Annotated in this window: 58 protein-coding genes, 2 tRNA genes and 1 pseudogene (1 of these 61 running past the window's edge); 54 read left to right on the top strand and 7 right to left on the bottom strand. The window is 46.4% G+C overall.

The window, feature by feature from the left end; all coding sequences use genetic code 11:
* Positions 1-47: 47 nt before the first annotated feature.
* Positions 48-899, bottom strand: a complete 852-nt coding sequence (locus BWI93_RS10030) for an SDR family oxidoreductase (RefSeq protein WP_094810774.1) — start codon at positions 897-899, stop codon at positions 48-50.
* Positions 900-1,167: 268 nt separating this feature from the next.
* On the opposite strand from BWI93_RS10030, the gene BWI93_RS10035 reads away from it, so the two are divergent.
* The 11 genes and pseudogenes from BWI93_RS10035 to BWI93_RS10075 all read left to right on the top strand — a co-directional run bounded on the left by BWI93_RS10035 (position 1,168) and on the right by BWI93_RS10075 (position 14,398).
* Positions 1,168-3,429 (top strand): glycosyltransferase family 4 protein, encoded by a 2,262-nt coding sequence (locus BWI93_RS10035; protein WP_094811018.1) that lies wholly within the window; start codon positions 1,168-1,170, stop codon positions 3,427-3,429.
* Positions 3,430-3,535: 106 nt separating this feature from the next.
* Positions 3,536-4,858 carry a glycoside hydrolase family 130 protein gene (locus tag BWI93_RS10040; RefSeq protein WP_255157793.1) on the top strand — a complete coding sequence of 441 codons (1,323 nt, stop codon included), beginning with the start codon at positions 3,536-3,538 and terminating at the stop codon, positions 4,856-4,858.
* A 41-nt stretch (positions 4,859-4,899) separates the two neighbouring features.
* The gene (locus BWI93_RS28690; protein WP_255157795.1) at positions 4,900-5,028 is read left to right on the top strand and encodes a hypothetical protein; all 129 of its coding nucleotides are present in this window, start codon (positions 4,900-4,902) and stop codon (positions 5,026-5,028) included.
* A gap of 143 nt (positions 5,029-5,171) precedes the next feature.
* Positions 5,172-5,576 carry a hypothetical protein gene (locus tag BWI93_RS10045; protein WP_102200563.1) on the top strand — a complete coding sequence of 135 codons (405 nt, stop codon included), beginning with the start codon at positions 5,172-5,174 and terminating at the stop codon, positions 5,574-5,576.
* 148 nt (positions 5,577-5,724) lie between these two features.
* Positions 5,725-6,204: a MarR family winged helix-turn-helix transcriptional regulator gene (locus tag BWI93_RS10050; RefSeq protein ID WP_158242709.1), complete on the top strand. Its 480-nt coding sequence runs from the start codon at positions 5,725-5,727 to the stop codon at positions 6,202-6,204.
* 65 nt (positions 6,205-6,269) lie between these two features.
* A complete protein-coding gene (locus BWI93_RS10055; RefSeq protein WP_369679134.1) occupies positions 6,270-7,190 on the top strand; it encodes a TolC family protein in 921 nt (306 codons plus the stop codon).
* A pseudogene (locus BWI93_RS29520) lies at positions 7,163-7,582 on the top strand (TolC family protein); the annotation flags it as partial. The gene BWI93_RS10055 and the pseudogene BWI93_RS29520, both read left to right, overlap by 28 nt.
* Before the next feature lie 18 nt (positions 7,583-7,600).
* Positions 7,601-8,656 carry an efflux RND transporter periplasmic adaptor subunit gene (locus tag BWI93_RS10060; RefSeq protein WP_094810781.1) on the top strand — a complete coding sequence of 352 codons (1,056 nt, stop codon included), beginning with the start codon at positions 7,601-7,603 and terminating at the stop codon, positions 8,654-8,656.
* A 92-nt stretch (positions 8,657-8,748) separates the two neighbouring features.
* Positions 8,749-11,901 carry an efflux RND transporter permease subunit gene (locus BWI93_RS10065; protein ID WP_094810783.1) on the top strand — a complete coding sequence of 1,051 codons (3,153 nt, stop codon included), beginning with the start codon at positions 8,749-8,751 and terminating at the stop codon, positions 11,899-11,901.
* A gap of 173 nt (positions 11,902-12,074) precedes the next feature.
* A complete protein-coding gene (locus tag BWI93_RS10070) occupies positions 12,075-12,602 on the top strand; it encodes a ferritin-like domain-containing protein (RefSeq protein ID WP_094810831.1) in 528 nt (175 codons plus the stop codon).
* Positions 12,603-13,039: 437 nt separating this feature from the next.
* Positions 13,040-14,398 carry a Gfo/Idh/MocA family protein gene (locus BWI93_RS10075; RefSeq protein WP_094810862.1) on the top strand — a complete coding sequence of 453 codons (1,359 nt, stop codon included), beginning with the start codon at positions 13,040-13,042 and terminating at the stop codon, positions 14,396-14,398.
* 272 nt (positions 14,399-14,670) lie between these two features.
* On the opposite strand, the gene BWI93_RS10080 is transcribed toward BWI93_RS10075, so the two are convergent.
* The gene (locus BWI93_RS10080) at positions 14,671-15,228 is read right to left on the bottom strand and encodes a hypothetical protein (RefSeq protein ID WP_255157794.1); all 558 of its coding nucleotides are present in this window, start codon (positions 15,226-15,228) and stop codon (positions 14,671-14,673) included.
* Positions 15,229-15,706: 478 nt separating this feature from the next.
* The gene (locus BWI93_RS10085; protein ID WP_094810864.1) at positions 15,707-16,198 is read right to left on the bottom strand and encodes a helix-turn-helix transcriptional regulator; all 492 of its coding nucleotides are present in this window, start codon (positions 16,196-16,198) and stop codon (positions 15,707-15,709) included.
* A gap of 113 nt (positions 16,199-16,311) precedes the next feature.
* Between BWI93_RS10085 and BWI93_RS10090 the strand changes: the two genes are divergently transcribed.
* Positions 16,312-16,677 (top strand): hypothetical protein, encoded by a 366-nt coding sequence (locus BWI93_RS10090; RefSeq protein ID WP_094810866.1) that lies wholly within the window; start codon positions 16,312-16,314, stop codon positions 16,675-16,677.
* Here BWI93_RS10090 and BWI93_RS27740 read toward each other — a convergent pair.
* Entirely contained in the window at positions 16,674-16,919 is a 246-nt protein-coding gene (locus BWI93_RS27740; protein WP_094810868.1) for a hypothetical protein, read from the bottom strand. The genes BWI93_RS10090 and BWI93_RS27740 overlap by 4 nt on opposite strands.
* Before the next feature lie 55 nt (positions 16,920-16,974).
* On the opposite strand from BWI93_RS27740, the gene BWI93_RS10100 reads away from it, so the two are divergent.
* From BWI93_RS10100 to BWI93_RS10310, 42 genes are all read left to right on the top strand, one after another.
* Positions 16,975-17,250, top strand: a complete 276-nt coding sequence (locus tag BWI93_RS10100) for a hypothetical protein (protein WP_094810870.1) — start codon at positions 16,975-16,977, stop codon at positions 17,248-17,250.
* A gap of 182 nt (positions 17,251-17,432) precedes the next feature.
* Positions 17,433-17,681, top strand: coding sequence for a hypothetical protein (locus BWI93_RS27745; protein WP_176454188.1), 249 nt, complete (start codon positions 17,433-17,435; stop codon positions 17,679-17,681).
* Between the two features lie 176 nt (positions 17,682-17,857).
* Positions 17,858-17,930 (top strand) — tRNA-Asn (locus BWI93_RS10110).
* Positions 17,931-18,055: 125 nt separating this feature from the next.
* Positions 18,056-18,135 (top strand) — tRNA-Gln (locus BWI93_RS10115).
* A gap of 133 nt (positions 18,136-18,268) precedes the next feature.
* Entirely contained in the window at positions 18,269-18,817 is a 549-nt protein-coding gene (locus BWI93_RS10120) for a hypothetical protein (RefSeq protein WP_094810874.1), read from the top strand.
* Between the two features lie 3 nt (positions 18,818-18,820).
* Positions 18,821-20,185 (top strand): helix-turn-helix domain-containing protein, encoded by a 1,365-nt coding sequence (locus tag BWI93_RS10125; RefSeq protein ID WP_094810876.1) that lies wholly within the window; start codon positions 18,821-18,823, stop codon positions 20,183-20,185.
* A 12-nt stretch (positions 20,186-20,197) separates the two neighbouring features.
* Positions 20,198-20,518: a hypothetical protein gene (locus tag BWI93_RS10130; protein WP_094810878.1), complete on the top strand. Its 321-nt coding sequence runs from the start codon at positions 20,198-20,200 to the stop codon at positions 20,516-20,518.
* A gap of 114 nt (positions 20,519-20,632) precedes the next feature.
* A complete protein-coding gene (locus tag BWI93_RS10135; protein ID WP_094810880.1) occupies positions 20,633-21,169 on the top strand; it encodes a hypothetical protein in 537 nt (178 codons plus the stop codon).
* 701 nt (positions 21,170-21,870) lie between these two features.
* On the top strand, positions 21,871-22,248 hold the full coding sequence (locus BWI93_RS10145) for a hypothetical protein (RefSeq protein ID WP_094810884.1): 378 nt from the start codon (positions 21,871-21,873) through the stop codon (positions 22,246-22,248).
* A gap of 184 nt (positions 22,249-22,432) precedes the next feature.
* Complete coding sequence (locus tag BWI93_RS10150; protein ID WP_094810886.1) at positions 22,433-23,401, top strand: hypothetical protein; 969 nt, start codon at positions 22,433-22,435, stop codon at positions 23,399-23,401.
* 149 nt (positions 23,402-23,550) lie between these two features.
* Complete coding sequence (locus tag BWI93_RS10155; protein WP_094810889.1) at positions 23,551-24,471, top strand: amidoligase family protein; 921 nt, start codon at positions 23,551-23,553, stop codon at positions 24,469-24,471.
* Positions 24,471-24,701: a hypothetical protein gene (locus BWI93_RS10160; protein ID WP_094810891.1), complete on the top strand. Its 231-nt coding sequence runs from the start codon at positions 24,471-24,473 to the stop codon at positions 24,699-24,701. Before BWI93_RS10155 ends, BWI93_RS10160 begins: the two co-directional genes overlap by 1 nt.
* Before the next feature lie 92 nt (positions 24,702-24,793).
* Positions 24,794-25,720 (top strand): hypothetical protein, encoded by a 927-nt coding sequence (locus BWI93_RS10165; RefSeq protein WP_094810893.1) that lies wholly within the window; start codon positions 24,794-24,796, stop codon positions 25,718-25,720.
* A gap of 97 nt (positions 25,721-25,817) precedes the next feature.
* Positions 25,818-26,279, top strand: a complete 462-nt coding sequence (locus BWI93_RS10170; protein ID WP_094810895.1) for a hypothetical protein — start codon at positions 25,818-25,820, stop codon at positions 26,277-26,279.
* Complete coding sequence (locus tag BWI93_RS10175; RefSeq protein ID WP_094810897.1) at positions 26,279-26,617, top strand: hypothetical protein; 339 nt, start codon at positions 26,279-26,281, stop codon at positions 26,615-26,617. The genes BWI93_RS10170 and BWI93_RS10175 overlap by 1 nt, the downstream gene beginning before the upstream one ends.
* Positions 26,583-26,939, top strand: a complete 357-nt coding sequence (locus BWI93_RS10180; RefSeq protein ID WP_141217422.1) for a hypothetical protein — start codon at positions 26,583-26,585, stop codon at positions 26,937-26,939. Before BWI93_RS10175 ends, BWI93_RS10180 begins: the two co-directional genes overlap by 35 nt.
* A gap of 6 nt (positions 26,940-26,945) precedes the next feature.
* Positions 26,946-27,524: a hypothetical protein gene (locus BWI93_RS10185; protein WP_094810901.1), complete on the top strand. Its 579-nt coding sequence runs from the start codon at positions 26,946-26,948 to the stop codon at positions 27,522-27,524.
* The gene (locus tag BWI93_RS10190) at positions 27,442-28,959 is read left to right on the top strand and encodes a terminase family protein (RefSeq protein ID WP_176454189.1); all 1,518 of its coding nucleotides are present in this window, start codon (positions 27,442-27,444) and stop codon (positions 28,957-28,959) included. The genes BWI93_RS10185 and BWI93_RS10190 overlap by 83 nt, the downstream gene beginning before the upstream one ends.
* A 110-nt stretch (positions 28,960-29,069) precedes the next feature.
* Complete coding sequence (locus BWI93_RS10195) at positions 29,070-29,276, top strand: hypothetical protein (protein WP_094810905.1); 207 nt, start codon at positions 29,070-29,072, stop codon at positions 29,274-29,276.
* 63 nt (positions 29,277-29,339) lie between these two features.
* Positions 29,340-31,886, top strand: a complete 2,547-nt coding sequence (locus BWI93_RS10200) for a hypothetical protein (RefSeq protein ID WP_094810907.1) — start codon at positions 29,340-29,342, stop codon at positions 31,884-31,886.
* Between the two features lie 52 nt (positions 31,887-31,938).
* Complete coding sequence (locus BWI93_RS10205) at positions 31,939-32,304, top strand: hypothetical protein (RefSeq protein ID WP_094810909.1); 366 nt, start codon at positions 31,939-31,941, stop codon at positions 32,302-32,304.
* A complete protein-coding gene (locus BWI93_RS10210) occupies positions 32,304-33,608 on the top strand; it encodes a hypothetical protein (protein ID WP_094810911.1) in 1,305 nt (434 codons plus the stop codon). Before BWI93_RS10205 ends, BWI93_RS10210 begins: the two co-directional genes overlap by 1 nt.
* Before the next feature lies 1 nt (position 33,609).
* Positions 33,610-34,584 (top strand): DUF6712 family protein, encoded by a 975-nt coding sequence (locus BWI93_RS10215; protein ID WP_094810913.1) that lies wholly within the window; start codon positions 33,610-33,612, stop codon positions 34,582-34,584.
* 5 nt (positions 34,585-34,589) lie between these two features.
* Positions 34,590-35,366, top strand: a complete 777-nt coding sequence (locus BWI93_RS10220; RefSeq protein WP_094810915.1) for a hypothetical protein — start codon at positions 34,590-34,592, stop codon at positions 35,364-35,366.
* Positions 35,291-35,944, top strand: coding sequence for a hypothetical protein (locus BWI93_RS10225; RefSeq protein WP_094810917.1), 654 nt, complete (start codon positions 35,291-35,293; stop codon positions 35,942-35,944). Before BWI93_RS10220 ends, BWI93_RS10225 begins: the two co-directional genes overlap by 76 nt.
* Positions 35,910-36,341, top strand: a complete 432-nt coding sequence (locus BWI93_RS10230; protein WP_094810919.1) for a hypothetical protein — start codon at positions 35,910-35,912, stop codon at positions 36,339-36,341. The genes BWI93_RS10225 and BWI93_RS10230 overlap by 35 nt, the downstream gene beginning before the upstream one ends.
* A 66-nt stretch (positions 36,342-36,407) precedes the next feature.
* Complete coding sequence (locus BWI93_RS10235; protein WP_094810921.1) at positions 36,408-37,259, top strand: hypothetical protein; 852 nt, start codon at positions 36,408-36,410, stop codon at positions 37,257-37,259.
* A 94-nt stretch (positions 37,260-37,353) separates the two neighbouring features.
* Positions 37,354-37,806 (top strand): hypothetical protein, encoded by a 453-nt coding sequence (locus BWI93_RS10240; RefSeq protein ID WP_094810923.1) that lies wholly within the window; start codon positions 37,354-37,356, stop codon positions 37,804-37,806.
* A gap of 1 nt (position 37,807) precedes the next feature.
* Positions 37,808-39,937, top strand: coding sequence for a hypothetical protein (locus tag BWI93_RS10245; protein WP_094810925.1), 2,130 nt, complete (start codon positions 37,808-37,810; stop codon positions 39,935-39,937).
* Positions 39,903-41,303, top strand: a complete 1,401-nt coding sequence (locus BWI93_RS10250) for a hypothetical protein (RefSeq protein WP_094810927.1) — start codon at positions 39,903-39,905, stop codon at positions 41,301-41,303. Before BWI93_RS10245 ends, BWI93_RS10250 begins: the two co-directional genes overlap by 35 nt.
* A 65-nt stretch (positions 41,304-41,368) precedes the next feature.
* A complete protein-coding gene (locus BWI93_RS10255) occupies positions 41,369-42,364 on the top strand; it encodes a hypothetical protein (protein ID WP_141217424.1) in 996 nt (331 codons plus the stop codon).
* A gap of 41 nt (positions 42,365-42,405) precedes the next feature.
* On the top strand, positions 42,406-43,161 hold the full coding sequence (locus tag BWI93_RS10260) for a TIR domain-containing protein (RefSeq protein WP_094810931.1): 756 nt from the start codon (positions 42,406-42,408) through the stop codon (positions 43,159-43,161).
* 56 nt (positions 43,162-43,217) lie between these two features.
* The gene (locus tag BWI93_RS10265; protein WP_094810933.1) at positions 43,218-43,742 is read left to right on the top strand and encodes a hypothetical protein; all 525 of its coding nucleotides are present in this window, start codon (positions 43,218-43,220) and stop codon (positions 43,740-43,742) included.
* Complete coding sequence (locus BWI93_RS10270) at positions 43,742-48,712, top strand: hypothetical protein (protein WP_094810935.1); 4,971 nt, start codon at positions 43,742-43,744, stop codon at positions 48,710-48,712. The genes BWI93_RS10265 and BWI93_RS10270 overlap by 1 nt, the downstream gene beginning before the upstream one ends.
* Before the next feature lie 23 nt (positions 48,713-48,735).
* Positions 48,736-48,936, top strand: coding sequence for a hypothetical protein (locus BWI93_RS10275; protein WP_094810937.1), 201 nt, complete (start codon positions 48,736-48,738; stop codon positions 48,934-48,936).
* A gap of 76 nt (positions 48,937-49,012) precedes the next feature.
* Positions 49,013-49,507 (top strand): hypothetical protein, encoded by a 495-nt coding sequence (locus BWI93_RS10280; RefSeq protein ID WP_094810939.1) that lies wholly within the window; start codon positions 49,013-49,015, stop codon positions 49,505-49,507.
* Between the two features lie 189 nt (positions 49,508-49,696).
* A complete protein-coding gene (locus BWI93_RS10285; RefSeq protein ID WP_094810941.1) occupies positions 49,697-50,248 on the top strand; it encodes a hypothetical protein in 552 nt (183 codons plus the stop codon).
* 74 nt (positions 50,249-50,322) lie between these two features.
* Complete coding sequence (locus BWI93_RS10290; protein ID WP_094810943.1) at positions 50,323-51,204, top strand: S49 family peptidase; 882 nt, start codon at positions 50,323-50,325, stop codon at positions 51,202-51,204.
* A 14-nt stretch (positions 51,205-51,218) separates the two neighbouring features.
* Complete coding sequence (locus BWI93_RS10295) at positions 51,219-51,677, top strand: hypothetical protein (protein WP_094810945.1); 459 nt, start codon at positions 51,219-51,221, stop codon at positions 51,675-51,677.
* A 107-nt stretch (positions 51,678-51,784) separates the two neighbouring features.
* The gene (locus tag BWI93_RS10300; protein WP_094810947.1) at positions 51,785-52,762 is read left to right on the top strand and encodes a hypothetical protein; all 978 of its coding nucleotides are present in this window, start codon (positions 51,785-51,787) and stop codon (positions 52,760-52,762) included.
* A 90-nt stretch (positions 52,763-52,852) separates the two neighbouring features.
* Complete coding sequence (locus BWI93_RS10305) at positions 52,853-53,533, top strand: hypothetical protein (protein ID WP_094810949.1); 681 nt, start codon at positions 52,853-52,855, stop codon at positions 53,531-53,533.
* Positions 53,534-53,607: 74 nt separating this feature from the next.
* A complete protein-coding gene (locus BWI93_RS10310) occupies positions 53,608-53,916 on the top strand; it encodes a hypothetical protein (protein ID WP_094810951.1) in 309 nt (102 codons plus the stop codon).
* 958 nt (positions 53,917-54,874) lie between these two features.
* Here the strand turns inward: BWI93_RS10310 and BWI93_RS10320 are convergent.
* The 3 genes in view from BWI93_RS10320 to BWI93_RS10330 are tightly spaced (at most 23 nt apart) and all read right to left on the bottom strand, a layout consistent with a single transcriptional unit that may run on beyond the window.
* The gene (locus tag BWI93_RS10320; RefSeq protein WP_094810955.1) at positions 54,875-56,404 is read right to left on the bottom strand and encodes an ATP-binding protein; all 1,530 of its coding nucleotides are present in this window, start codon (positions 56,402-56,404) and stop codon (positions 54,875-54,877) included.
* 2 nt (positions 56,405-56,406) lie between these two features.
* Positions 56,407-57,270: a hypothetical protein gene (locus tag BWI93_RS10325; protein ID WP_094810957.1), complete on the bottom strand. Its 864-nt coding sequence runs from the start codon at positions 57,268-57,270 to the stop codon at positions 56,407-56,409.
* 23 nt (positions 57,271-57,293) lie between these two features.
* Positions 57,294-57,671, bottom strand: partial view of a site-specific DNA-methyltransferase gene (locus tag BWI93_RS10330; RefSeq protein ID WP_094810959.1) — the end only. 507 nt of this gene lie beyond the right edge of the window; only the last 378 of its 885 coding nucleotides appear in the window; the start codon falls outside the window, past its right edge; its stop codon occupies positions 57,294-57,296.

Genomic DNA, 57,671 nt, shown 5'->3' on the forward strand with positions numbered 1-57,671 from the left:
GGGGAGTACGATTCGAATCGTACTCCCCGTTTTCATTAAGATGCTTCTTATGCGTTAATGACCGTACCGCCGTTCGGGTGCAGGGTTTGTCCTGTAATGTAGCTAGCGTCTTCTGATGCCAGAAATACGTAACAGGGGCCTACCTCACAGGGTTGACCGGCCCGCTTCAGGGGTACATCCTTGCCAAACGCTTCCACTTTTTCGGCTGGGAAGGTAGCGGGAATCAGTGGCGTCCAGATGGGACCGGGAGCCACCGCGTTTACCCGAATTCCTTTTTCAGCCAGTTGTTCGGACAGTGAACGCGTAAAAGCCGTAATGGCTCCTTTCGTTGAGGCATAGTCAACCAGGGAAGGGCTACCCCGGAACGCAGTTACAGAAGTCGTATTGACGATACTGTCTCCTTCTTTCAAATGGGGCAGAGCGGCCCAGGTAAAATGAAAAAAGGAAAAAATATTGGTACGGAACGTGTTTTCCAGTTCCGACTGCGTGAGGTCTTCGAAGGATTCGTGTGGGTGCTGTTCTGCCGCGTTATTGACCAGTATATTCAGTTGGCCCAGATGCTGAACCGTCTTCTCAACCGCCACTTTGCAGAACTCGGGATGCTGAATATTCCCCTGAATGAGTAGACACTGTACGCCCTCGGCTTCAACGAGTTTGCGGGTATCGTACGCATCTTCATTTTCTTCCAGATAAACGATGGCTACGTCGGCTCCCTCGCGGGCAAAGTGAACGGCTACCGACCGGCCAATCCCACTATCGCCACCCGTGATCAGGGCTACTTTGCCGCGTAACTTGTCAGCACCCTTGTAGGAGTCCCGAATGAAGATGGGTTGGGGGTGCATATCGGCTTCAATACCGGGCTGATGCGGCTGGGTTTGGGCTGGTGTTGGTGTTTGCATAGTTGGATTATCTTTTGGTTGGTCGCATGAATTGCAAAAAAATGATACCTCAGTTTGTACTTAACAAAGGTGAAGTGAGGATTGGTAATCGGGGAAAAATTGCCACAATTTCATAATGACCTTTCAGAAGTACCCGCAAATTGCCTGAAAAGTGTTTTGGTACTAGGTTTTTGTTAAAAGGGTAGGACTTTTGAGTCCTGTTGAACGAGACGAGGAAAAGATTCACTTGTATATAAAGACCAGTCGTATGAACACCAATGAGCTTTTTATGAAATTAATCGATACTCTACCTGTACGCCGTATTGCTTTCCTGGGTGATTATTTACCGCGTCAATGTGGTATTGCTACGTTTACGCACGATTTACGTACCCACTTTCAGGAACGATACGCGGATCTTGATACGTTCGTGGTAGCGGTTGAAGACCGTCCGGGAGAATACGATTACCCTTCAGAAGTTCGCTATACCTTTGATCAGAACAGTCGTTCAGCGTACGTACAAACGGCTCGTTACCTGAATGAGTCGGGAGTTGAGGTGGTGTGCATGCAACATGAGTATGGGATTTACGGTGGCAATTCGGGTGAGTATGTGATTGATCTGCTTGATCGACTGAAAATGCCCGTGATTACAACCTTCCATACCATTCTGGAAAAACCTTCACCCGATCAGGATCGGATTTTACGGGCGATCGCTGACCGTTCTGCCTTTGTAGTGGTGATGTCGGAGCGTGGACGCCAGTTCCTGGAAAATATCTATGAAATCGAGCCCGAAAAAATTGTAGTCATTCCGCACGGCATTCCAGATGTTGCCTTTACCAATCCGGATGAAGCCAAGGCAGGTTTTGGACTGGATGGCAAAAAAGTAGTACTCACCTTTGGATTGATCTCTCCCAACAAGGGTATCGAAACCGCTATTTCAGCATTGCCTGAGGTAGTGAAGAAACATCCGGATTTGCGATATGTTGTACTCGGAGCTACGCACCCTAACCTGATTCGTGAACACGGCGAAGCGTATCGGACTAGCCTGGTTCGTTTGGCTGAAGAATTAGGCGTAGCCGAACACGTACAATTCCATAATCGATTCGTCGAAAAAGAAGATTTGCTTCAGTACCTGCAAATGGCTGATGTCTATCTGACTCCGTATTTGAATGCGGCTCAGATCACTTCCGGTACGCTAGCTTATTCCGTAGGAAGTGGAAAAGCTGTAGTATCGACACCATACTGGCACGCGGAGGAATTACTAGCCGATGGACGGGGTGTACTGGTACCTTTTGGTTCCTCAGAGGCCATCGCAGAAGCGTTAATTCATTTGTTCGATGAGCCAGACTACCGGAATAAACTTCGCAATGAAGCCTATCAATACAGTCGGCAGATGGTATGGCATGAAACCGTTGGTTCGTACCACAGACTCTTCGGTTATAGCGTAACCAACCGACTCGATCTGAATGCTGATGCCTTACCAACGTTAAAGCTGGATCACTTATACCGACTGACTGATTCTACGGGAATCATTCAGCACGCCCGGTACACCTTACCGCACCGCGAAGAAGGCTATTGTACGGACGATAACGCCCGGGCTTTACTATTGGCTTCGTGGCTTGATACGGACGGTGAAATCGTAGATGCCCGTATTCCGTGGATGATTGACGTATTTGCATCATTCCTGAATCATGCCTTCGATCCGCAGGTAGGCCGCTTCCGCAACTTCATGTCTTATGGACGCGAGTGGCTGGAAAGCTTCGGTTCGGATGATAGTCACGGTCGGGCCATCTGGGCTTTGGGTGGATTAATCGCCCGGACCCGTCGTCCCGACCTGCGGGCCTGGGCTCAGGATTTATTCAACCGTTCAATTGATAAAGTACTCGAGATGACGTCGCCCCGGAGCTGGGCCTTCACCATGCTGGGTCTTTCGGAGTTTTTACACCGCTATCCGGGCGACCGTCATAAGCAGGAACTCCGTCGAGAATTGGGTGATCGGCTATGTGCCTTATTACGCCAAACGGCTCGTCCGTACTGGTACTGGTTCGAGCCTATTTTGACGTACGATAACGCCCGTTTATCCCAGGCTTTACTTTGCTCAGACGTACCCGAGCATCAACTGGTAGGTTTGCATACACTGGAATGGCTTCGGGATGTGCAGACAGCCCCCGAGGGACACTTCCGGGCGATTGGTTCTGAAGGATTTTATCCCATGGGTAGTGAGCCTGCCGTATATGATCAGCAACCCCTGGAGGCCGCCGCTTCCATTGGAGCTTATCTGGCAGCGTATGCCTACTCGGGTCTTGACATCTGGCGGGAGGCTGCCGATACCGCTTTTGCCTGGTATTTAGGCAAAAACGATACGGGACTTGCGTTGTATGACGAGTCTTCAGGAGGATGTTACGATGGCTTACAACCACATTCGGTGAACTATAATCAGGGAGCTGAATCCTGTCTGGCTTATCTGATGGCACGTGCCGAAATTCGTGCCGCTCAGGTTCAACAGCAGACAAGCCAAAAGAAAAGCGAAAAAAATTCAGTGAAAGCTAAATAGCGATCGTTACCCGACCGTTAGTTCTTGAACTTTTCTTGTTCTCAATTTTGGCTTTTCTCAGGAAAAGTTCAGAGTTGAGAACATTCACTTTAATTGTCTCCATGACATGAGCGAATCTTTGTTAAACGTAGAACGTTATCCCCTGATCATAAAACCGGATACGCACCGGGTACTATTCCGCCCTTTTCATTTAGGAAATGAACGCATGGTACTGATCGTCAATCGTTTACTAACGCTAACCGAAGAAGAAGTAGAACAGGAGCTGGCTCAGGTTTTTCAGGAATTCCGCCACCGGCACCAGGCAGTCGAAGCTTATCTGGACCGCCGGGCCAAAGAGATTCTTTCTTTTTTCAATTTGCCGAAGGAATTAAGCCCCTTACATCAATTACTGGTTGGAGCTTATTTCACGCACGAATACGCCCTGGAAGCCGCCGCTCTGTTTAATCCTTCAATCGTCTGGCACCCCGATCAGACCAATCTTCCCGAAGGTTGCCGCCGATTTATTATCAGTTTACGAGCTACGGGAGAGGGACATATCTCCTCCATCGTCTTTCGTTCCGGATTTGTCGATCAGAACTGCGGTATCTGGCTGGATGGCCACTCGCGGTACGTAACGCCGCCTAATTCCTACACGGAAGCCCATCTGACGCTGGATGTATTCAAAAAGAAAATTCATGAACTAGGGCTGGATGATGGCTTTGCCAGTAGCATTGCCAGTCGCCTGCCTGAAGAAGTCTCGTATTCAGATGTGTACCCGGTTGTAAAAGAAGACCCCAATTATCCTACTCACCGCGTAGCGGGGGATGGGATATTGGCGTTGATGAAAGCCAACTATGAAGTACATTACAGCGATGACCGGGCCCTCAGTGAGCGAATTCTGTTCCCTTATTCTCCGAATGAAATGAACGGGATGGAAGACGCCCGTTTCGTGGAGTTCACGGAAGATGATGGTAGCAAAGTCTATTACGCAACCTATACCGCCTACAATGGACGGGTCATTTTCCCGCAGTTACTCGAAACGCGGGATTTTATGGACTTTCGGGTGAAAACCATGGCTGGTGATGTAGTCAAGAATAAGGGAATGGCTCTGTTTCCCCGCAAAATCAACGGCAAGTACGTGATGCTGGGTCGTCAGGATGGGGAGAACATCTATCTGATGGAAACCGACAATCTGTACTTCTGGGAAACGAGTCAGTTGTTACTGGCTCCCAAGTATCCCTGGGAGTTTGTACAGTTGGGTAACTGCGGTTCACCCATCGAAACGCCTGAAGGCTGGCTGGTACTGAGTCACGGGGTAGGAGCCATGCGGAAATACTGTATCGGCGTCTTTTTGTTAGATCTGGATAATCCTCAGAAAGTGCTGGCCCGACTGCCGTATCCGATTCTTACGCCCGAAGGCGAAGAACGGGAAGGTACGTACCCAACGTAGTATACACCTGCGGAGCAGTCATTCACGCCGACCGTTTACTGATTCCCTACGCCATGTCGGACTATTCAACGGGCTTTGCCACCATTGCCATGGAAGACCTGATGGAAGCCTTGCGGAAAGAAATTGCATTGGGGAAAAATGCGGAAGTAGCTGAGTTTCAGGAAAAATAATTGGGGCATAGTTTCCCAATTTTTAGTGAAAATTTCCTGATCTCCCGAACGGCACACTTTTCCTATACTACTTGACTAGAAGAATCCGTCATTCCAAAATCTCGTATCCTATGGGTAGTGTTGCACCTAACGAACTTCAAGTAATGCTTCAGCAATTGGGACAACTGCTACGGGTCGCCCGCAGCTGTCAACCCAACTTTGCTCACCTGAGCCTGGGAGCCAAAATGCCACGTTTGCGTAATCGCCTGATGCGAATCAACCAGGAAAATGGTTCGCTGGCTGATGAATTGAATATGTATACACGGCAATATGGTCGTCGGGAGGAAGAGACAAATCAAGCAGAATTGTATCCAACCTCGAATCAGATGGACTGGAACGAAGAACTGGAAGTTTGTGAACGTGGTACCGTTTCCCTGATGGATGCGTTTGAATCCGTTATGCAACATCGCTGCCTGATGGCATTTCCTGAATTGTATAAGAATCTCCATCAGCACCGTGAACAAGCCTCCGATAATTTAAACTGGTTACGTACGATGCGTACGGCTTAGTCAGTCACTTCAATAGATCAGTACAAAACCTGCTCATGGCGTTCATGAGCAGGTTTTTTATGCCTAAAAAAGGGATGGCCGGTGGAAACATTTTATCAACGGTATTGGTTGATATGTAAACGAATATTAGTTTTGCAGCATGAATTCCATGAAAGACGAATATGAACTGACGGACAAGGCTCTACTGGAACGAATCAAAAAGCTTTTTGTCGTCAATATACTGGGCCTCTCTCATCTGATTGTCCGGGACACCAATCGAGGCTTACTCAAGTTAGGTTACGCTTTACAGATTGAACAGATTCGGATTTTGATTACGCTGTATGTATTGAAAAATCCTCCTTCGCAACAGGACATTGCGAATATGTTGCAGAAGAATAAGGCTGGTATTCAGCGTTCTATACAAACTTTGCAGCGAGACGGCTACCTCAGAAGTACAACTGATGATCAGGACAAGCGAAAAAATGTGGTGGTGCTGACGCCGGCTGGAAAGTTGGTAGCCGAAAAAGCAATCGAGTCGCTGGAGCAGATGAACACCCAGATTGAGAAACATTTCGACGAAGCCGAGATTGCCCTGCTCCTGAAGATCCGTAGTAAAATCGATGAGCTGGCTCAGCAGAATGAAAAGTAATCTTCCTATTTGAATTTATTGACATATCAACAGTATCCATGAAAACGAACTCTTTTTTGATTGCAATGCTGGTGGCGGTTCTGCCTTCACTCAGCAAAGCTCAAAATGCTCAGCCCGGATGGACCTTAAAACAATGTATTGAATACGGTCTCAAAAATTATGGTGGCATACGGCTGGCCCAGTATCAGGTTGAAACGGCCAATCAGCAGGCTCGCGAAGCCATCTCACAGTACCTGCCGCAGGTTACGGGCTCTGGTAACTTTACGGACAACATCAAGCTACAGCGAAGTGTAATTCCGGCCAATACCTTTGGTAACCCCGAACCCCTGACGATCGCTTTTGGGCAGAAGTACCAGACGAATGTGGCGGCTCAGGCAACGCAGACCATCTACGATAAGACGCTGTTGCTGGGTATTAAAGCGAACGAACCGAATAAGAAACTGGCTGAACTTAATACCCGTCAGACTCAGGAGGACATCGTATACAACGTGGCCAAGAATTATTACCAGGTATTCGTTTCGCAGCAGCAGATTGCTCTGCTGAAAGATAACATGGCCCGTACACAACAGGTGTTAGCGATTCTGAAACTGCAGCGGGACAACGGTGTTATTCAACCCGTGGATTATACGAATACGGAAGTAAGCTACAACAACGCCCGTTCGCAACTGGTACTGGCCGAAAACTCGCTGGAGCTGGCCTTGAATCAGCTGAAGTTTCAGATGGGCGTATCGCAGGATCAGCCGCTGACGCTGAGCGATTCGAACATTGTCAAGCAATTGCCGAAAGTACAGAAGCAGGATTTCGATTACCACAATCTGGTCAGTTTCCAGCAAGGTGAGCGGAATCTGGATTTGCAACGCATCAATATGGAACGGACGAAAGCGGGTTATCTGCCCACACTGTCGCTAACGCCAGTTACGGTACGCTTTCTTTCTCGAATCAATTCAGTGGGGCGTTTCAGAATTTCCTCGGTTTTGGTACGGTAGGCCTGCGATTGAATCTTCCCATTTTTGACGGTTTCCGTCGGGATGCCCAATATCAGCAAAATAAACTGACGGTACTCACGCAGGAAGAGCAGCAACGACTGAATACAGAGTCCTTCAAGTTGCAGTACAACAATGCGGAATCGCAACTGGTACGAGCCAAAACGAATACGGAAAACGATGATCGGACGGTGAAACTGGCCCAGGAAGTATACGACATTACGACCCTGCAATACAAACAGGGTACGAAAAGTCTGACGGACCTGCTGAACGCTGATAAGTCGTACCGCGAGGCTCAGTCTAACTACATCAATTCACTCATTAACTATTACCAGGCTCAGCTGGATCTGGAACAATCGCAGGGTACACTCCTGAATTTCTATAATCAACTTTAGACGTCTTTCCCTAGAACCATGAAACGTACTACAATAATTGTCATTCTAGCGTTGGTTGCCATTCTTGGTTTAATCGGCTTCCAGCTAGCGTCGAACAAGAAGAAGCTCGATGAAAAGAATCAAGTGCCCACCACGACCAATGTCCAGATTCCGGTAACGGTAGCGACGGTACAGGAGGGCGACGTATCGCAGCAACTCGTGAAAACGGGGAACCTGATTCCCTTCCGGGAGGCGGACATTATGGCCACTGCCGCGGGTAAAGTATTGAAAGTGAATTTTGAACTGGGTACAGCCGTCCGGCAGGGAGCGACGCTGGTACAGGTGGACAATGAGCTGAAAGCGTTATCGCTGGAAGCTACGCAACTGAACATCGATAAGTTGAAGAAAGACGTAAACCGCTATAACACCCTGTACGCCGGTAACGCTGCTACGGAATTGCAGGTAAACGACACGAAGTACAACTACGACAACGCCGTTAATCAGGCTCAACAGATTAAAAAACAGATTTCGGATGCCACCGTTAAAGCTCCCATCAGCGGTCGGATTGTGAAGAAAAATGTGGAAGCGGGCGAATACGTCAATGTAGGTACGGTACTCGGTACGGTGCTGGACATAAACCGCCTGAAAGTACAGGTGCTCGTGAACGAAAAAGACGTGTATACGCTGAAAGAAGGTCACGCCGTGAAAGTGAGCACGGATGTATTTCCTGACCGCGTATTTAACGGTACCATCTCGTATATCGCTCCGCAGGGGGATGAGCAGCACAACTATCCCGTAGAGATCACGATTCAGAATGGTAATCTTCTCAAAGCGGGTACGTTCGTCAACGTCGATTTCTCACAAAAATCCAACCAGCGGGCTTTGCAGATTCCACGTACGGCTCTGGTGGAAAGTGTGAAAAATCCTTACGTATACGTAGTAGAGGGACAGGTTGTTAAACAGCGTAAAATTCAGGTAGGTCGCGAACTGGGTGATTTCGTTGAAGTGCTGTCCGGTCTTAACGCGGGCGAAAGAGTAGTCACCACGGGCCAGATTAACCTGAGCGAAGGCACCGCCGTACAAGTCAATAAATAGTTTACAGTTTAGCGTTTTCAGTTTTCAATGGCTAACCATGGGGAGGGCAGAAAACTGAAAACCATAGACTGAAAAACGTAAACTAAAAAGAAATGTCGATAACCGAAGTAGCCATAAAACGACCTCTGCTGGTGACTACCATCTTTACGGTACTCATCCTCTTTGGGGTCATCAGTTACCAGCAGTTGTCCTACAATCTGCTGCCTAAATTCGAGGCGAACGTCATCAGCGTTGCTACCGTTTATCGGGGGGCTGCCGCCGATGAAGTAGAAACCAACGTGACCAAACGCATCGAAGACGCCCTTTCGTCACTCGAAGGACTCGATCGGATCAAATCTACTTCGCAGGAAGGGGTTTCCTCGGTCGTCCTTCAATTGAAAAACGGAGCCGATGTAAACCTGGCCCAACAGGATGCCCAGCGGAAAATCAACCAGATTCTCTCGCTGTTGCCCGAAGATGTAGATGATCCGGTCATCAATAAATTCTCCACGGACGAATTACCCGTTCTGCGGATGGGGGTTACGGCCAAGTTGTCGCCCACGCAATTGTTCGATCTGTTGGACGAGAAACTCAAGCCCCAGCTCTCCAACGTAGCCGGGGTAGGGCAGATCAACCTGATTGGTGGTGCCGAACGGGAAATTCAGGTGAACGTAGACCCCGTGAAATTACAGGCGTACGGCATTTCCATCGGTCAGGTCTCGCAGGCCGTTTACAATGCCAACGCCAGTTATCCGGCGGGTCAGATTGAAACGCAACAGTCGCAGTATTCCATTCACTTCGACGCCACGGTACAGTCGGTGGAAAAAATGCGTAACCTGATCATTGCTCGTCGACTCGCCAGCGGTAATACGCCCGGCGGTGGTGATGTATTGTTACGGGATGTTGCCGAAGTCGTGGACGGAACGGCCAAAGAAACGGCCATCAACCACATCAACGGTATTCCTTCCATCGGGGTGCAGGTACTGAAACAGAGTGATGCGAACGCCGTAGAAGTGAGTGAACTCGTACGCGAGCGAATCGGGGTACTGGAAAAACAGTACGCTTCCATCGGCCTTAAATTCAATATTGCGGCGGATCAGTCGGTGTATACGCTGGCTTCAGCTGAGGCCGTAGTGGACGATTTATTCCTGGCCGTGGCGATTGTATCGGTCGTGATGTTGCTGTTCCTGCACAGCTTCCGGTCGTCATTGTTCGTACTGGTGGCTCTGCCTTCGTCCATTGTGCCGACGTTTATGCTGATGTATCTGTCAGGATTCTCGCTGAACCTGATGACGCTGATGGCACTCTCGCTGGTGGTGGGTATCCTCGTCGATGACTCCATTGTAATTCTGGAGAACATTACCCGACACATGGAAATGGGTAAAGACCGACGACAGGCCGCTATCGACGGACGGAGCGAAATCGGGTTTACCGCCCTGGCCATTACCCTGGTGGACGTCGTGGTATTCGTACCGCTGGCCTTGACGGGTGGTTTGATCGGTAACATCCTCCGCGAATTCTCTCTGGTCGTTGTATTCTCGACGCTGATGAGTTTAGTGGTATCCTTTACCATTACGCCGTTGCTGGTATCGCGTTTCGGCAAGCTGGAGCACCTGAAAGAAAATACGCTCTGGGGTAAAATCAACCTCGGTTTTGAACGCTTCATCGACCGGATCATTGCTTATTACGGTGGTGTACTGCAAAAAGCCCTGGGTCACAAACGCTGGGTGTTTATCATCGTCATTCTGTTGTTTGTCGGTTCAATTGCACTGGTACCAGCGGGCTTTATTGGAGCGGCCTTCATGCCTCAATCCGATCAGGGGGAAATTGCCGTGCAATTGGAGTTAGCCCCAACTGCTTCCATTTACCAGACGAACGAAGCCGTACAGAAAGCCGAACAGATTCTGTTGAAACATCCCGGCGTAACGAACGTCTTCTCGAACGTAGGGTATACAAGTAACGCCCTATCCTCCACGTCAAACAGTAACCTGGCCGATATTAACGTCAAGCTGGTCGATAAAAAAGAGCGGACGTACACGACGGATGAGTTTGGGGTTGAAATCAAGAAAGAAATCGGCAAGGTTCCGGGGGTGAAAGTAACCGTAAGCCCCGTAGGTATTGTTGGTTCTTCCGAAGCTCCCATTCAGATTGCCGTGAAGGGTACCGATATGCCCTCCATCCGGAAAGCGGCCGCTCAGGTATTGAATATTGTAAAATCCACGCCGGGTACGCAGGATGTGAAGTATTCCGTGAAAGATCCAAAACCGGAAGTATCCATCAAACTGAATCGGGAGCGAATGGCCCAACTGGGTATCAATGCTTCGGACGTAGGAATGGCCCTGCAAACGGCTTTCCGGGGCGATGACCGGGCCAAGTTCAAACAGAACGGGAACGAGTACGATATTCTGGTCAATCTCGACCGATTCAACCGCAGTAGTGCGGATGACGTAGGAAACCTGCTGTTCGTCAACAACCAGGGACGTACCTTCCAGTTGTCGCAATTTGCTCAGGTAGACGAACGGATTGGAGAAAGTGTACTGGAACGGAACGACCGGCTGTCTTCGATTACCATCAACTCGCAGGTCGTCGGACGTCCGGTGGGTACGGTAGGGGCCGACATTCAGGCGAAAATGGCCAATGTCAAACTGGGTGAAGGAATCTCGGTTCAGTACCTCGGTCAGTTGCAACAGCAGTCCGATGCCTTCGGTAGTCTGGGACTGGCTCTGATCATGGCTATTCTGCTGGTGTACTTCATCATGGTGGCTCTGTACGAAAGCGTCGTGTATCCCTTCGTTGTACTGTTCTCGATTCCCGTTGCTCTGATCGGTGCCTTGCTGGCTCTGGCTCTGACGATGGAAAGCTTAACGGTATTCTCGATTGTAGGTATGATCATGCTGTTGGGTCTGGTCGCGAAAAACGCCATCCTGATCGTAGACTTTGCCAACCACCTGAAAGCCGAGGGTAAAGAAGTAGTTGCGGCTCTGGTGGAAGCGGGTAAGGAACGTCTTCGTCCGATTTTGATGACTACGCTGGCCATGATCTTCGGTATGTTGCCGATTGCATTAGCCAGTGGGGCAGGGGCCGAAACCAAAAATGGTATGGCCTGGGTCATCATTGGTGGTCTGACGAGTTCGCTGGTGCTGACGCTCTTCGTCGTACCTTCCGTATATCTGGTAGTAGACCGAATTATCGCTCGTTTTCAGAAAAAAGAACCCCGTCCGCAGAAGCCCGAAGAGCTTACTGTTTCACGGGCTATGAACGAGTAATGGTCTGATTAACAATAGGTAACGGCTTTCCGGAATACATTCGGGAAGCCGTTTTTTTGCTCCACACTTCTGGGGAAGCGGCTACTCGAAGGTGAGGCTGGCTTGCCCCTCCGCGGATTGGTATATGGTTTTCGTATATACGTACCGTATAATCAACCCAAACGTATTTTATTATGGCAAGTCTTGCTAGTCTTTTTCAAATGGACAAGGCCGAGGGCCTTTCAGAACTATTCGTTGCTCAATTAAAAGATATTTATTGGGCCGAAAATAAATTAACGACGGCTCTTACCGAGATGGAAACCGCCGCCACGACGGATGAACTCAAAGGAGGTCTGCGTACGCACTTGGCCGAAACGGAAGGACAGATTCAGCGTCTGAATCAGGTATTCTCTTCCCTGGGTCTGGAAGCGGAAGGCGTAAAATGTCAGGCAATGGCCGGACTGGTAGACGAAGGCGAAGACATCGTTGCTGAAACGCAAAGTGGTAGTCTGACCCGTGACGCCGGTATCATTGCCGCCTGTCAGAAGGTAGAGCACTACGAAATTGCCAGCTACGGAACGCTGGTAGCCTGGGCGAAAATTCTGGGTTATGAAGAAGCCGCTCGTCTGCTCCATGCCAACCTGCAGGAAGAAGAAGCCACCGATCAGAAGTTAACGATGCTGGCGGAATCGTTCGTGAATACGACCGCTACGGCTGAGTAATAGAAATTGAGATTGAAAGGTGGATGTCCTTTTTCAAAAGGCCCGCTTTTCTCAAACGAGAGGTCCGACACCTCTCGTTTTTTTATGCCTGATTGTGCGACAATAGCTATACGTGCCGCCGAATTTTTAGGAGCGATTAGTCTGGAAAAGAGATGAACAGTCCCTGATTCTAGAATCTTATCATGGAGTTATACCCCAAAATTTAGTATCTAATTAGTGATAAGAAAGTCCAGCCCAAAACGCATGATCAGCTATAAATAGATCCCTTCTAATCCTTCCATTAAACCTCAAACACTACCCAAATCTTAAACTATTCCAAGCTCAAACTTTAACCTACAGTAACCTCAAATACTCACCCGTTCAAACATCAAATCCCCCTTCCCAATAGGCACATTTTTTTCTCAGCATAAAGCTTACTATCCAACCTCACGTATACCATGAAAAGTTTAGATTCCATGTTGTCTGACCTCTTGTCTGACAAGAAAACGGTGTCCCGCCAATTGTTTTTACGCCGGGCGGGTCAGGGACTCGCCTTGTCGGGCATTGCGGGGGGATTAGCCGCCTGTCAGATCAGCTTAGGTCAGGGCAAAACCGATGGGGTGAAGCCCACTTCGCCGCCCGCTAAAAATACGGATCCTTCCAAACCCGAACAACCCATTGAACTGGAGGCCTGGAAGGCAGAAACCGAGCAGGCCGCTGGCCCCACGCCTAGTCCGCAACCCGAAGAACAACGCGTAGGCTACGCCATTGTAGGTCTGGGGCACTTGTCGCTCGATGAAATCCTGCCTGCTCTGGCTCAGTGCAAAAAGTCGAAAGTGACGGCTCTGGTTAGTGGTAACCGGGAAAAGGCCCTGAAAGTGGCAAAACAGTACGGCGTTCCGGAAAAGAACATTTACAATTACCAGACCTACGATCAGCTAAAAGATAACCCGGAGGTACAGGCCATTTACATTGTACTGCCCAACGGACTGCATGCCGAGTACACCATTCGCGGAGCCAAGGCGGGTAAACACATTCTGTGCGAAAAGCCCATGGCCAATACGCCCGAGGAATGCCGTCAGATGATTGAAGCCTGCAAACAGGCCAACCGCAAACTGATGATTGCCTACCGGATCCAGTACGAGCCTTACCACGCCATGATTCGCGATTCGATCCGTCAGAAGAAATTCGGTAAGGTAAAATTCATTGAAGCAACGAATGCTCAGTACACGGCCAATCCTTCGCACTGGCGTCACGTGAAAGCCCTGGCTGGCGGTGGGTCCTTACCCGACATTGGTTTGTACTGTCTGAACACCATTCGGTATGCCTTGGGCGAAGAGCCTACTGAGGTGATGGGGTACCAGTACTCCACGCCCGGTGATCCGCTGTTTAAGGAAGTGGAAGAGAACGTAACCTGGCAAATGCGTTTTCCCAGTGGCGTACTCGCCAACTGTGCGACCGCCTATGCCGCTCACGAAAACCGTACGTACAAAGTATTGGCCGAGAAGGGCTGGATGAGTATGCAACCCGCCTTCGCTTACAAAGGCCTGTCGATGAAACAGTCGCACGCCGAAGGACCCGTGGAATATAACGAAGAACCGAAGATCGCGGAGAAAAACCAGTTTGCTCTGGAAATGGACCACTTCTCGGACTGTATTCAGCAGGATAAAAAACCCTTCACGCCGGGCGAAGAAGGGCTTCAGGATCACATTATCATGGAAGCCATCTACCAGTCAGCCCGGGAAGGCAAACCCGTCAAACTACAGAAATACGACAAGCTCGACACCTTCCGGGGAACGGAACCGAAGCGGGGATAGGAGGGGCAGGGTTTAAGGTTTGATAGAAGTTTGATTGGATTTAAAGTTTGATGTTGGTTTAATGTTTGAATACGTTTAAATGATTTGAGATGGGATTTGTTTTATTAATGCCTTGAGATGCATGAAACTCAAACTTAATCAAACCTTAAACTCTAGTCAAACCTTCTTAAACTTTAAACGCTATCAAACCTTCTCACACCTATACCAAATAAAACGCCGTTGCAGTATACTGCAACGGCGTTTCTGTTCATGGGTTGGATAGACTAAGAGTCTTAATACGTGGTAGGCAGTGCTTTCCCGTGGATTTCGTGTCCGTTGTGGGATTCCAGTTCATCTGCGATCACTTCGCGTTCTTCCTGGGTTCTTGGCGTTACGCCAATGACAATACCGCCTTCTTTGATGCTGCTTTCGTAGTACTCCGCCCGTTCTTTCGGAATACCTGAGCCGACCAGGGCACCGATGATACCCCCCGTCAAACCACCCGCTCCAGCACCTGTAAGAGCCGCCAACAGAGGACCAGCTACGACCAGACCCAGACCCGGCAAAGCTACTATGGTACCAATCGCTGCGATGGCTCCGAGAATGGCACCAGCCGTACCACCAATGGCGGAACCGATACCCGCTTTTTCCATGGCCTTGTTACCAAGATCAGATTCATGATCACTCGTACGAAAACTTTCCTGCGTCGCGTTCGACATCAGTACCGATATATCATTCGACGAATAACCCCGATTAATCAGGGCGTTATACGCGTTTTCCGCATCTTTTGTATTATTGAATACGCCCGTCACCGCTCCGGTTCCAGTCGTCATCGTATTTACATTTTCCATGGCTTTAAGGGCTTTAAGTAGCGTTGAGGATTAAACTACATGACCATTATCTATAAACAGACGTACCAGAATAGGAAATAGAGGATAGATTTTAGATATAAGTATTTGATAGTGAATGGTTTGTGTTTTGATGACTTAATAAAAAGTAGAACGATAGTCGGGAAATACCCACTCCCCAGATCGGTTAATTATGGCCCCAATGGGGTGGGGAGGGGTAGAAGCGATAGGACTATTAAAGTTAATCTGATGCAAACGTATTGTACTAGACGAGTTAACTTAGCAAGAAAAGAACTTACCCCGCTCGCCCCGATTTGCAATCGGTACATCTCCGGTTCTACGTCTACGACGCCACTCTGACAAACCCCCAAACACAACAAAAAAGTCGGTAAATCATTGATTTACCGACTTAGAGCCTCCTACAAGAACTGAACAATAGGGAGTTTTAACGCCTAGTGAATTGATTAACAGCCATCTTACCTTATGGGTAAGTAGGGGTGTGCCCGAATTTGTGCCCGCCACTTAAAAAAATAAGGCCGTTATGATAGACCATTTCAATTTTTTTAATGAGCGATAGCTCCAAATCGGCTATGATGGGACACCCCTCAGATTTTCCCATTAACTGAGTAATGAGCTTGTCCTTCTCTTTGATCTGCTCCTTTAGAAATTCGTTCTCTGCTTTCCACTCCTGAAAAATTCGTTCGAACTTATCAGCTATGTCTTCGCCGAACGCAGCTTGGCTTTTACTGCTATGTTCGTTCGGATTACTGTGAAGTTCTGTAATAGGCACATCCAAAACTGCAGATATCTTTTCTAATAAAGATAGATCAGTTATAGTTTGCCGCTTAAAGACATCGTAAACCCCTGAACGAGTCATACCTATTTGATCCGCAAGGGCTTGGGCTGAGATTCTTTTTTTTTCAGTCAATCCCTTGATTATCAAACCTGTATGAAAATTATGAATATTTTTCATAAAATTATTTACAGTTTGTTATTGTAAATTACAGTACATTACTGTAATATTGAATCGTATTTCAACGGAAATATAGACGCAAGGCGGCTGAATTACAAAGATTTTCTGTACAAATGACAAATTCCGAGGCTGGAACGGTCGTATCAAGGGTTGAAAATCCTTTACATGACAAGCATTCCTACGTAAAAGTACTGAGTGAATTAGGGTTTGAAATGAACGGAGAGACGAACGCCTGGATTCTGGCATTCCGTAAAGTAATCGAAGGACATTTCACCTTAGAAATTCGTATTCCAAAGGATGATCCCGGGGCTTACCCTCTCCTGAATCTGACCATTAAGGAGCGGTTTGGAGAAAGAAGCCTATTCTATTGTCAAGAATTTTATAGCCTGGAGGAACTGATGCAGCTAATAAGAAGGAATGGAGTTTACCGCCAACTTATTAGCCACAAGATTGGAAACTTAGAAGAGCTCATGGATTAATACGTAGGTACGCTTCCAAGCTTTTCATCAATGAGTTTCCTGAATTCAGGGCAGCATGCGTCGATATGAGTATCCACACTACCGGAACCAAGGAAGCCAGTATGTTGAGAGAATGTAAATACTGTGTCTTGATGGCCGGGCTTACATTTCATTCCACTAAGGACTTTCTTGAAGAAATCCCGCTTAGCTCGTGCTTTTGCCTTGACATGCTCAGGGCCAGGTTCGATGACATATTTAATCATGAGGGTAGTGATTTATAGACGCTAAATAGACGCAAAATAGCCAATAATTCCAAGCATGGAAAATGTAAGCGATACTGCTGAAAACTTTGAAGAAGCCGTAGTGAAATACCACGATGGTGTAATCGGAAGAAAGGGGAAAACACAATTACTCCAAGAGTATAGCTTACGTTTTCCTGAGAACGGTTCTCATGATACGCTACAGCGGTTAGTACGAAAGGAGCCAGACAAACGTATAAGAGTTCCAACGATGGAGGAAGAAGCGTGGATCATTGATACGGTAAACAGGTACTGGAAACAATACAACAAATTCAATAGAGTAGCTATCGTCTGATGTTCGAAGTCTGTATAGTAATCGCCGCCCTGTTTGCTATTTACCGAGTTGTCCGAGTATTTATAACCCTGAATTAACCTCGAAATGATTGTCCTTCACATTATCTGTAGCATCGCAGAAGCAGCTTTTGCGTTAGGTGTCTTCACCTACGTATTGAAAACAGAGCCTCATATTATTGAATGATGGAAACGCAATGGATCCGGATCGTCGATACGAATGGCCAGCCCCGTTGGCGACTCATTCAAGTCCAGGAAGAGTCGCGATTGGATGGGATTCCCAAAGCATTGGCCAGGATTGTCGGTGGTATCGATAAGCTTTCCGAAGATAGCTATTTGGCCTATTTACCCGGCGGGCAAACTTGTCCTTTCTACAGCTACAGTTGTGCCGTCCTTTGGATTGAGATTGAATGTAAAACAATACCTGTAGGATGACCGTACGCGGAAGTTTTGCAGTGTTTGACTGGAGCGGACATTAGTTGACAGGTGCAGGAGAGGGGGTTCGACACCCCTACCAGTCACAATAGGTTGGACTTGGCGGTAGAACCTATTAAGTCGAATAAACTTGACAAATCGAGTATAGCCTTTCAGGCTTCCTGGTAGGCTAATCTAGGCGGGTAGCTCAGTTGGCAGAGCATCAGGTAGTTGACCTGAAGGTCGCTGGTTCGAATCCAGCCCCGGCTGCGATAAGGGATTGGACATCACTTATCTCTTTAACTAGCCGAATTAAAGTTAAAGGTGTGGGTTAATTCAACCGGTATGGCCCTCCGGATTCCGGGGGGCCATCTTTTAAAACGTATGCAACACAAGGATGGATGGCCGAGTAGGTAAGGCCTCTGGTTCTGGCGGGCCAGATGATCGCGGGTTCGAACCCCGCTCCATCGCACCACCGAAGTAGGCACCAGCCGTGGGGTCACACCCGCTTCCACCGCCGGACGGCCCGAAGCCCGAAAGCAAAATTAACGTATACCCCCACCCGTTCGGGTTGGGGGTTTGGGGGGACTTTAATTTTTTCGTTAGCCATGCACGTTCCAGAATGGATTGAAGTACGCGAATCAATCAAGCTCAAAAGCGAAAACATGGGCGAATTTCTCGTTCCTGAAGGCTTTTACTTTCGCCTGGATGGCGACAGATATTACCTGACGAACGGGGATGGAGCTGACTTTGAACAAGGCTACATCTACTTGTATGAGGTACTGGTACTAGGCTTGAATACGGGCCATTTGTTCGATTGCTCGAGCGGAACGTACCAGGCTTTCAAAAAAGCACTTGCGAAGGTACGGGAAGCCCAAAAAATGTACTTCAGTCGGCGATCGAAACCCCTTCTGGACCTGGCCAAGGCTGAAGAAAAACGCATGGACGACTTGCTTGCGATCGTCATGCATTCACACCCCGACGAACTCATTGTAGGCGAAGCTTTAAAAATGAGAATGTTCCAGAAGGAATACTTCAAAACTGGTTCATCCTACGCTAAAAGCAAAGCCATCGCTTTAGAAAAAGCCATCGACAAGCTATTGTCAGAAGAATCTTCCCCCAAGACTGAAACTATTCAAACTAGTATTTTCAAGTAAAGTATGTACGCTTTTCCTGATCCGCTGGCCGCCAGAAGCCGCTGGAAAACCACCGCCGATAGCCTTAATGCTCAGCAGCCAAAGGAAGAAATTATCCAGACGTTTAAGGATGGACGTACCCGGGTTCGGGTACTCCAGTCTAAAGCAGTAAGTGGTAGCGTCCGGAATACCGGCCGCAATTTGATCAGTCATTACATTGGCCATCTTCACCGTACCCACCGGGCGTTGGGCGATAAGGCCTTCGAAGGGGGTGAACCAGGACTTTTAACCAACCGCGTCGAATTAGCGAAGCTATGGGGCTGTTCTGAGCGTACTGCCTATGCTCATCTGGAGAAGTTACGGGAAGCAGGTCTCATAGAGAGCCGCCGCTTTCGCGGCACCCGGGCCGACTTCGAAATCTACTTATCCACTGAAATTCTGTTTGGACGTAAAGAAGGGGAAAAACGTGTGGAAAGCCCTGTTTTTCAAATGCCTACAGCGGCCACCCCAACTCAGATTTTGCAAAATTTGCCGCTTAATAATGCCAGCATAAATCAAGGTAACATAGAAACAGAAATAATAAAAGGAAGTGGAAAAGTGGAAAACAGGGCAACTAATCAAGGTAACACCCTGCAAGGCAACAATAATCAAGGCAACACCGAACGGCAACAGCCTCCCTTAAAACCGGCAACAACCTCGCAACTCATTGTCACAGTGACAAAGGGGGCCGGGGGGACGGCGGCCGGCTCTGTGGATAACTCCAGACCAGGAAAAGGCCAGCGTACTGCTGCTCAGCGTCAGGCTATCTTCGAGGGATATCTAACCAGCTTCTGGATCTATGCAAAGCAGCTGCTTTACTCAGGCCGAAACTTCAGCAAGATCGAAGAGAACCAGGCACTCCAGGAAATTGCCCAAGGAGTGTACCGAAATTTCAACGTGGATTTCACTGAGAAAGAGTGGGATGAGTATCAAACCGAGCTCTTTAAACGCCTCGAGCTGGCAGCCGGGTACTACCAACGCCACGCTGATCGATACCCGCCGGATCCGTACAGCAAATTCAGACCAGGTACCGGCTACTTCTGCCAAGAAAATGAACGCGGTTTCCGCAATACTGATAACTGGCTGGCCGCCAACCGTACCGCTTATCGTACGGCCTACGTTACCCAACGATTAAGCCTGGCCATTCGCCACCTCCAGCAACACCCGCAGGGCCGTGCACCTAAACGCCTGCAGGCGAAGACCTACCTCGAGGCTTTCCGTTACCTCGAGGATCAGATGAAGAAGTACGGACAAAATATCCATGAGAAGTTTCTCGCTGCAGCTTCAGCAGTTAGCCAGGCACCGGCTAAAACCGAGGGCTTCACAAAACGAATTCAGACAAAGAAGTAAAACCCAAACCCAATGAGTAACAGACAAGAAAAGCCAGCCTTCGACGCGACCGCCCTCAAGGCCGAAGCCAGCTTGGTAGCCATCGTCCACTTCATCGATGGTAACAAGCGGCCCTTTTATTCCGGCGACGTCCGGTACCGCGGTAAGTGGCAACATAAAAACCTTGCGTACTGGCTCCAGTACTGGAAATACCGGATCGAATTTGAGGCATGTGAGGGTTGGAAGGATAGAGTCCTGGAAGGAGCCATTTTTGAAAATCACAACGGTACCCGGGGCAAAAAAATGGCTCAATATATCAAAGGTAAAGGTTGGGTTCCCCTCGAAAATAACTAAGCCCTTGAGATCGATCCTTACCCTTCTGGCCATTGTGATCATCCTTGGCATAATCGGCGGCCTGTTAGAAGCCTGCACTCATTAAAACCAATCAATTCAGACTTAAACACTACCATGAACAAACCAGCAGTTAATCTTTTCAGAGTCGGATTTTCTTCAGAGGGAGAGCTTCCGAGCACCACTTACCTGCAGCAGTCTGCACTCATGCAGACTTTCATTAAGAATAAGATTGAGCGTAAAACAAATCCCAAAAAGACCAAGATTTCAGTCAGGTCATTATCCAAGCGGGAACTGAATGTAGCATTAGAGCTGACGTTCCTTTCTACCAGCTTCATTAATCGCCTCGATGAAGTGCAGAGTACTTCCCTTTACAGTAAAGAGGTGAAATCAGCTGTCAACACGCTGTCTACCGAGCTTGAGCAATATACTCACCGTCAAATGTGGTCTCAGATCGAAGGTAAACAGGCCAGCATTAACACCATCGAACAATGTGATCTGGGTTCCCAATTCGTTGATCGAATGTTAAGAGTTACCACCCTGGCTCAAGAATTCGACCAAGCGAAATTTGAAGCCTACGTTAACGCTATCGAGGCAGTAAATAAGCAATTCGGACTCACTTTACTCTGGAAGCACGATGATCCCAAAGCTTGATTTCAAACTTAGCCTGGGAGAGTTTGCTAGCCTCTATCAGATTTGCTACGATAGCCAGGAGGCCGTTGAAAAGAGACAAACCTTCCGTCCTGAAGCACTGATTCTTGCTGAATATGCTGACGAATTAGAAAAGCGTATTAACTCTTGGAAGGAGAGACCAGAAGGAGTACAAATTCAGTCTTCGCCTGAGCGTAGCGATGACGATCTGGTTAGATCGATCCTACTACCGGCCAGTCAATACCCTACTGGCAAAGATTGACAAAGCCCTAGTCGACAATCAATTAAAACCGATCACGATATGAACACCCATGGTACCGACCGAAAGGAAGTCCTTTCAACCGTAAACGCTGTACTTCCTGAGATTGTGGCAAATCCAGGAAAGCATAATATCAAAAACTAAGGTCACATATCTAGACCTAAATATCTCGCTAGTGATATGGTAAAAACAGCGTTTGAAATAGCTGAAAAAGTCCAGGAGGAACTAGACAAACGAACAGTGACGGTTTAATGGCCTCCGAAATTTAAGTCTTACCTATACTTCAGCTACCCACTGAAGCTTTTCTTCAAAAACCCAACTTCTAAATTCAGACAACTATGATTAACCTACTGATCGCAGGAGGTTTCCTGCTCTTCATTGCCCTGATCTTAGTCCTAACCACTTTAGGAGCCGAATTCCTTCTCAAAATCAACTCGATCAACCCATGGAAATACTAGTTCCAAAATCTAAGCTCGAAGAGATGATGTCTATGGTTTCCTGTGGGATGATCAGCGAACGGAACCGAATTCAAGGTACCGTGCTATTCCAAAAACAAGAATATGCCTTGACTGGATCTTGTAGCTCTGCAAAGGATGGCATCATTTCAGTTGATGGATACAAGGCTATGCTATTGAACCAGTACCGGGGATCAATTAAACCACTGGGCTATAGTGAACACAGCAAGGAAATTAATGAGGGAAAAAGGGAACGAAGCTACCATGGTCTTTTGACCCGGGATGGAGATAGGTTGATAGTGCTGGAGGGTCCGCGAATCACTTTTAAATCCTTGCCTACCGGTGACGATCAGCTGACCCTATTCTAACAAAAAAGCCTTCGGACCCCTCCGAAGGCTTAAAACCCAACCCTAGGGGTTGAATTCAGACACTGCAAATGTACAAAAAATCTTTTTTGATAATTCATTATTTTATATTAAGGCCAACATAGCTATTATCATTGTTAATGATTTAATAGTATATTAAAAAATTTAATTAAAGTAAGACTAATATATGTACAACTTCTATTTTCATTCAGGTGAGCTTGCAAGTGGAACGGGAACCGACTGGAATAGTATTTATTTCCAAGTTGCAGGAGGAATTGTAGGGGCATTATTAGGAGCTCTTGCTTCACTATTTGTTTATCATTTAGGACAAAAGGCGGAAAGAGATAAAAGATTAATTGAGTCGATTGAAAAATCGAAGCAGGCAGATCAATTAGATTTTGACAAACTAATGTATTTTAATCATCTAATAATAAATTCATTTAGTCATGTCTCCTTGCTTGCACTTAATGTTAAGAAAGCAACAGAGAAGTTTAAAGAAAGCAACAAGACCCAGGCCCCTCTTATCTCTATAAGCTCTGGGAGAACTCTAAAAAGATTAACTAGTAAAATTGATCAAGAAGAATTATACAAAGTTTACACTAGAAATATAAATCACTCAGATATTGAGCAGATTTTTATAATGTTCGATTACTTTGAAGATAAAATTATTGAATTCGAAGGAGTAATTGACAAAATGATTCATTCTGTTCATACTCGTACTGTTCAATTTGTTTCTATGCTAGAAAGTCTTAATAATGAGTCAGTTAGTCTTTCAATATTCTTGGAATCTAATGATGCAGGTGACGAATCTCTAGTAGCTCTTAATCAGAAATTCGCAGAAATTAAAAGTAAACAGTTCGAGTCAGGATTAACTGCAGAGATTGCAGAGTATATGAAACAATATGTTGAACCGTTATCAAAATGGATAGAATCATTGGAGGGAAGTTCATTAGATATGTATATTTTTAATATTTCAAAAGCTATAGAACAGGTTTTTAAAAACTATAATGCACTAATAAGACATAATGAAAGCTACATGGAAGACTTAACTGAAATTGGAACTGACTTGCAAAGTGGTTTAGATAATATGAAACCTGGGTTAGAACCTCTAGCTAATTTTTTGAGAGCTAAAAATCAATCTTTAAAACGTAATTAGCCAAGCAACTCCTGCTTTGAACTAATTAACGTAACATCAAGAAAACCAGACATTTATCTGAAAAGAAAGTGTCGCAACGACTTGCATGTCGCGACACAAAGTGCGTGCTTTGAATCATCAAACAAACAATATAACACGCAGTAAATCAGATGAATACGCAAGTAATTTTAACTAACAACGCCTTAACCAAAACTGAAAAAATTCGCCAGCTACTGGCCTTAGGCTTAAGCCGTAGAGAAGTAGCCGACCTTACTGGAGGTAATTACGGATTTGTACAAAACGTTTTCGCTAAATACTGGCCAGAACGAGTAACCAGCAAAAAGTCTTTCACCTTCACCACCTTCAACCGGAAGTTTGGAATTGAAATTGAAGCACACGGCGTAAACCCGGTACAGCTGGCGGCCGCTTTAAGAAACGCCGGAATTGAATGCCGGACCGAAGGATATAACCACACCACCCGAAACCACTGGAAAACGGTATCAGACGGAAGCGTACAGGGAACGGATACTTTCGAATTAGTAAGTCCGATTTTAGAAGGCCTCGAAGGCCTTGAGCAAGTAAAGACGGTTTGCAGGGTGTTAAGCCAGCTACGGGCAAAGGTTAATAAGACTTGCGGCCTTCACATTCATTTTGACGCGGAAGGCTTCGGAATTGAACAGATGAAGAATACATTAATTAATTACGCTCATTACGAAGGCATTATTGACAGCTTCATGCCCCTAAGCCGCCGGGAAGATTCAAATAGATACTGCCAGTCAGTAATTACCCTAGCCGGACGGGTTGGGCAAGCCAGCACCATCCGGGAGCTGATTAACCTCCAGCACACCCGGTTTCAAAAAATCAACCTGCAGGCTTACCTTCGCCACCAAACGATTGAATTTCGCCAGCACTCAGGAACGGTAGAATTTGAGAAGATTTCCAACTGGATCCTGTTTTTGCACAACCTGGTTGAGTACTCAAAAAAGAAGCAAGTAACCCGGGCCGAAGCCAACTTTGAAAGCCTGCAGAAATTTCAACAGCCCGAAATTATTAATTACCTTCAAACCCGCATCAATCAATTAGCGGCCTAATGGTATACGAAACCGAAGACGGGGAATTACTCAAGGGTAATTCCCCGACCGAAATACTAGAAGACCTTCGCAATGGCAGCCGGTTTGCGGCTGATCAGGAGCTGGAGGCTTTCCTAGATAAGTTTGTAATCCGGATCCACGAGTTTTACGGCACACTCATCACCAGCCGTGACCATGCTCAAATTGTAAGCGACTTGGTCACGATTGGTTATCTGAGCCGGAAAGAGTAGCGTTATAGTTTTATTAGTTTGTTTGATAACCTTAATCCCAAAGTGTATATATATACTTTGGGATTTTTTATGTAATAATTAACCACACACATATGACAACTCAAGAAAAAATCTACTTAGACCACGTACTACATCTGGCGAGAGAGACAAGGCAACCCGCTGAATATTTCGTTAATCCATTGAATAATCTGTTAGCAAGTGCAGAATTTCGAGTTACAAATTACATGCTAGATCCGGGACCAGTCTACAGGGCTCAATCCTTTAGAGCTACAGGGTTAGAAGACGTGCAAAGAGAGTTTAGCAATCCCAAACGCTTTTCATACCCTTCAAAAGAAATACTTGAGCGGTTTGGTAAACCAGGACGATGTAATACATTAAATAAACCAGTCTTTTACGGCAGTGATGATAGTGCAATTGGTGTTTTTGAGATAAGGCCTCAAAAAGGTGAATATGTTGTTAGATCATTATTTGCTCCTAAAGTGAATAGCAACGATGAATTACATGTTGTGGTCTTAGGCTTTAACAAAATAGTAGAATCATTGGGACAACATGATTCAAGATCGGGAATATTAAAAATGTTACAAGAAGACCCAATAAGGTTTACTACCGAGAGAGACCATACTAATGCTTTGGATAACTATATGTCGGAATGGTTTCTAAAAGAAGTGAATGATGATAACAAGTATTACTACAAAATAACAACAGCACTTTACGAATTATATGTCAACAGTACATATGATACTACTAAAAGAACATTCGATGGAATAATTTACCCAAGTGTTGCAGGTAGGTTTTCAGGAGTAAATTTTGCTTTTGAAACCAGTTATGTAGATAGAAACTTGGAATTAGTTGATGCTGTAATCTATCAAGTAGAAGATGTTCTGCCAGGTGATAATCTTAAACTCAGGGTATATTCAAAGATAGATAATATTATAAATGACACGGTGACATGGATGGATGCTGATGATAAAGGTAAAATTTGGGAGTTTTGTCCTGATACTCCTGTTGTTTACAGTTAAGAAATAACGAAGGCCCTAAGATATTCTTAGGACCTTCGTTATTTCTCGTCCTTTCCGCTTGCCTAATAAGGTAAGAATATTGGCCTAAAAAACACCCATGGCCGATAACCCCCAACAACTTACCACGCTGGAAGAAATCGACTCCCATATCGATTCTCTGCTTCCTGACAACGACCAGCAATTTATCACTCCGCAAGATGCCCGGGAAGTGTGCAAAACGATCGCCCGTCGGATTTTTCTCCAGGATCACAAACCCTTAGCGGTCGGGAATGACAGCAACGGACTCAAGGTCGATGCCTTAACGCAGCGTATTGAGTTGGTCCTGGCTTCACCAGATAGATCTGGAGCTTTGTCGGCTCTCAAAGCAGCCATGCTGGAGGAACTCGACTCGTACATGCCTTACCTGATTGAAACGGTAAGTACGCATGCTGAAGCTCTTTCTAAAGCCACCGGCACTCGTCGAAGACAATTCCTTGTGCTAAACGACGAAACAGATTCCGGTCAGAGAAATCGCTACTACTACGAAGGTATTCCCGGTGAACTTGAATTTTCCCTGTAATGATCAGCTACCGCAAACTACTCTTTTGGTGCTGTCTCATCACCCTGGTGACTGGCCTGGCCATCGGCACTATCGTCACTCACAGCGTCACCAGTAAATCGCTCAAACGCCGGCACGAAAAAGCAATGCAGGCGGCTCGCGATTCAGCCCGAATCCTTCAAGCTCAATTCGATAAAATTCAGTTTGCTGGCAGCCTGGCTGCGAAGGAACTCCAGATCACTCATCAAAAGGATGAAAATCTCACTCTACAAGCTCGCATTAAGTCTGATAGTATTCAGCACTTGTCAGATCTCGAAGCCGTGCGTGGCATCAACCGGTACATCAAGGGTAAGAAGTGATTCGATTCCGGACGTCCGCGAAATGGTTTCCAATGCCCGGGCGATCCTGGATAGCCTGATGCGTTTCGAGATCGCCAAAAAGCGTATCGAAAACCTGAACATTCAGCGGCTCCTGCTCACTACGGAAAAACAGGGACTCTTGGTCGAAAACCTCCAGCTGAAGGAAATCAACACCAGACAAGCTGGCCAGATCCAAGTGCTAAGCGAGGACCAACGAAAAACGAAGCTGAAGCTTTTCTGGGCCAACCTTGAAAAATGGCTTTGGCAAATTACTGCAGCTGCTGTTGCCGCCTATCTCACGCACCGAACCTTAAGTCCCTAATCCAATATGCAACAATTACTTGGTAACGATAAGCTTCAAAAGTACCGCCTTTTTTATACCGGTGATTACCAGCTTACAAAAGACGAAGAAGATTACCTGGCTCGATACGAGGATATCCAGGACAAGCTTACGGATGACGACTACACCCGATCGGACGTCGTGAAGTACGTAATGAAACGGTACGGGGTCACCAAACAAATGGCGAACCGTACGGTAAACGAAGCCGCCGATCTGTACGGAAGCATGGTCGAAATCCACCGCAAGGCCGCTCGTAGCTTTCAGATCGAAAAACTCCAACGAGCTGCCTCACTTTGTTTGAACCCAGGTACTGACCCGGAAACAGGAGCCGACCTTCCCCCTGATCTGAGCAACTATGAGAAGATCATGAACCAGATCAACAAACTCCAAAACCTCTATGAGCCTGATCCGGAAAAAACCGATGATCCAGCCGCTTATGAAGTTCCACCAGCATTTATTTATTCAGCCGTAGAAGATGTCGAATATGAAGAAGTCGATCCCGAAAGCCAGGACAATTCGGGTCAGTCGAGCACAAAAGCAATTTCTGGCGGCACGTCAGCAAAATAAGGCACTTATTGCCGGTCGGGCTTCAGGAAAAACGAATACCCTTCTTCGTTCAATTATTGAATCGGCCCTACAGTTGCATCGAGCTAAATCAGTTTTTGCGGCCGTGTCCTTTGCTACTTGTTTGGAGATTCTTTTGGAACAATCTGAGATGGTTTGGGGCGAATATGGCTTTCGTCCGTATGATCAGAAGACCGGGCGTGGCAATTATATCATGTTTAAGAAGCCACCAGATCACTGGCCCAAACCTCACTTTGCCCCGAAGAAGTACGATAACCTAATCTCTTTCATCACCGGCTACGCCCTCCAGCTACAGTCCTACGATCGTCCTAACACGAATCGGGGAAGTAACAACTGCCAGGCGTTTATCGATGAAGCAGCCTGGTTCAAGGAAGAGTGGGTGAATAAGATCCTGGTACCTTCTGTCGGCCGTACGCCGCTAGTTTTTAATAGCCCTTTGAACAACTCGTTCCAGTACTTCTCATCAAATCCCTGGCATCAGGAAGGTCAGTGGGTATACCGGTTTGAAGAGCTGGCTAAGCAGCACCCTGACAAGTATTATTTCCAGGAAACGACGGCTTTCGAGAATCCTTTCCTGCCAAAAGATTACCTCGAAAACGCTCAGCGAACCACGCCGGCACTCGAATTCGAAGTGGAGTATATGAATAAGCGTTTGACCGAAGTACCAAACGGTTACTATCCATCACTACACACGGATAAGCACATGAACCTGGCTGCTCAGCGGTACGATTACGATGATGCAACCGGTATATGGCTGGTTACTGAAGACGACTACCGGCGGGATCAAATATTAGCTGTCAGCCTCGATGCCAACGCGGGCTTTTGCTCCTGCACGCTATGGCAGGAATCACCGGCATTACAGGAGAATTGCCTCGAAGGTATGTTCGTAAAGCCCGACGTAAAAGAGAAAATCAACCTGGTGCAGAAACTGGCCTTCAAAGTGCTCGATGCGTACAAGGATCACAAGCGTAAAGAGCTGCATTTGTACGGGGATCGAAACGCCAAAAACAAATCGGCTCAGACGACTACCACGCAGTTTGAAGAGTTCGCCTCTGTGTTTAAAGCCGCCGGCTGGAAGATCATTCTTAAGGCAACGAACGTGAACTGGCCTCATAAGGATCGCCACTTCTTTATGGATCAAATCCTGAGCGAAATAAAGTCTACGATGCCGAAGGTTCGCTTTCATCCTAAGAAGTGTCGAGTGGTAATGACCTCGATGCAGCGTACGCCGATCGATTCGGATTTCTCAAAAGATAAGTCTGCTGAATCTCGGTCCGGCCCACAGGAGCTGGCTCCGCACTTTGGTGATACCGTCGATTATTATCTGACGCAAAAACACGGCCATCGATATAAACGATCAGGTAGCCTGGGTGGTGGATCCGTCATCCCGATTCTTTCAGGCCTTGATTCCATGTAAACTATGTTCCTTTTTCTACGACGTCTGTTTCCGCTCGTTTACGTGCTAAAGGCCCGTAAACGCAGGCTCAGAGAGCTCAGGAAGCAAATGCTAACTAAACACCCCTCCCAATGCAAGAATTGCTCAATGGAGTAGCCAATCAAGTACCCTACGTGATCATGTTAGGGTATTTCCTAAACATGTATCTCAAGCGACTCGATAAATACATCGAGAAAACTGACGAACTCCACGACCGGCTTTTAAAGGTTGAAATCCTACTTAAAACTGAAATCAAGAACATGCATCGCCGGATTGATGAAGACGAAGATGATGACTGATTTAGTCCTTTCCTCACCTATTGCCCTGCCTCATTTTTGAAGCAGATCATTTCCCCCAAAGCCATGACAAAAACTGAACAACAGTTAAAACAGAAAACGGGTAAGCAACTTGTTACCCAGGATCAAATTGATTTATGGGAAGCAATGGCAGATCCTGATAATCCCATTGATTCCTGGGATGCTTCTACCAACACACCCAATGCTACCAGTGTACTACTGGCCGCCAATGATACACTATATGTGGAGAAGGGAGGGGCTAGTACAGTGACGGGTAAATCGGAGACCTTTGCTGAAGGCGATCGTCTCAAGCGTATGAAATCTGGAGCTTTGAAACGGATTCCGTACAACTATACAGCCATTCAGGCTTTATTGGGGCAAGGGCTCACTAGTCTATCTACCAAAACGGATTTAATTAATTTGCTTCTTTCTGGCCCTGTTACAGAAAACCTAACCGCTTCCTTAAACTACCTTCGTTACACTTCAGATTCAGCGAGTAGTGGGAATGTCCCAACGATCGTACAATCTCAAATCAATCCTGCCAGGCTTTCGATTAAGGGATATACTGACTCGACAGCTTACCAGTTTGTTACCTATTTTGATTCTGGATTATCAGCGGCAAAAAAGGTCGTTAGTGTCACTCTTGATGCTAGTGTTCTAGCCATGGCATCTGTTTCTCCCAATCAACCCGCTATAGGTATTGCTTTTGGTACATTGGCCGCTCCAGTGGGGTATCTTTATAGGGGAAACGGGATTATTCAAAAATCAACAAAGTATGCTACCGTAAACCAAGTTGACCTTGGGCCTGACTATGCCTATTCAATAAATGATTCGGTTAAAGTAGAGCTGAGCCTGACTCAAGCTGGATCCTATCAGATACGAGTTCAAAAGAATGGAGGGGCATGGTCGCAAAGTGTGGCAGTATCGGAAGCTATAACGGGTAATTTCTTATTAGTTAATCGAGGGAGTATGGATTATCAATGTAGTCTGTCACGACTCCTGACCTCGCAGGCCAAAGCTGAAATGTATACGGAGAGTTACACTTCTAAATCAATAGCAGATAATTTATCACCTTTTACCCTTCGTTTAAACGCAACAGAAACGGCCCAAGCTTATGATAGGGATTACCTGAATTTGATGTACCCCCTTTCAAATGCAGTCAATCTCATTCAAATTACTCCCAGTTCGACTTATAGCTATTCGGTCAACTCGGCTGGTAATGGATCATATCAGCTCTTTGAAAGTTGGTGGTTTGCAAAAACGCCTAAACCCATTAATTCCGCTGGATACTTCGTTTTCAAAAACAAGACAGCCAATGGTACGCTCAATGGGAATGCCCGTTTTATTGTTATCCATAAACGGGGAAGCACTAATACGGTAGTGCTGGATAAAACTGTTGAGAACGCAGATCTATTAAAGTACAATACCGAAGGGTTTTCTGGTAATGTCGCTGATTATGAATTAAAATTGAAATTCAATCAGACCGTCAATTTAGCAGAAGGGGATATGATCTATACTTGGCTTTACATCGCAGGGGCCATGACTCACTTTACATCTTCCAATAACGCCCTGCTTGCCACGGGGGAATGGAACGATGGAACCTATTGCTATCGACGGGCTGTCACTGCCACTAATCCAGTGGTTCCTTCAGCCATCCCTGCTACTCCAGCAGGTCTGGTTACTTACAATCCGATTCACTTCTATTTTGAAGGAAATCAGCTTGAGCTTAGTCGTTTGAAAAAAGTTGAAGATCGTCTGGATGCCCTGGAAAGAACTAAGATTACAGGTAGCACTGACATTACCTTTCAAATTACAGTAGGCGGCAAAGTTTGTGATGCTCGGCTGATCACAGCTAATAACTATACTTATAAAGGCAAACCAGGCCGATTGATGATCATTGCTCATGGGAATGGTCAAAACAAAAACAATATCCCTTCGTCAGTGGCAATGGATCATTTCAAAGCCAATGGAATCAGTATTGCTATTATCAATACGCAGGATCAATCAGTAGCCCCTTACACTACGAACGCTACGGGTTGGGGTAATGAAATTGTCCAGCAACGTTTGATTGCATTGTATGAGTACGTAATGGCCAATTACAACTTTGAAAAATCGGTTATTCTGGCGGGGCAATCGATGGGCGGCTTAGCAATGGGGAATCTGGCCTACACAATGCCTTTCCCAATTCTTTTCTGTCTGAGCATTGGTGGCGTTCCTTCTTTAAAAGCCATGTTTTTGAATGGAGGGGAGAACCGTAAGGCTGGTATTCGTGCAGCTTTTGGAATGGCAACTGATGGTTCTCAGGATCACTTGCTTGATACGTTTATTCAAGGCTACGACTGGTTCTCCAAAGGCATGCTGGAAGTAGGTGGAACCAAGTTTAAAACCTTTGGCCCGCGTCTTTACATTTTCGCTGGTATGAATGACGTTACGTTTACCAATGATTTTGGTGGAACAGCTAAGTATATGGAGTTAAAAAATGCCATCAACCAGGCTGGCGGTTTCTGTCACTACGAAGAGTTCAGTGATCTTTATCATGCAGATGCTACGCTTTACGAAAAAGCGATTGCTGCAGGAGTATTTACCAAAGAATTAGGTATCCCTAAGCCATAGGTTTATAGCATTTCCCGTCCTTTCCCATGTCAAATCAACCCAATTTCGAACCATGGGAAAGGACGAACCTACGATTCAGCGTCGAAACGTTCTCAATGCGTTTCACAACGATCTTGACGCTAGTGGCCAGCCAGCTAAGCACGACTTCAGGTACATAAAAACCGACAATTCCCCCGGGGAGAAAATCGGCGTTACCAAGTGGGCTACCCGCCTGGCTGATATCGTGCAGGAGAAGAAAGATGATAAGCCTGGTCAGAAGCCTAAAAAGGACTTCTACAACGTCAAGTACAACAACGTCATCCTGATCAAGGAAACGCCCTTTTCCAAAAAGCCCAAAGCTCTCAAATTCCGATTATTCACGCACTACCGTCCACACGGCACGGAGACCTGGTTGCGTGTTATTCACCCGACCGACTAATGATCCAATCACTCTCAAGCTCGACAGGTTACGTCGGGAATAGCAAACAAGCGGCCATCATCACGGTGGTAGGGGGTCGCGATCAGGCCAACTCACCCAGAAGTGCCTTTTATCAGGCATCAGCTGCTCTGTATCCGGATTACTTTCCCTGGGGAGCCAACGATGCCCGCCCCAACGAAATGCACAAACTCATGGCCGCCAACGATAAGGCCCTGCAGTTTATGGCCACCAAGGTAAAGTTCCTCGCTGGTGCCGGCATTGGCATCTTTGAAAAGCAGGTCGTCAATGGGAAGCTGGAGTCGATTCCTGTCTATGATCCGGAACTCGAAGACTGGCTGGAATCAGAAGTTTCTGACTACATGAAAGCCGCCGCCTGGCAGTGGGTATTCAGTTGGGGGGCCTTCATTGAGCAGCACCTGAGAATCGACTCATCAACCACTGGTCTTCGTACCAGGGCGACGCTGAAGGTTCGGGATCTATTCGAATGCCGGATTGCTCGCAATGAAAAGAACCTGGCGGGTGGCTTTGCTCTTTGCGATTCCTTCGGCACCTATCAGGCCCGTTCAGCAAAGAAGATCATTATTCCAGGCATCGATCGTCTGAACCCCGAAGCCCGTCCCTTCAGCATGCAGTACGTCCGGGAGCCGATCCCGGGCCAGCCGTATTACAGCTTTGCTGGCTGGTGGGGTGGTGATAAGGTAATGGAGCTGGCTAACCTCATTCCACTCTACCACATCAACGGGATCAAGAACGGGTACAACATCAAGTACCTGATTAAAATCCCGAAAGACTACTTCGATCACATCGAAGGTGAAGATAACCAGAAGGCAGCTTTCAAAGCCCTGCAGGCTGAACTCGATCAGTGGCTGACCGGCGTAGAGAATGTAAACAAGGCTCTGCTTACACAATACATCATCGATCCTTCTACCGGAAAGCCGATCCCCGGGGTGATCATCGAGCCTTTGGACAACAAAATGAACGATGATGCCTATGATAAGATCGCCAATTATGCCGATCGCTCAGCGGCCGCTTCCCAGGGGCTCTTGCCCGTTATGGCCGGCATTGAGATGGGTTCATCATCGGGTGGATCCGGGAGCCAAATTCGCCTGGCTTACGATTATGAAATCATCAAAAACGCCCCGGATCGCGGCCCTTTGCTTCGGCCGGTAAAAACCGCTGCGAAAATCAACTTTCCGGAAAAATTCAAAGCTCGTAACCTGGACTTCCAGATCATCGATACACAAATGACCACGCTGGATCAGCAGGGTGGTGGTACCAAGAAAGTCTTAGCCCCCGTCGAATAAAATGGCACTCATCACTTCTACTGAAACCCTGAAGCTGTACATCAACGGCTTCAACAAACAGACCAACATCAACACGATGATGGCCTGGCTGGATAAAGCCGAACGCAAGTTTTTAATCCCCGTAATCGGCCAGGAAATGTATGAGTACCTGTTGACGGCAGGCGATGATACGGAGCTCTGTCAAATCGCTCAGCGGGTAGTTGCCTGGTACGGTTACTATTTAAGCCTGCCACACCTGAACATCACGCCGTCGGATTTGGGGCTGAAGGTGAATGTCTCGGCCAACACCGCGGAACTTCCCAAATGGAAATATACCGAGCTGCTTCGGTCATCTGCAGATATGGCCGATGATGAAATGGAGGACTTGCTTGGATACTTATTTGGTCAGGTAGATATCCCCCAATGGGAAAACTCAGAGGCTGCAAAGCATTGCAAGAGCACCTTCTTTACGTCAGCTCTAAGACTGACCATGGTCGTTCCCATGGTTAAAGGGCGGTACCGGACTTTTCTGGAATTGTATCCTTACCTGATGAACGCTCAGGATAAGTTGGAACCCATCCTGACCTCAGAATTACTGCAGCGAATCCGGGAAGTAAATGAGCTTAATGGTAAGAGTTTCGAATACACGGGCTACGAAGCAGACCTATTAAGCTATTGCCGGAAGGTCATTGCACCGATGGCCGCTTTGGATGCATTAGTCGACTCCAAATTGAAGCTCTATCCGGATGGATTGAAGACCACTACCTACGAGGACGCCTTCGGTCAGCAACCCACCGGCACTCAGGAGCGGATCATCACTGAGCAGCAGGAGAAACTCAAAAAACAAATGATCGAGGCCCAAACGGCTCTCAAAGCTTTCCTCGATCGAACGGCCAGTGAGACCATCTTTCCTTCCTACTACCAGCGAAAAGTGGCAACCCCCAAGCCTCAGGACTTATTCCTAACCAACGCAAATCAAAAATCCTTTATTCTGTAATTGCCATGAAAACCCCCTTACTTAAGCAAACCACTCCTAAAACACTGGCCTTGAACGTCGTAGAGCCAGATGCCTCAAGCGAACCGGCCCCCGATTTTTCGCAGGCCGAAGCCGAATTGAATGCAGAAAAAGCGGCGTTGGATGCGAAGGCCAAAGCACTCGAAGATCAGAAGAAAGCAGCTGCTGAAGCTGAACACGATCGTCAACTCAAACTTCACCATGAATTGGTAGCAGAAGCTGAAGGCTACCGCGATGAAGCCGCCCGGACTAAGGATGAAGACACCAAAGTGCTCATGCTTCGTAAGGCTTCCGAGGTCCAGGATAAAGCCGATGCTTTAGGACGGAAGCTGGGACTCTTCTTCGATGATCCGGAACCTGTTGTTCAGAAGGTAGTCGAATCCAAACGCTGGCTGATTCCTTCCCTGCAGGTGGGTGGATTGCTCTTCTTTATCTGGTACTGCTACAGCCGATTTTTTGCGATCCGTGCTGAAATCATCCTCCAGAATAAAACGCAGGAAATCCAGTCTAACCCGTACGGCTTGGACTCAATTCAGAAGCTATTCTACGAGAAGCTGGCTTTGGGCTATAACGTGATGTCGGTGATCGCGATTCTGGCGATCCTGTTCCCCCGTGTGCTGCTGTACCTGCTTCCCTTCTGTAAGTCGAAGAAGGATTTCTCCAATGAATTTGAAACCCAACTCACCTCATGGCAACGTACCCTCGTTACGGTATTATTACTCTGCTCATTCTTGCTTTCGTTGGCGTTTTCGCCCAAACCGTAAGCAACCCCAAGCTCAAGGCTTTAAAAGAAACCTTTGAGCAAAAAGAGGAACGCGTAAGACAGGCCTGGTTTGATTCAGCGAAGGCTGAAAACTGGGTTAGGGAAAAGACCAATCACAATGATCATCCCCGAATCTATCTCTACAATAAGGTGGCTGGTTCCCCTAAAAATGCCCCGTATTGTGCAGCAGGCCTGTATTTCACTGCCACGCTTGCAGGCCTGAAACTACCCATCACTACGCCGGCCGCCGTGCGTTCCTGGTTTGCGGATCCTAAGAAGATCATCTACACGAAGAGTCAGCCTGGGCGGTTCATCCAAATGCCCAAAAAGATGGACGTCGTCTGGCTGTATCAAAGTCACATTGAAGGACTGGCAGAACCCATCAGGCGTGATATCGATGACGACGACTACATCACCACGGTAGCCTTCAATAGCCAGGGCAACAACCCAAAGCAGGGGGTGTACTTCCCGATGAGACGACGCTGGAGAGACGTTCGAAAGGTTGCCAATCACATCACCCCGTACCTTAAAAAACTTGCTAAAGATGAAGCTGCAATCCTGGCTAAAGAGTCGCGTTAAAAACTTTCACGACGAGTGGCTTTTGTACGTGATCAGTATTGTGGGAATCCTGATCCTTTGGGTTTTTGTGTACGTGTTTGTAGACTATACCGGCGGTAAAATTATCATCGTCGAAGGGGAGGTGATCGGCCATCGCTACAAACCCAGCCATACGGATCAGCGGTTCGACGTAGTTCCAATACCGACGCCCGATGGAGGCACAGAGAATCGCATCGAGTACAGTACCCAGCACGTCGACGAAGCCTTTTATCTGATTGTCATGGGACCGGACGGACCGCGTGAATACAGCGTCGATGCTCCCTTATACATCTATTACCAGAAGGGGGATGCTGTACCCATTCAGCGACTCATCGGCAAATACTCACATACGTGCCTATCCTCCTGGATCTCCCAATAATTCCAACGCAAAAGGGCGTTTACAGCCAGTAAACGCCCTTTTTTTCTCCCTAGGATCTTACCTTTTATGAAACGCTTTCACGTCGATCACACCTGGTACGAAATGCCCTCCAGCTGGAATGAAGTACCCGCTGACAAGGTGCTGCCTGCGTTACTCATTATTTACTCGCAAGGGCAAACGCCGGCCGGCCGTCTCAAGGTGTTGGCTTTACTCAATCCCCTGCCAGCGAAGACCTATAAAAAGCTTGTTGCCAGCCAAGTGAATGAGTTGTGCAGGCTGCTGGATTGGTGCTTTGAAACGCCACTCGAATCCAAGCCCTTCGATAGTTTTGAGCATGCTGGTGTAGTCTATTTCCTTCCTCCTGAGCAGCTGCAGACGGTAACCTATTCTGAGTACCTGACCGCCCTGACCTATCTCTATCATTTCTACTACGATCCCGAGGAACGTACGGCCTATTTAACTAGGCTTATCGCCACCCTTTGCCGCCCGGGTGTACCTGGTCAGGATCCGCTATCGGTTGACTTCACCGGCGACTACCGAGAAAAATTCAACGAGCACGTGGTCGAACACCGGGCCAGGCTCTTTTTGAATCTGGATGCCGGCATCGCCGCCGGTGTACTGCAGTACTTCACCAGTCAGCTGCGATGGCTTTATGAAACCTATCAGGTTTTCGATAAACCCGAATCAGAAAGTGAAGATTCAGCAAATGCTCCCGCTGGCTTTGATTGGGTAGAGCAGCTATTGGCTTTGCGGAATTTATCTTATCAAGTCGCCGATGCCAAGCTTATTGGTAACGTCAGGGAAGTAGGGGAGGCTGAAGTCAATCTGGTGTTCGAAACGCTCGAGCACATGAAGGAAAAGCAGGAAACTACGCCAACGCCGGCCGCCAATGAGCCGGAAGAAGAGCCAGAAAACTGAGCTAAAAAGTCAGTGTAACCATACATTTTTTTGTACAGAAACTCCTAAAGGGCTGATCGTTCTAAGAAAACAGCCCGTGTAATCATACACTTTTATGAATCAAAACACGGATTTACTAGGCCAGTTTAATGCATACTTCGAGCGGTTTCAGCCGATGTTTGGAGCCGTCTACAACTGCGATATTGAAGAAATTTTAATGGCAGCCAGAAGTGATGAGAAGTTTGCCTACCCACTTCTACACGTAGACATTCCGACCATCCGCACCCAGGATCATGCCAATGGTGCTTTTGCTCGTTATCGTGCTTCCGGGGTGGTGATGGTAAAAACCGATAGCTATCAAACCCGGGAACAGGTCTGGAGAGTAGCCATGCTCCTGGTTCAACAAGTGCTCAATCAATTCAGCGAAGATTCCCACGAAAAAGAAGACGTCATTGACTTCAACTATGGTGAAGTTGAGATTGAGGCTGTCAAGCCACTTTGGGGGGACGATGCCCTGGGATGGGAATTCAAATTTTCGCTTTTAATGCCTGCTTTAAGCCTTGCCTGATATGATTGACTTTTTAGACGCCGATCTTTCCTTTCGATCCCTGCAGCTGGCCAGAAACCGAATCGAGCACAACATTCAGCCGGCGGATCCGGAAGCAATTCCCGATCGTAGCCGGCTGAAATACTACCTTGAAATTCGCACGCCTGACTTTGCTGGATCCAGCACGTATGATACGCTGTTGACGCTACCCGGCCGGGAACGTCCAGCGATCATGATGAATGGCGTGCCTTCCTACGAGGGGGCCTACTTTCCCTTCCATACGGAAATTGATTCGATCCTTGAACGTAGTAAGCCTGTCTTTGGCCAGAAGGGTTTATTCGTCATCAGCTCACTAACGACTCCTTACATCCTGAAGGAATACGTTGAAAATGATGGTGAAGAAGTATCGACAGTAACCAATACCCCTGAGTGGGCCATCAAAGCGGGATTGCTCGAAGAAGATTTCCAGACGTGGGGGCCACGCTTCTTTTCTGAATACCAGCAGAAATATCGCAAATTTCTGACCTGGCAGCCCGATGGGGGAATGGTTTGTGGAAGTAGCGAAAATTACCTCTATTTCCTTATGAACTGTTCACCGATGCCTGATCAGGTCAACCTGAGGTTAGAGGTAACCAAGCTCGATGGCCAGCGTGAGACACGTACAGTTGACACCCTGGTTGGAGTCCAGTACTGCCAGATTGTGGGAGCGGCCGTCGGGCCAGCCGCTTTGGGTGTCGATACTGCAGACGTGTTGTCTTACCAGGTATGGCTTTCGTCTCAGAACACTCGTCGAATCAGTGAAGTCCGGACTTTTTATCCGGAACATCGATACCAGGCACAAACGCGATGCCTGCTGTTTTCAAATTCCTTTCACGTTTTTGATACGATCCGTCTGGTGGGCAAGGGAAGCGAGCAGCTTTCCGTCACCCGATCAACGGCCAGCCGGGAACGGCCGCAAAACGCAGGCATTGACTTCAGCGAAATGTACGTGATCGATCGGAGCGGCGATCGCCAGCTGACAGTTTCGACGGGGTATTTTCAAGGGGATGGAGCAGCTTACCTTCGCTACTTGGATGAATTGCTACTGGCTGAAGAGTGGTATTTGATCACTGAGAAAGGCCATCAACCCCTGGAGCTGCTAACGAATTCGATCCAGGATATCGAACCCAGCCCGGGCCTATTTGCCCGAACCTTTACCTTCCGCTATGCCTATGAGCAGAATAATTTCTCATCCTTACCGGTGGCTCCTGCAGCAGCTGTCCGGGAAACGTATTGGCGGGGCGTAGGCATCCAGCAAATTCTGGGCCCTACTGGACTTCGGACCGGGAAGGTTCGTCCGATCAAGCTGGAGAAACGCTATCAGGATGACGACTCCCTGGTTATTCCAACAGTAGTCAAACCCAACGTACCTGGTGATCCGGATTACATTGCTGCAGTCGAAATGCCTGGCATCGTTCCTGGAAGCTCACCTTTTCCAAGCAAAGCCATTAACAGAACTGGCTCCTACGCCCGCAAAAACTGTTCAGTGGGGCAAGTGGGCGGGCCAGCTCAGATAATCATCCCAGAAGGGACGTACGGCGGCGAAAACGAAGGAGAAGCCGACGCGTTAGCAGAAGCTCAGTTTAAATCACTCGACACGCAGGCTACGGCTGATCAATTAGGAACCTGCGTGATGGGTGGTCCGCAGTACTACATGCTCACTGTTCCACCGCCAGATGGCTTCTGGAACCTTCGCCTGGTTCGGCCGAAGAATAATGACTCAGGAATAGCCGGCGGCGAAGGCCTCATGACCGGCGATCAGAGCAAGCCTAGTCACGGTAACCGGTGGTACATGGCTGATTGGGCCGGCAAGCCGGGTAATTACGTCTATTTGAATTCGCCGCTGGATATGCTATTCCCGATCGGAACGCCGTATCGATTCGATGTTTCAGGCTGGAACATGCCGCTTACGATCCGGGTGTTTGTAAACGGCGGGGCCAATCCTGTATTCAGTTATTCAGTCGAACTATTACTCCAGCTGAATTCCAGTCAGCGTCGACCCCGTCGATTGTCAAGGTCGATCCATTCGCCGGCATTACTATTCCTTCTCAGGCCTTGGTTTATATCGATATCAGCTAATGTTAGAAGTTCGCATCAATGGCCAGGCAATTGACCTGGCCCCCGGGGGAACCACTTCTTTTGAGAAGATCAACCCTTTCTTTACTTACGAAGACATCTACACTGACCAGGTGCAAGTGCCTGCGATTCCGCTCAGCCAGCGGAATCGCAGGGTATTTGGATACATTGATCTGGTTCGTTTAGGATCCGACCTTCCCCGTTTTTTTCTTCAGAAGTTTTACAATGGCCAGCTGATCTACGAAGGGCAAGCCCTGGTGACGGACGTCACACCTTCGACGATCCAGATGACGGCCGTACAGCCCTTGGGTGAATTCTTTGGGGATGATCAGTTCACCAAGTTGCGTGAAATAGATCTTGGTACCACGCCGCTGCCTGAGGTGCTAACGCCGGTCATCGAAGTCGACGGCCAGCCAGCCTACTGCTTTCCTACGATTCAAAATTCAGAATACTATGGAACCAACGGTTCAATCATTTCCTACCAGGGAAGAGTCAACGACTACCAAGAGGGTGATTATTCTGGGCCACTCGTCCCAATGCCATTTGTCACGTTTGTGCTACAGAGAATCGCAGAACATACCGGTACTCGTCTCACCGGCACCTTCTTCACCGATCCTCGATGGAAGCAGCTCAGCCTTTACAACACCCGAGCTTTGGATGGTGCCGAAGAAATTACGCTCAGCAAGCATTTGCCTGAACTTACCCTGATCCAGCTGCTCATCGAGCTTCGCAAGTATTTGAACCTGGCCTTTGAATTTGATACGGTAGCACGGGTACTTCGCATCGATGCCACGGATGATATCCTTTCAACGCCGCCGGTTCAGGACTGGAGTAAGAAACTTGAAAAAGGGGGAAGAAAGATTATTGAACGCAACCGGCGATTACAGCTGGCAATGACCATCGATAGCGGGGATCAGCTGCAGAAGGATAAACCCGTAGAAATGGCCGATTACTTAACCCCTGAATTCGCTCCGGATTTAGGTATTGCCAAGCTTACTACAGCCTTCAGTACCTTACTCATTGATCAAAGCACTGGCCTGGCAGCTGCCAAACAAGTGGGATCCACCGAGCAATTCAGCCAGCTGGCCTCCAGTTGGATGCCCCGACTCCTGTTTTGGAATGGATTGAAAGATGGTTTGCCCCGGGCTTTACCAACGTTGGACGGGAAAACCCTGTACTGGAATGGCTCAGGAGGGGTATTTGAAACCTGCTGGCAGAAAACCGAAGCCCTAAGACGTCAGATGTGCTATTTCGATGCCACGATGATCATGACCGAAACCGATATTGCCAGGCTCAATTTCCGCCAGCCCGTACATGTGCAAGGGATGAATTATAGGGTAGTACGTGCTTCTGGATACCTGCCTTTAGCCAGTCCCGTTCGAGTATTATTGATAAGTGAATGAAACGGTTGATAACCTTTAGTATATTCAGTACATATATAATTACTCACACTTTAGACTTGTACAAAATGAATAAAAAACTACTTCTGATTCTATTATTCATTTCTAGCATATGCAATTCTCAAACTCTAATTGTAGACAGGAATGGAGAAAACGTCTTTAGTTATTACCAAGGGGGTACTGCAAAGTTTTCATTTACTACAGGAGATCCTTCAGGAATGCTTACATATGTCAAGCCATTGAGAAGATATTATTATTATGTAGATAGAGACACTACTCATAAGACTGTAGGAATAGCTAGAGGAATATCTGCTTCATTTTCTGTAAAAACGACTGATAAGCAGTTTTTTCTACAAAATCCTGCTGGAGTCAAGCCTAGTTATGAATTAAGTCTAGGATATCAACAATCTATTGATAAATTTTATAACATTGATCGTATCAGTAAACTTTCGAATCACTTAGAGGCGGCAATTGCATGGGGTGTAAACGTATTCGCTAAGATTGATGACGTAAATTTATATCAAATATCGACACTTTCTGAAAGTAGAGAGTATCCCAAATCCATTGGACTTAATACTCACTGGTCTCGCTATAAAAATAGGTGGTGGGTTTTTTCTATATCCGGGAAAGGAGAATATACTTGGAATACAGATAAATTAAATAAATATCAAAATAATACTCCAATATATGTAGATGATAAAATTATTGTTCTAGATGACTTTAGAGGATTATATGGGGATTTTAAAAGACAATGGAATTTTAGATATAGAGTGTCTTCTATTTTTATACCTTTCTCTTATATAGAGGATAGTGATTTACAAAGGTTAGGTATCACTCCATATTTTGTTCAGAATTTTTATGGAAAAAAAAGTGAATTTATATATGGAGTATCTATTAACTTCTTTGGTGAAAGAATTAAAGGAAAAAATTACAATTTTGCTGAAGGGTTTGGATTAGGTTTTGATTGGAATAGTCAGTTTTCCAAAACTCATATTTTTTTAAGTGGTACAATCAACTTCGGTAAAGTCAAAGATTCTGACTACAAAAACGGAATAAATAAATAATTTATACTAAATTGGATTTTTCAATTTTAATCCATATCAAAATGAAAGTATTTATTAGTTGGTCAGGTGAAAGAAGCCGTCAAGTAGCAGAATTACTGGATTCATGGCTTCAATGTGTGATTCAGGCTGTAGATCCATGGGTTTCTACCCATGGTATAAATTCCGGATCAGTTTGGTTTTTAGATATACTGAATAAGTTATCTGAAACCAGTGTTGGAATCATATGTTTAACAAAAGAAAATTTAAATAAACCTTGGATATTATTCGAAGCTGGAGCAATTGCAAAAGGGTTGCAGGCCAGTAGAGTTTGTGTTTTATTAGTCGATATTAAAGACAGTGATGTTAGAGATCCTTTAGCACAATTTAACAATACAAAACCTACAAAAGATGGATTACTTCATTTGGTTTCTACTATTAATTCAACCCTTGGTGATAAAAGTATCAAAGAAAAGGTTTTGACACAAGTTTTCAATACATACTGGGATCAATTTGAAAAGGATTTTAAAGCAATTATAGCCAGCACTACAGAGGCCAAATTAGAAGAGACTTCACCGCAAGATATACTGCCAGATGTGTATACTATATTGAAAAATATGGAAAAAAGAATGTTTTTTCTTGAAAGAGCTACAAATAGAGACAGGAATCCTGGGAACGAGCAGATCAATGAAATGTTACAACATACTTCTATTAGAAACAGAGAGCTGGAAGAAAGATTAAACTTGATGATTAAAGAAAATGAAATGCTAAGAAATGCACTAGTGAAACAGGAACGCTTGAATATTAGTCAGAACAAATAGATCCCGTCCTTTAAGTAGTCAAATAAGCCCCATAGTTTGCCCAAAAAAAGCAAATTATGGGGCTTTCTCTTTCCAACCAAAAGTTCATCTACCTGTTGGAACGCTACGTCAGGGAGGCCGTAGCTGAGTTCCAGCGTCGAATCCGCTCCAACGGACTGGTACTTTCGGGTGAAATGCTCGATGGTTTCCGGATCAGAGCAATGCAGGCTGCTCCCAACTACATCTCCCAGATGATTGAAACGGCCGGCTACTTCCGAATCAAAGATTTACGCTCGATGCATTACGCCCGGATGCCGCCCCAAGCAGCGATGGAGTATTACGTGGAAAAGATAGGGGTTCACAAATTCGCTTATGTGCCTGGCTATGAAGGTAAGTGGCCTAGCTCGGATACTATCGCTGTCGAACGCATTGCTTGGGGGCTTCGTCACGAACGGAAGCTAAAACCCGACGTAAAGCGGGGCTATCGCGGGATTTACAATGAAGTACTCAAAGGCACCATGATTGCTCTCAACAGCCAGGTCGCTCAGGCCGGTGCTCGCTTCGCCATTTCTGAAATCACCTCAATTCTCGAAGCTAACTAATGGAATTAAACGAAAAAGCCACCGTCGAACTTGGCATCGAGGGTAAGAAAGGCATGGCTGAGCTCGGTCAGCTGGAAGAAAAAGCCAAGGCCTTGAGAAAGGAACTCAAGGAAATTGAAAAGGACGATGCCCTGGGCAAACAGTCCGATCGCTGGAAGCAGACCCGTCTGGAGCTAAGCCAGATGGAAACCACTATTCGTGCTGTTAAAAAGGAGTTCGATCTGACCACCGCTACCTATGGCCAGATGGAAAAGCAGGTTCGCACGCTTTCAAAGGAACTCAAAACCCTTACCCCCGGATCCGCTGAATTCATCGCTAAATCGGCCGAACTGGCAAAGGTCAAAGCTCGCTTCGATGAAGTAAAAAAGGAGGTAGATGGTACTTCGAAGGCCTTGGAGGAAAGTGCAAAAAAGGTTGAAGCGTTCCAGAAAAAATTACTGGAAAGTAAGGATCAGAGCCTGACGTATGCTGAGCTAGGTCAAAAGGTAGATCTATTGAAAAAGAAGCTGGCCGAACTTCCAATTGAGAGCCAGGAGTTCATCGATACCACGAAAAAACTCCAGCAAACGAAGGCCGTCTATGATGAAGTATCTAAGAACGTTAGTGGTACCACTGAAGCATTGACCAAGAGTGCCAAGGCTGCTGCTGACTTTGAAAAAAAGCTACTGGAGACGGAAGATTTGAAACTCACTTTCGAGCAGATTGGTCAGAAAGTTGAAGTACTTCAGAAAAAATTGGGTGGATTGGCCCCCGAATCCCAGGAGTTCATCGATACCAGCAAAAAACTTCAGCAAACCAAACAGTACTACGACAACGTCAAAAAGTCTGTTGACGACGTAACCAAGGAGATCAACGATCAGATCAAGGCAACGAAGAATTCAGAGCTTTCCTACGGTGATCTCAAGAAGAAAGTCGAAATCCTAAATGCAGAACTCAAGGAGCTGAAGCCTGGTACTGAGCAGTTCATTGCAGCCACCAAAAAACTGGCTCAAACGCAGGCGGATTTGGGTAAAGTTGAAGATGATGTCAAGAAGATTTCCAAGGAGTTTAAAAATGGTGAATCTGGTATAATCGGCTATATCAAAACCTTCACCACTGGCTTCAAAGGTATTTTGGCTGCATCCGGGATCCTATGGCTTCTGGATACGATCATCTCAATTGGGAAAGTTATTTTCGAGGATACGGCAAAGTTCGAAAAGTACGAGGCTGTTCTTACCAACGCGTTTACCAAACCAACGAAATCCGCTGCTGAAGCGAAGGTCGCTGCTCAGCAGGCAGCTGCTGCAGCCAAGGAGTCCATGCTGGCCCTGCAGGACATGGCAGCCAAGACTATCTACGGGGTTGAAGAGCTGACGGACGGCTACGTCAAGATGGTTAACCGGGGGATATACCCAACCAAAAAGGAGATGATGGCCATGGCCGATTTGGCAGCATCTCAAGGGAAAACCTTCGATCAATACGTAGAAGCTTTATTGGATGCTCAAACCGGCGAAATGGAACGTTTGAAGGAGTTCGGGATCCGCGGTAAAAAGGCCGGTGATGATCTGAGTTTTTCCTTCAAAGGAGCCACTACCGAGGTAAAGAAAATGGGCGATGGATTCGACGTGGTCATTAATGGTAAAGTCGTCAAATCCTTCAAAAATCAGGAAGAAGCAGTCAAGGCCGCAATGGTATCGATGGGCCAGATGCAAGGTGTCGCTGGATCCAACGCGGCCATGATGGAAACCATGTCGGGCAAAGTTTCCAACATGAGTGACGGCATGCAGGCTTTACGCGTGATCATTGGTGACGGGCTAAAGCCGGTCTTTGATTTCTTTCTGAACCTGATTTTAAAGGGTATCAATTTCATTATTGAGATGACTGAAAAGTCTGGGCCCTTTAATGCGATCCTTAGTGAAATGGGGGTATGGTTTGGTAAGTTGGGTGACCTGGTCATGCAGCTCGTTTATACGCTTTTCCCAGGCCTGCAGAATCAGACGGCTTCCGCTGGCAATACGATGAAAGTTCTAAGCGGGGTAGTGGCTATTCTTCAGACCGCCCTGGTTGCGATCGTAGTTACGGTGGGTACCCTGATTAATGCATTCCAGTTGCTGCTTTCCGGCGGTGAAGCTTTAGGTAAATTTTTCACTGGTGACTTTGCTGGTGCTACGGCTGCCTGGGAGCAGGTAAAACAGCGTGGTACCAACATCGTGAAAGGGTTTACCGATGGCTTTGATTCAGTGAAAAAAGCCTGGACTGGAGCCTTCGTCGATGCCCCTAAGAAGGTAACCAAGGATGCTGAACTTGCGGCCGGCCAGCTGTCAGATAAAACGCAGAAAGTTATTTCTGATTCGGAAAAGAAAGCAGCTGAAAAACGTGCTAAGGATTCTCTCAAAGCGACTCAGGATTCCATTAAGCGTACGGATGATCTGAAGGTAAAAGCGATCGAAAAAGATCTGGAGCGTGAAAAGGAAGCCGAAGAAATCCGGCATAAAAGGGAGTTGCTACGGATTCAGAACTCCAAGGCCTCCAAGTCTCAGCTGCTCAAGGAAACCGAAGCTGAAGAAGAACTCCATACTCGCAATGTCGAAAAGATCAAAGCGGATGCTCAGAAGCGTCAGGATCAGTTAACCGAACGCTGGCTGGAGGATGAATTCGTCAAGAAGATCAAGAAAGCACAGTCGTTTGCCGAAGGTGAATTAACGATCGCTCGGAAGTCGATTGCCGATAAAGAGCAACTGGCTCAGATGGAGCTGAAGATTCAGAACTGGCTGAAGACCGAAATCGATGGTATTCGTAAGGCTCAGGGCGAAGATGAAGCCAAGACGGCCATCAATCGTCAGAAAGCTCTCAATGAGTACGCCCGGCTGACCATGGAGATGGAAACGGACGAGCTGAAGCGTAAGGAAAAGAAGGCTGAACTCGAAGCCAGTTATGAAAGGATCAAAATTGAGAAAACCATCACCGATGAAAAGGAGAAGGCTGCTGCTCTGAAAATACTCGAGGCGACCCTTAAACGGGATATCGAGTTGATCCAAACCGAATATGCCACCCGTAAGCGGGATCAGGATGCCAATATCCGGAAGCTGGAGTATGACGCTCAGGTAGCCCAACTCAATAGCATGGAGGCCTTGGCCGGTAATAATGCTACGAAGCTGCTGGCCATCAAAAAACAGCGTCTGGATCTGGACTTCCAATACACGAAAAAGAGTCTGGATGATGAGCAGGCCGCTGAAGAAGAAAAAGCCCGTAAGTCGGTTTCGGATAAGGAAGTCCTGGAACAAACGCTCACGGCCATTCAATCCAAGTATGATGCCCTACGCAAAGCGAACCAGGATCAAAGTAACGCGGATATAGCTGCTGCTGAAGCTGAAAAGTTAGAGCAGCGTCGTAACCGGTTTTCTGCGTTCACCGATGCTATCAATGATCTGGATCAAGGGAATTATACCGGTGCCATCGGCCGGATCGCTTCCCTCTTTCAAAAGGATACGGCTTCCCTTTCGGCCCGGGCCAAAGCGGCCATGGAGTACGCCGAGCAGGTCGGTGCCATCGCTACGGCTGCCACCAATTTCCTCAATAACCTGGCTCAAAAAAGAGCCGATCGGGAAATCGCGGAATCTGAACGCGTAAAGAACCAACGCCTGGCTGATATGGACGCTGAGCAGAAAGCCCGTCTTCAACAGATCGAAACGGAGAAGGCTGCTGAAATGGAGCGTCTGGAGCAGGAGCTGCTGGCTAACCGGCTTTCAAAGGCTGAACTCACCGACCTGAATAACCAGTTTACCCGGGAAAAAGAACGACTGGAGCTGGATTACCAGGCGAAGATTAAAGCCGCCCGTGACCAGGGTAATAAGGAGGAAGCCGAACGCCTGCAGAAGGAACGCGATGATAAGGTTTTGACGGTAAAAGAAAACCTGTTTCAAACCAAACTCGGAGCGGACGAATCCAAGAAGGTAGAGCAGGAGCTGGCTGATAAGAAGACTGAAATCAATAAAAAGTACGACGATCAGACTATCGATGCCAAGGAGAAATTCGAGGCGACCAAGAAGGATATTGAGGATAAAGCAGCCGAAGAGCAGCGTGCCGCAAAGCTCAAGGCCTGGAAGGCTCAGCAGAAGGCCGACATTGCCACAGCGGCCATTAATGGGGCCGTCGCTGCCATCAAAGCCCTGGCCTCTGGTATCTTCCCTTTGAACCTGGTGTTCATGGCTGCTACGATCGCAGCCAGTGCGATTCAGATCGGGATGATCAAAGCCCAACCAACGCCAACCTTCGCCGGCGGTGGTAAGGTTCACAATGCCGGCGTGCTCGAAGGGAGCCGGCACGGATCACGCCCGGGCGAAGCCGGCATTGCCATGGTTGACCGGGTCACCGGCCGTGAAGTAGGTGAAGCTGAAGGAGGGGAGTATATGTACATTCTTTCCCGGGATGCTACCAAGTACCATCAGCCCCTTCTAGATCAGTTAACCTGGCAAAGCCAGAATAGAAAGCTTCAGCCTATCAACTATTCCGTACAGAATCGATCGTACCGGGATGGAGGCAAACTCAACAGCGATGGAGGTGCGTATACCAACTACGTTCCCGTCGCTCCGTTCTGGGAGAAGACCTTCGCGTTGTTTGGTAGCAAGAAACGTAAGGAAGCAGAACGAATGAAAGCCGAAGCTCAGGCAGAAGCTGATAAAGCTCAGGCCGACGCCGACGCTATGATGGCTGACATCGGAGCCGGTGGAGATGGAGGTGCATTAGCCAATTCGGCCGAAGCCCAAGCCATGGCTGCTCAGGCGAAAGAACAGGGTGAATTGCAGCTGAAATACCTCAATCAGATCGCTTCGGGTACAGAGACCAATACCAGGCTTTTAGAGCAAATTTCAGGAAACACCGGGGCTAACGTTGCCGCCACTCGTGGCGTAGAAGGAGCTGTGTACAACACGAACCAGGCTGGCCGGTTGGATGCCATTATCGGTGGAATTTCATCTTTATCTGGAAAATAATTATATTTAAAAACTCATTTCCTATGCACTTCAAATTACTCGTTAAACGACTTCTTTTCGAGCTTTTCTTCTGGACGTTCAGTCCAATTCCGTACCTGTTTTATGTCATGCGAGCTTTCCGAACCAATCGGTGGCATGGCAACATTTGGGCCAAACTTCTGCTCATTCGACAGGCTGCCTACGATCGGGTTTTCAACCAATACAAGTTTCCTCGAAAGCCCTAAATTCTCCAAGTAAAACCGGCTTGAATTAACCTACCCACTGCCCCCAATTGTAAAACTTAACTAATCGCTGTCCGCTATGCGTCGTTGTAAATTTTTTATCCCGGTTCCTACCTATGTAGAGAAATATTTACTGCAAACTCATTTGTTGAAAGATGGAGTGATTGAACTCAGAAGAGACGAGCCCTTAGGCCGACTTGTTGAAGCATTTGCTGAGAAAAACTACACTACGATTTCGACGAAGAAGCCGAAGGAATGCCATGTCGTAGTGAGCATTTATCAGGATGCGAAGTTGCTCCACATCCCGCCCGCCCGGGCCAAAGCCCTAGGCCTGATCCTGAAGGAACAGTTCGAGCAGGCCGTTATTAACTTCTGCTTATCCGGATCCTTTTTCACCAAATCGTATGAACCACACGTTCGCCGGTTCTTCGAGATGTACGGGATTACTGAAGACGAGATATCGATTAACTCGACTGCAAAAATCGTCAAGGACTGGGAAACGAAACTGGAGTCAAATCAGAAGAAACAGCAAGGAGATTTGATCTTTTATCAGCCACTTTTAGAGGCGGTCTGATCAAAAAAAATAAAAAAATTTTGCGACGATCCGTCAGCGTTTTCGGCGTTTTTGCTCCGAATACGGAGTTTGGTCAGCAAATGCGACGTTTTGTAAGTCTCTGATTTGTGGCATTAGTTCTATTAATCAGAGACTTACAGAAAGATAAAATTTTAAAAACCTGTAAAAACCCGTCCGCTTCAGAACAGTATGGGAATACCAAATATTCAGGTTGGGGGCTGGCTAGGAAAGCCGGCCCCTGGCTTTTTAGCTCGACTCATTTTAGTCGATATCCGGGATGTGGTGCGAATCGATCTGCCAACGACTCCCTTACCTAATTATACGCTTAAAAGTAATGCCATCCTGTATAAGCCTGGTACCCTCTTTCACCTGATCAGGTTCCCTTCCAAAGAATGCACGTTAACTGAAGAACAGGATGAAACGGGGGATGGAATGCTATACACCCCGGCACTATCAGCTAAAGTACCCCGAAATACGCCGGACCTGGCTGCCTGGATTGCCACGCATCAGGGCAAACGCTGGCTGGCCATGTGGAAAGAACGATCGGGTTTGATGGGGGTAGCCGGTGAAATAGGCAATGGCCTAGCCCTTTCTGTCAGTAGAAGCATCACCGATCAAAACACAACTTTACTTTCCCTGGCTGGCCAGTATACGCATCCCTACTACTATATACCGAAAATGCCACAGATCGAGCTACCATCGGGCTTTTCACCGGGCTTTAGCTCAGGATTTGGGAAGTAAAACCGTCCTTTTAATCAGGTCAATCATGCCGGAAGTTCGTATCCACTTATTACGAAACTCTCAGCGACGGCAGCATGACCGGACTATCATTCTCAGGACTATGGTACATTAACGCAGATTTCGCCTCACAAATGGGCGGGATCATCTTTCCCCGTCTTCAGGCGGGGAAAGACCCGTTCCCGCCTCACCTAATCCAGGCTTCAAACTCGAATACCGCTCCAAGACCTTCACTAGTTAACACAAAAGACGAATACGGTGATTTCAGTGAAGATCGCTGGTATTTGAAACAGTTTCAGAAGGCCGGGGGCGGGGATGTAGCTGTTTTTCCCATCGAAGGCAGCATGAGCCGCAATGGCTACTGTAACATGGGTAATGAGCAGCTTGCCCGTATCGTTGCCTTAGCGAAAAACGAACCCTCCATTCGAGCAGCAGTCGTTCGCCCGAACACACCTGGTGGAACCGTCGATTCCACTCGCATGCTCACCGAAGCTTTCATCGACTTTCAAAAGAGCAAGCCCCTTATTGCTCAAACTCCCTTCTGCTGCTCAGCAGGCTATTTCTCCATCAGTAACGTACAGGAAATCTGGTTAGAAGACCAAACCGAAACCCGCGTGGGTTCGATCGGGGTACTTGCCGTGTACATGGATGAAACCAAAGCCCTTGAAAAACAGGGTTTGAGCGTACAAATCATCCGGGCTGATGGTAGTGAGCAAAAGAGCCTCATTAATGGTATTGAGCCTCTAACCGACGAGCTGAAAGCTCAGATGAAAGAGGAAATGAATGAAGCCCGTCAGGAATTTATCGGCTTCGTTCGCCGGGGCCGTGCCGGGAAGATCACATCTGATGAACCCTTTACCGGGGCCGTTTTCAAAAACAAGAGAGCAATTGAGCTGGGTTTGGCTGATCGCATTGGATCGCTTTCACAGGCCATCACCCGGGCCAGGCAACTAGCGTAATCCCAAAACTTAATATGTCAAAGCAAACCAAATCCATCACTCAGTTCATGAGTGAAAACTTTTCAAAGTCATCCAAGGCGATCTCGGAGCGACTCAACACGGAAGAGTACAACGAATTCACCTCCGAAGCGAAAGGAGCTTCAGATCGTATCGAGGCATTGCAGGATGGTAATACCAAGCTCGATGCTGATTACAAAGCCGAAATGGCCCGGGCCAATACGGCTGAAGCCAGCCTGGCTGAATTGCAGGGCAAGTACAATGCTCTTGAAAAGAAGAACAGCGATCTGCAGGCGACCAACACCAAACTTCAAGGCTGGTACGATGGCCATAAGCAAGGCCTCGATAATGCTACCAGCAAAGATGAAGCCGGTAACGTAGCTGGAATGCCAGAACACATTTCAAAGCTTTCAGCAACTCACCCCGACCGGGTTTCCTACGAAATGGTCGTAGCTAACCAAGCGAAAAGAAAGTAAGAAAATTATAGTAAAAGCCTGATAAACAATAGATAACAAGAGGCCCCGCGTGCTCCCCGTCCGGTCAATTGACCGGACATGGGAGCCAGGGCAAATCAAAAAAACGTATGCCCCAAAATTATTCCACCCCCGATGTTAGCTCACTTCCTCAGGACGTGATGCGATTGGTTGAAGAGAACCCACGCTTGATTACTGACATTGTTCAGCTTGGTTTTGAATCTCTTCAAAACGACTTTACAGTCAGTTACCTGCAGGACGAATCGTACCTGTATTCGCTGACTGCCTTTGATGTGGCCCGGGTTGCTGATGATGATTTCAAACCACAAAAAGCTTCAGCTCTTGGTCTTCGCAAAGCCAAGCTTCAGGACGTTGATTATGATTTCTTCATCCCCCGTTCGCAGGTTATTTCGATCGCTCTTTCGCACGTTCGCAAATTTACTGACGTGACGGACCTGAATGCAGCACTGGATAACCCCTTGGCTCTCATGTTCTTACAGGAAGTGCTGAAGGCTCAGGGTAGTTTCATGCGTCAGAATGGTTCGTTCAAGGGTAGCCGTAATGCCGCTGGTATTGGAGCCGGTAGTGCAATCGATGGTATTCTGAAGAAATTCTCAGCCGGTGTTGCTACCGACGAAGATATCCCCGAAGAGCACGTGGTTACTCCAGCGGCCGCTTTGGATGATGAGAACACTTACGACCACGTTCAAGATTTGTGCGATGCCGTAGTGAAATACAAGGAGGATCTTCTGGATTATCCCTTAGAGTTCCGTCTGTCTAAGGCTACCAAGCAAAAGTACGATCGTAACCGCCGGGCGAAGTTCCCCCAACACGTGAAGCCAGGCGAAGAAGCCACGAGTCCTGACGAATACTCAGGAATCAAATTTGTGACGGATCCTGGTCTGGCCAATAAAGAAACCACCCTGATTACGCCTAAAACGAACTTGATTTTCGGGATGGATAGCAACATTGGCGTTAACAAGATCACCGTAAAGGATGATATGAAAGGCCTGAAAGTGAACGTATTCTTCCGTGGCTTATTCGATTATGCTTACGGAAATTTCGTTTTCCATAACGGCAAGTACTAGGGTTTAGCCACCTTCTTTTCCCCCAAAGTTTAAACTAGGAATTCCGGCCGTAACCGCCGGAATTCTTCTCCTCAAATTCAAGTAAAAGCCATGAAGAAAAAATTAAAGGATTACGGTTTCCTGCTGGGCTTTTTAGCCCTGGGAGCATTCCTGTTTGTTCAGGATTTGTGCAGTCAGTTGTTCACCGCCCCCGGAAACATTGGTGATACAGTGCTAGGCCTTACGGCCCTGGTAGGTCTTCGCCGGAAAACGGGTGGAGCTAAGCCTGGCGGTAATAAGCGTTTGTACATCGCTGCAGTAGACTGGTTCCAGGACCAGGAATTCCCTACCTACGCAGATGGATTAGCCGGTGAAATTACGGGTGATATTCCACTTCTTCAGCTGCCAACACCGATGAAGTTCATCGAAGTCCAGGCCGCCTATGATAACACCAAGTTCAATTTTGCATCGAAGGGTAAAGTAGGTTCTCAAAGCTTTGAGCAGACCATCACGTTTAAAATCAACCGGATGGATAAGGAAGCGATCGCTTTTGCTACCAGACTTTTGAACGTGCCGGTGGTGATCATCGCTCGGGGTATGGATAACATCAATTATGTAATTGGTAATACCGAAAGCCCACTCGAGCTGGAGAGCAACGCTGACTCTGGAGCCAAAGGGTCTGACGAGAAATTCATCACATTCACCTGCAAGAACGACGGTTATATGCACCCCGTATTACCGCTTGCAGACGACGTAGTCTTCCCAGTGGAAGCATTGCCTGCAGCCGCCTAGCAGGATCCCGGATGGTCCGCCAGCCATCCGGTTTTTTATACTCTTTTCTCCAATCTTAAAGTTCGATAAAGCTCATGCTTAGCAAATACGAAATCCCTGCAGACAAATTAGAAGATGCCAAAAAAGAACACTGGTGCGTCAAAGGCCGCGTCATTAACGCCACTCAGGTAGATAGTGATGAAGTCGCTGAAAAGCTAGTCAGAAATGGCTCTAAAGTCTTTCAAGAAAAAAGTACAGAACCTATACACAAACCCACACAGTTGTCCCTGGTTGCTACTGAACCGGCACCAGAAGTAAAAACAGAAGTAGCACCTGAACCTGCAGTTGATACTGAAGTAGTAAAAGCGGGAGCAACCGCGAAAAAACAAACCACTAACAAATAATCTAACCAGGTTAAGAACTAACGATTAATTCAGCAGCGAAGAAATAGCCCGAATGGAATCGGGCTATTTTTTTAACCAAACTTTCCTATGGCATCACTCGTAAAACTCAACGCACAGCTGCACCTGGCTCAGCTAGCTTTTTCTAAAAATCCATCTGAAGGGAATCAAGCAAAAATCGACGAACTGCTTGCACAGATCAGTGAACTTTCTGTAATTGCTGATGATTCCAAACAATCAAATCAGCGTCCTGGTTATACCTATGATGAGTCAACAGGTCAATGGATATTAGATCAAACCGGGTCGACTGAAGTAAAAAAAAGGAGGGGAAAGCACCCGCCAAACCTCAGGCTCCCAAGGCACCGGCACCCGCCAAACCGAAAGAACCAGCAAAGCCCAAAGCACCGGCGAAACCAAAGGCACCAGCCAAGGAGCAGCCAGCACAAACGCCTCCAGCACCGGCGGCCAATCAAGGGGAGTTGACGAACTCCTCACAGAGCTCCGAAGAGTCAACCGAGAAGCTTCCCTCAGAAGCAACCAACTCGCAGACACAGACGGAGCAGAACGAGCAAATCTCGTAAAAGAGATACTAAAGCTCGACGAAGAACACGGAGGACTTCAAGAGGAGTATGAAAATGCCCTAAAAAGCCTCGAAAAAAAGTAAACAGCTGTTTTTCGTAACTTGCTCAGAATCAAAATTTTTAAATTTTCGCGGCCCTCAAAAGTAAACCAAGAGGCACGTTCGACTGATCGCCCTTTAGCATTCGCAGCTTGCCGAACAGCAATAAAAAAGATTAGCTGATAAAGGGTAGTAGAATAGTCTTTGAACAATTAAGCTTTAAGAGATACATCAATTTATTAAAAGTACCGATAGTTGTAAATGATTATCTTGGTACCTTAGTAAGATAATCATTTACAACTATCGGTCTTTAGCAGTGTGCAGTTGTCAAAAGCTCATATATTAGTTAGAATATTGCATTCTATATTTAACTCTTAGTAACTGATCTTTAATAGTCTTTATAGTGCTAGGAGACAGGTCCTGATTACCATAAAAAAATGCTTTCCATTCGGCTACACCATCTAAAACACAATGCTTTAGGAAGTGTAAAATCACATCAGAATTACCTTGAATATCTAACCAATGTGGATGTTTTACGTTGACTATAATTATTATTCTCTCTTTAGAAGATGTTGAATTTTGAATTACATAAGGGTCATGTACTGACATATCACTAGAGATATATAGATCAACAGTTAGTTGTGTTCCAACACTTATAATATATTTGTTTGATTCTTTATGTGTAATTCTATTTAATACAGAATCGTTACTCAATTGCACAATCTCATCTGGTAAAATCTCAATTGAAGTTAGAATCCCTGCGAATAAAGGAGATTGTAATTCATATTTAATAGAATCATAAGCTTCATAGATACCTTTATTCTCATCGATACTAGTATCAAGATCTTCTGTATGCCTAAGCGTTTCCGCAGCATTCTTCAGGTGTGCTAGTTCTTCTAATAGTTTAAATTCTAATTGTTCTTCTTCGTCATCAGAGAAAAGAATAGAATCTTTGGTATGGCTTACATCAAAATCATCCATAAATATTTCTCCAAAAAGACGCTGATTCACAAGGTTATTACTACCTCCTTCTTGAGTGCCGAATAATGTTTCAGGGCGATAAGAATCAGGCCATCCTTTTATTACCCGATTATATTGAAGCTGTGAAAATCCCGCTTGTGATCTACTTCCTCTGAACAAAACTCCCGCCCAACCGTTAACACGTTTACCGTTAATTTCAAAGTCAAAATCTGTTTTGTAGGGCGTGCCGTCTTGAGGGTTATTAGCTATCTTGCTAAAGAGATTATCATAATCCCATGTTAAGGGTTCTCCTCTTAAATTTAGCTTCAAAGTGCCACTTGATAAGTCCATTCTATACATAGACTGTAGGTAATTTTTTACCTTGGTAACAGACTTACCTTTAATTGTCCTATTTAAAAGTTCAATAACGACAGTAGTTCCATGTTCTTCTAAAGGGGCATCCGTTTCATGAAACTCTAAACTCAAAGATCCTGTGGCAATTTTAGCAGCCTCTAATACTACTTTATACTTTTTAGGATGATTTAATCGCTTAGTGGTTATAGTCCATTTTTGACCAAACCAAAATGAAGCAGTTTTCATGCCTAGTCCATATTTGGATCTTCCATGAGTATTTGTAGGAGGTAATCCTACTGTAAGAGCATTTTCTAAAATGGTTAAATCCATGCCAATTGAATTATCGGCAATAGATATAAAATTGTTCGTTCCTGAAAATGAAAAATCTATATTGACTGTAAGAGAAGTTTCCTCTATATTATAACGCTCATCTAGTACTTCTCTATTAGAAAAATATGCCTGAGTCGCATTATCCACAAATTCTGCCAAAGCATGCCATGGAGTATATGATAGTCTTTGATATGAAAGAATAACTTCGCTTCCAAATTGAATATCCATCACTAATTGATTTTGAGGTGAAACCTAGCTAGAGAATCTTTTTCCAGAGATATTGTATCTCCTTCTTCATAAACTTTGTTTGGAATTAAAACATAATCTTTGCCTGTCAAAATAGGATTGGCTCCCACTGAAGAAATATAGACTTTGTTTCTTAAAGTTTTCTTTTTCCAAACAGTTATTCTAGATGTATGATCATAAATGCTAAACTCAACATCATCAGCGATTCCATTTAATATATCGGAGTTTATTACCGTTAATACATTTGAAGCACCAGGTGCGTTAATTTTGCAATGGGAGGCTTCAATTTTAACGTATGGATAAAAACCGTTTATTCTATATAATTCAGTAGAATTCGTATTTTTAAATATCTGGAAAACACATAATTTGACCCCAATCTTGTTTAATTCATTATGGAGTTTAGTATTAGTAGGGTTTTGATCTATTATGACCATGACCTTTGGAGGGATATTGTCTATCAAATTGTAGACCTTAGATTCATCAAAACTAATTCCTACTTCTTCACCTTTTCGGACAATGTATTTTGATAAGACCAAAGAGTTGAATTCTGGATTTTTAAATACGTTAACTTGATCAATAATATGATTTAATGTATGGCTTATTTTTTCAACCTCAATAAACCACCATTCTTTGTAATTTTTATCGATCATTAATAAGTCGGGCCTTTTTGTATCTTTTCCAGATACAATGTCATACTTAAACGAGATGACATTGTATTCAGCAAAAACCTCTTTACAATTTTGAAGTATTTTATTTTCTAAATCTGTTTCAGATATACTAGAAACTAAGTTTAATTCTTCGTACCAGCAGTCGTTAGGTTGAGAGATTGGATGATAGACCCGTGCCATAATTATTATAAATTAAAATATCGTCATAAATTAAATCTTCCTTTAGAACCATCAATGTAAGATGCGTTTTTTTCTAAGCTAACCCACTGCCTCCCTAATGACTCTGAAACAAATCCAGTTGTATTACTTCCAGAAAATGGGTCAAAGACTATATCATTTTCATCTGTTAGAAATCTTATAAAGAACTCCGCAATTTCTTTAGGCATTCTAGCTGGATGAACAGGAAACTCATTGTCTTTGCAGTACTTAGCATATTGCGTATCACTACTAGTATTTGAAAGTGAAAATACATTTGATGGTATCGAGCCATTGTTATTTGATAAAAATGATTTTTCACCAATAACGTGCTCAGATGGTCTTACCCCTGAATTGTATTTTTTGCTACTAAGAAGCTGCTTCAT

It is taken from the genome of Siphonobacter sp. BAB-5385 (assembly GCF_002261125.1).
Taxonomy (GTDB): Bacteria; Bacteroidota; Bacteroidia; order Cytophagales; family Spirosomataceae; genus Siphonobacter.

What these genes read in the sequence shown, in the direction of transcription:
- BWI93_RS10295 (WP_094810945.1), top strand. Translation starts at nt 51,219, where the DNA reads ATGTCAAAGCAAACCAAATCCATCACTCAGTTCATGAGTGAAAACTTT.
- BWI93_RS10120 (WP_094810874.1), top strand. Translation starts at nt 18,269, where the DNA reads ATGCACGTTCCAGAATGGATTGAAGTACGCGAATCAATCAAGCTCAAA.
- BWI93_RS10250 (WP_094810927.1), top strand. Translation starts at nt 39,903, where the DNA reads ATGTTAGAAGTTCGCATCAATGGCCAGGCAATTGACCTGGCCCCCGGG.
- BWI93_RS10165 (WP_094810893.1), top strand. Translation starts at nt 24,794, where the DNA reads ATGACAACTCAAGAAAAAATCTACTTAGACCACGTACTACATCTGGCG.
- BWI93_RS10325 (WP_094810957.1), bottom strand. Translation starts at nt 57,270, where the DNA reads ATGGCACGGGTCTATCATCCAATCTCTCAACCTAACGACTGCTGGTAC.
- BWI93_RS10055 (WP_369679134.1), top strand. Translation starts at nt 6,270, where the DNA reads ATGCTGGTGGCGGTTCTGCCTTCACTCAGCAAAGCTCAAAATGCTCAG.
- BWI93_RS10310 (WP_094810951.1), top strand. Translation starts at nt 53,608, where the DNA reads ATGCTTAGCAAATACGAAATCCCTGCAGACAAATTAGAAGATGCCAAA.
- BWI93_RS10200 (WP_094810907.1), top strand. Translation starts at nt 29,340, where the DNA reads ATGACAAAAACTGAACAACAGTTAAAACAGAAAACGGGTAAGCAACTT.
- BWI93_RS10280 (WP_094810939.1), top strand. Translation starts at nt 49,013, where the DNA reads ATGCGTCGTTGTAAATTTTTTATCCCGGTTCCTACCTATGTAGAGAAA.
- BWI93_RS10320 (WP_094810955.1), bottom strand. Translation starts at nt 56,404, where the DNA reads ATGGATATTCAATTTGGAAGCGAAGTTATTCTTTCATATCAAAGACTA.
- BWI93_RS10035 (WP_094811018.1), top strand. Translation starts at nt 1,168, where the DNA reads ATGAAATTAATCGATACTCTACCTGTACGCCGTATTGCTTTCCTGGGT.
- BWI93_RS10260 (WP_094810931.1), top strand. Translation starts at nt 42,406, where the DNA reads ATGAAAGTATTTATTAGTTGGTCAGGTGAAAGAAGCCGTCAAGTAGCA.
- BWI93_RS10100 (WP_094810870.1), top strand. Translation starts at nt 16,975, where the DNA reads ATGGAAAATGTAAGCGATACTGCTGAAAACTTTGAAGAAGCCGTAGTG.
- BWI93_RS10130 (WP_094810878.1), top strand. Translation starts at nt 20,198, where the DNA reads ATGAGTAACAGACAAGAAAAGCCAGCCTTCGACGCGACCGCCCTCAAG.
- BWI93_RS10085 (WP_094810864.1), bottom strand. Translation starts at nt 16,198, where the DNA reads ATGAAAAATATTCATAATTTTCATACAGGTTTGATAATCAAGGGATTG.
- BWI93_RS10030 (WP_094810774.1), bottom strand. Translation starts at nt 899, where the DNA reads ATGCAAACACCAACACCAGCCCAAACCCAGCCGCATCAGCCCGGTATT.
- BWI93_RS10220 (WP_094810915.1), top strand. Translation starts at nt 34,590, where the DNA reads ATGAAAACCCCCTTACTTAAGCAAACCACTCCTAAAACACTGGCCTTG.
- BWI93_RS10045 (WP_102200563.1), top strand. Translation starts at nt 5,172, where the DNA reads ATGCTTCAGCAATTGGGACAACTGCTACGGGTCGCCCGCAGCTGTCAA.
- BWI93_RS10240 (WP_094810923.1), top strand. Translation starts at nt 37,354, where the DNA reads ATGAATCAAAACACGGATTTACTAGGCCAGTTTAATGCATACTTCGAG.
- BWI93_RS10230 (WP_094810919.1), top strand. Translation starts at nt 35,910, where the DNA reads ATGAAGCTGCAATCCTGGCTAAAGAGTCGCGTTAAAAACTTTCACGAC.
- BWI93_RS10270 (WP_094810935.1), top strand. Translation starts at nt 43,742, where the DNA reads ATGGAATTAAACGAAAAAGCCACCGTCGAACTTGGCATCGAGGGTAAG.
- BWI93_RS10300 (WP_094810947.1), top strand. Translation starts at nt 51,785, where the DNA reads ATGCCCCAAAATTATTCCACCCCCGATGTTAGCTCACTTCCTCAGGAC.
- BWI93_RS27745 (WP_176454188.1), top strand. Translation starts at nt 17,433, where the DNA reads ATGGAAACGCAATGGATCCGGATCGTCGATACGAATGGCCAGCCCCGT.
- BWI93_RS10210 (WP_094810911.1), top strand. Translation starts at nt 32,304, where the DNA reads ATGATCCAATCACTCTCAAGCTCGACAGGTTACGTCGGGAATAGCAAA.
- BWI93_RS10080 (WP_255157794.1), bottom strand. Translation starts at nt 15,228, where the DNA reads ATGGAAAATGTAAATACGATGACGACTGGAACCGGAGCGGTGACGGGC.
- BWI93_RS10245 (WP_094810925.1), top strand. Translation starts at nt 37,808, where the DNA reads ATGATTGACTTTTTAGACGCCGATCTTTCCTTTCGATCCCTGCAGCTG.
- BWI93_RS27740 (WP_094810868.1), bottom strand. Translation starts at nt 16,919, where the DNA reads ATGATTAAATATGTCATCGAACCTGGCCCTGAGCATGTCAAGGCAAAA.
- BWI93_RS10160 (WP_094810891.1), top strand. Translation starts at nt 24,471, where the DNA reads ATGGTATACGAAACCGAAGACGGGGAATTACTCAAGGGTAATTCCCCG.
- BWI93_RS10155 (WP_094810889.1), top strand. Translation starts at nt 23,551, where the DNA reads ATGAATACGCAAGTAATTTTAACTAACAACGCCTTAACCAAAACTGAA.
- BWI93_RS10190 (WP_176454189.1), top strand. Translation starts at nt 27,442, where the DNA reads ATGAAGAAGTCGATCCCGAAAGCCAGGACAATTCGGGTCAGTCGAGCA.
- BWI93_RS10265 (WP_094810933.1), top strand. Translation starts at nt 43,218, where the DNA reads ATGGGGCTTTCTCTTTCCAACCAAAAGTTCATCTACCTGTTGGAACGC.
- BWI93_RS10125 (WP_094810876.1), top strand. Translation starts at nt 18,821, where the DNA reads ATGTACGCTTTTCCTGATCCGCTGGCCGCCAGAAGCCGCTGGAAAACC.
- BWI93_RS10090 (WP_094810866.1), top strand. Translation starts at nt 16,312, where the DNA reads ATGACAAATTCCGAGGCTGGAACGGTCGTATCAAGGGTTGAAAATCCT.
- BWI93_RS10290 (WP_094810943.1), top strand. Translation starts at nt 50,323, where the DNA reads ATGACCGGACTATCATTCTCAGGACTATGGTACATTAACGCAGATTTC.
- BWI93_RS10075 (WP_094810862.1), top strand. Translation starts at nt 13,040, where the DNA reads ATGAAAAGTTTAGATTCCATGTTGTCTGACCTCTTGTCTGACAAGAAA.
- BWI93_RS10060 (WP_094810781.1), top strand. Translation starts at nt 7,601, where the DNA reads ATGAAACGTACTACAATAATTGTCATTCTAGCGTTGGTTGCCATTCTT.
- BWI93_RS10070 (WP_094810831.1), top strand. Translation starts at nt 12,075, where the DNA reads ATGGCAAGTCTTGCTAGTCTTTTTCAAATGGACAAGGCCGAGGGCCTT.
- BWI93_RS10150 (WP_094810886.1), top strand. Translation starts at nt 22,433, where the DNA reads ATGTACAACTTCTATTTTCATTCAGGTGAGCTTGCAAGTGGAACGGGA.
- BWI93_RS10135 (WP_094810880.1), top strand. Translation starts at nt 20,633, where the DNA reads ATGAACAAACCAGCAGTTAATCTTTTCAGAGTCGGATTTTCTTCAGAG.
- BWI93_RS10170 (WP_094810895.1), top strand. Translation starts at nt 25,818, where the DNA reads ATGGCCGATAACCCCCAACAACTTACCACGCTGGAAGAAATCGACTCC.
- BWI93_RS10275 (WP_094810937.1), top strand. Translation starts at nt 48,736, where the DNA reads ATGCACTTCAAATTACTCGTTAAACGACTTCTTTTCGAGCTTTTCTTC.
- BWI93_RS10050 (WP_158242709.1), top strand. Translation starts at nt 5,725, where the DNA reads ATGAAAGACGAATATGAACTGACGGACAAGGCTCTACTGGAACGAATC.
- BWI93_RS10185 (WP_094810901.1), top strand. Translation starts at nt 26,946, where the DNA reads ATGCAACAATTACTTGGTAACGATAAGCTTCAAAAGTACCGCCTTTTT.
- BWI93_RS10145 (WP_094810884.1), top strand. Translation starts at nt 21,871, where the DNA reads ATGGAAATACTAGTTCCAAAATCTAAGCTCGAAGAGATGATGTCTATG.
- BWI93_RS10305 (WP_094810949.1), top strand. Translation starts at nt 52,853, where the DNA reads ATGAAGAAAAAATTAAAGGATTACGGTTTCCTGCTGGGCTTTTTAGCC.
- BWI93_RS10195 (WP_094810905.1), top strand. Translation starts at nt 29,070, where the DNA reads ATGCAAGAATTGCTCAATGGAGTAGCCAATCAAGTACCCTACGTGATC.
- BWI93_RS10065 (WP_094810783.1), top strand. Translation starts at nt 8,749, where the DNA reads ATGTCGATAACCGAAGTAGCCATAAAACGACCTCTGCTGGTGACTACC.
- BWI93_RS10215 (WP_094810913.1), top strand. Translation starts at nt 33,610, where the DNA reads ATGGCACTCATCACTTCTACTGAAACCCTGAAGCTGTACATCAACGGC.
- BWI93_RS10225 (WP_094810917.1), top strand. Translation starts at nt 35,291, where the DNA reads ATGGCAACGTACCCTCGTTACGGTATTATTACTCTGCTCATTCTTGCT.
- BWI93_RS10285 (WP_094810941.1), top strand. Translation starts at nt 49,697, where the DNA reads ATGGGAATACCAAATATTCAGGTTGGGGGCTGGCTAGGAAAGCCGGCC.
- BWI93_RS10040 (WP_255157793.1), top strand. Translation starts at nt 3,536, where the DNA reads ATGAGCGAATCTTTGTTAAACGTAGAACGTTATCCCCTGATCATAAAA.
- BWI93_RS10205 (WP_094810909.1), top strand. Translation starts at nt 31,939, where the DNA reads ATGGGAAAGGACGAACCTACGATTCAGCGTCGAAACGTTCTCAATGCG.
- BWI93_RS10235 (WP_094810921.1), top strand. Translation starts at nt 36,408, where the DNA reads ATGAAACGCTTTCACGTCGATCACACCTGGTACGAAATGCCCTCCAGC.
- BWI93_RS10255 (WP_141217424.1), top strand. Translation starts at nt 41,369, where the DNA reads ATGAATAAAAAACTACTTCTGATTCTATTATTCATTTCTAGCATATGC.
- BWI93_RS10175 (WP_094810897.1), top strand. Translation starts at nt 26,279, where the DNA reads ATGATCAGCTACCGCAAACTACTCTTTTGGTGCTGTCTCATCACCCTG.